This is a genomic window from Muricoccus nepalensis (genome assembly GCF_006438825.1).
Taxonomy (GTDB): Bacteria; Pseudomonadota; Alphaproteobacteria; order Acetobacterales; family Acetobacteraceae; genus Roseomonas; species Roseomonas nepalensis.
Map to the genome: position 1 here is coordinate 54,499 of NZ_RCZP01000017.1, position 42,595 is coordinate 97,093.

Sequence of the window (42,595 nt, forward strand, 5' to 3'; positions counted from 1 at the left end):
GGGTGGCGACGAGGGTCTTGCCCTCGCCGGTCTTCATCTCGGCGATGCGGCCCTCGTGCAGGACCATGCCGCCGATGAGCTGGACGTCGAAGTGGCGCATGCCGAGGACCCGCTTCGACGCCTCCCGGCAGACCGCGAAGGCCTCGGGCAGGAGGCTGTCCAGCGTCTCGCCCTTGGCGATGCGCTCGCGGAACTCGGGGGTCTTCGCCTTGAGCTGGTCGTCGGACAGCGCGGCGATGGCGGGTTCCAGCGCGTTGATGGCCGGCACCCGCGCCCGGTACGCCTTCAGCGCGCGGTCGTTCGAGGTGCCGAGGATGGCGCGGGCGAGGCGGGCGAACATCGGGTTAAGCAGTCTCCAGGGCAGGGCTGGGGCATCGCCTGGGGGCCGCGACCGTAGGGCCGCGGCGCGGCCGGAAGGAGGGGGGCCTCACAGGGCCCTGCGTGCAGGGGCAGAGATAGGCAAGGGGGGGCGGCGGGTCAACGAATGCCGCACCGAAGGGGCCCGAACGCCGCCTTGTGAGGCGGGGGCGCCCGCCCCGCCTTGTGACCCGGGGTCCCCTCCGCCATGGTGCGGCCCCTTCCGCCGAGGCTCTCCCCGATGCGCCGCCTGCTCCTCTCGACCGCCCTCCTCCCGGCCTGGCTGCTCTCGGCCGGCCTCGCCCTGGCCCAGGCGCCGGCCCCCGCGCCGTCCGCTGGCGCGCCGTCCGGCGCCCCCGCCGGCGCCGCGGCGCGCCCGGCCGATCCCGTGGTGGCGCGGGTGGACGGCCAGGAAATCCGGCTCTCCGACGTGCGCGACGCCGCCGGCGAGCTGCCCGACGAGCTCAAGAACGCCCCCCCGGCGATGATCTACCCCCTGATCGTGGACCAGCTCGTGGCCCAGAAGGCGCTCGTCGCCCGCGCCCGGGCCGAGGGGCTGGAGCGCGACGCCGACGTCCAGCGCCGCATCGCCCGCGCCGCCGACCAGGAGCTCCAGCAGGCCCTCCTCCGCCGCGAGGTGGCCCCCGCCATCACCGAGGCGGCGCTGCGGGCCCGTTACGAGCGCGAATCGGCGAATCGGCAGGGCGAGGAGGAGATCCACGCCCGCCACATCCTCGTGCCGACCGAGGCCGCGGCGCGCGAGGCCCTGGCGGAGGTCCGCCGCCCCGGCGCCGACTTCGCGGAGGTGGCCAAGCGCCGCTCGACCGGCCCCGGCGCCGAGCAGGGCGGCGACCTCGGCTTCTTCAAGAAGGCCGACATGATCCCCGAGTTCGCCAACGCGGCCTTCGCGCTCCAGCCCGGGCAGGTCAGCGAGGCCCCCATCCAGACCGCCTTCGGCTGGCACGTCATCAAGGTGGAGGAGCGCCGCACCGCCCCGGCCGCGAGCTTCGAGGACAGCCAGGAGGCGCTGCGCCAGGCCGCCTTCGAGGAGACGGTGAACGCCGCCGTGGAGCGCATCCGCAACGCCGCCAAGGTGGAGCGCTTCAACCTCGACGGCTCGCCCATCCGCGCGCCCGGCCTGATGGAGGGCGCGACGCCCCCCGCCGCGGCCCCGGCCCCCGCCCAGCGGCGCTGAGGAGGCCCCGGCGATGGACATCCCCGTCTCCCCGCTGCGGGTCGACCTGCCGCCGCTGCCGCCGCTGAAGGGCGTGCGCCTGGGCGCCGCCGCCGCCGGGCTGCGCTACCAGGGGCGGCCGGACGTGATGATGATGGAGTTCGCCCCCGGCACGACGGTCGCGGGCGTCTTCACGAGCAACAAGTGCCCGGGCGCCCCGGTGGACTGGTGCCGCGCCTCGCTGAAGGGCGAGGCCGCGCGCGCGCTGGTGGTGAACGCGGGCAACGCCAACGTCTTCACCGGCCGCGCGGGGGTGGTCGCCTGCGAGGCCACCGCCGCGGCCGCCGCGTCGCTCGCGGGCTGCAAGCCCTCCGAGGTGTTCCTCGCCAGCACGGGCGTGATCGGCCAGGTGCTGCCCCACGAGAAGCTGGCGGCGGCCCTGCCGGCCCTGCACGCATCGCTGAAGGAGACCGGCTGGGCGGACGCCGCGCGCGGTATCATGACCACCGACACCTTCCCCAAGGCTGCCGCCCGCACCGCCACCATCCACGGCACCAAGGTCACCCTCCTCGGCATCGCCAAGGGCAGCGGCATGGTGGCGCCGGACATGGCGACGATGCTCTCCTTCGTGGCCACCGACGCCGCCATCCCCGCCGCCGCCCTGCAGGCGGCGCTGCGGCGCGGGGTGGAGGGAAGCTTCAACCGCACGACGGTGGACAGCGACACCTCCACCTCCGACACGGTGCTGCTCTTCGCCACCGGTCAGGCCGGCAACGACCGGGTCGGGGCCTTCCCGGGCGGGGCGCTGGACGACTTCCAGGCGCAGCTCGACGCCCTGCTGCTCGACCTCGCGATCCAGGTGGTGCGGGACGGGGAGGGGGCGCAGAAGCTGGTGAAGGTGACCGTGCGCGGCGCCGTCTCCGACAGCTCGGCCAAGCGGGTCGCCATGGCCATCGCCAACTCGCCGCTCGTGAAGACGGCCATCGCCGGCGAGGACGCGAACTGGGGACGCATCGTCATGGCCGTCGGCAAGGCCGGCGAGCCCGCGGACCGGGACCGGCTCTCGGTGGCCGTCGGCGGCACCTGGATGGCGAAGGACGGCGGCGTGGTCGAGGGCTACGACGAGGCGCCGGTGGTCGAGCACATGCGCGGGCGCGAGATCGACGTCGAGGTCGACCTCAACCTCGGCCGCGGCGAGTCCACGGTTTGGACCTGCGACCTCACCCACGGCTACATCGACATCAACGGCGCCTACCGCTCCTGAGCCCGCGGCGGCGCCCCGCCGCCTGTCCCGGTGAGGGGAGGCGCGCGGGCGGGTTCCGCCTCGCGGACCGGACGGCGCCGCCGCGCGGGATCGGCGCTTCCTTCGTTGCGCGGGTGGGGTAAGGGGGACCTCACGCCGGCGCGATCGCGCCGGGCGCTGCAAGGGAGACGAAACGATGATCACGAAGCGGGGCCTCGGCCTGGCTGCCCTCGGCCTGACCGCGGCCGGCCGGGCCCAGGCCCAGGGTGCGGCACCGGGCACCTCCCCGGGTATCTCCCCGGGCGGCGAATGGCCGCAGCGGCAGGTCACGCTCGTGGTGCCCTGGGCGCCCGGCGGCTCCACCGACACCCTCGCCCGGGTGCTGGCCCAGCGCGTCTCCACCGATCTCGGGCGCCCCGTGGTCGTCGACAACCGGCCGGGCGGCTCGGGCACGGTCGGGCACGGCACCGTCTCCCGCGCGCAGCCGGACGGCCACACGCTGCTGCTGGGCACGAACTCCACCTACGCGATGGCGCCCTTCCTGCTGAACGCCATCCCCTACGACAACGACCGCGGCTTCACGCCGATCGGGCTGCTGGCGACGAACGCGCAGTTCTTCTGCGTGCATCCCTCCGTCCGCGCGACGAGCATCGCGGAGCTGATCGCCCTGGCGAAGGCTCAGCCCGGCCGGATCAGCTACTCCTCCTCCGGCGCCGGCTCCTCGGCGCATCTCGCGGTGGAGCTGCTGAACGCCGAGGCCGGGATCGAGATGCTGCACGTGCCCTACCGCGGCGGCGCGCCGGCGCTCCAGGCGCTGATCGCGAACGAGGTGCAGCTCTCGGCGGTGGACGCCGTCTCGGCGTTGCAGCCGATGCGGGCGCAGGCGGTGCGCGCCATCGCCGTCTCCTCCGCCCGGCCGGACCCGGCCGCGCCGGAGATCCAGCCGGTCGCGGCCGCCGTGCCGGGCTACGAGTGCTCGACCGACTTCTCCCTCTTCGCCCCGCCGGGCATGGCGCCCGCCCTCCAGGCGCGCATCCAGGCCGCCTTCGCGCGGGCGCTGGAGAGCGCCGAGGTGAGGGAGAAGCTGGCGACGCTCGCCATCCGCCCCGTCGGCGCCCGGCCCGAGGAGTTCCCGGCCTACCAGAAGCGCGAGATGGAGAAGTGGGGCGGGATCATCCGGGCGCGGAACATCAAGCCGGACTGAGGGGCGGACGGCCCGCGGGCCGGGGGGCGGCGCCCTCCCGCCCGCGGCGCCCCCGCCCGGGGCCGCTCAGGCCCGCCGGCGCCGCACCAGGCCGAGGCCGAGCAGCCCCGCGCCGAACAGGGCGGCGGAGGCCGGCTCCGGCACGCTGATCGGCCGCGTGGAGCCGATCACCCCCGCCGCCTCGAAGGAGACGACGCCGCTCTTCAGCGACACGCTGGTGAACGGCGTGTCGGAGAGGACGCTGACATAGGCGCTGCCGCCGGGGCCCTGGAAGCCGTTGCCGACGAAGCCGGCGGCGAGGCCCTGGACGGCCGCGCCCGTCAGCGTGTCGCCCGCGGCGTTGCCGAAGACGAGGGCGTTCGAGCTGTCGATCGAGCCCCAGAGCAGCGCGAGGGCGAGCTGCGGCGCGGCGAAGGTGATGGTGATGGTCCCGAGCCCGGTCGAGAGATACTTCCCGGCCTGGGACGCCGAGAGGGTCTGGGCGGAGCCGTAGTCGCCGGTCAGGTAGGTCGGAAGGCCGTTGCTGATGCCGGCGACCGGGATGGCGTGGACGCCCGAGGCCGCGCCCTGCACCACGCCCTGGTCCGCGCCGACGGCGAAGCTGATCGTGTAGCCCGCGCCGCTGACGCCCGCCTGGGAGGGGGCCGGGATGCCCTGGAGGTCGACCGCCGTCGTGGTGCCGGGGATCGCGAGGGGCGAGAAGAGGCTCGCCGTGGTGATCAGCGCGGCCTCGGCTTGGCCGGCCAGGGCGGCCAGGGCGGCGCCGGCGAGAAGGAGGTGTTTCATTGTTGCGTCCCGAACGCCCGGCGGACCATCCCGTCAGTCGTTCCGGAAGTTCATCGGCCGCGCTCGTCCCAAAAGAAAGACACGATGGTTTCAGAAAGGTTAACGCTGCCCGGTGTCGCCGATCGGCCGGTGTCGTCCGGCAGCCCATCAGCGGGCCTTCGTTTCGCCCACGCCCTCGTGATTGGCCAATTCGTCCTAACTCTTAGATGAAGGACGAATGAACGGGCAGTAATGAAGCAGTCGCTTCCGAATGATGTCGCCCGATTCGCACGGAGCCGCCCGTCTGATGAATCCGCCCTAGATCCGGACCGCCAGCACGACGCCCACCCCCCGCGCCCGTCGCGCGGTGGCGTCCGCTTACGCAATGGATTCAGGAGAGATAGAGAATGCTCAGGCGCGCTGCTGTGCAGGTTATTGATCGTCTTGGCCTTGGTGGTCCCGCCCGGCGGGCGCACGCCCGCCTCCAGGCCGCGGGTTTCGTTGGCGGATGGACGCCGCTGGTTCCCGAGACCGACTTCGCCAATTGCGTCGCGAGCGCCATCCAGCGGCTGCAACTCGAGGAGCCCGGCGAGGCCTTCGGCAACTACCTGGAATTCGGCGTCAGCCGCGGCACCTCCATGGCCTGCGTCTTCCATGTCCTCCAGCAGGCGGGCCTGTCCCGGGCCCGGCTGATCGGCTTCGACTCCTTCCGCGGCCTGCCGCCCGAGGCCGCGGGGCAGGGATGGCCGCCTGGCGCCTACCACTCCACCCTTTCGGCCACCCGCCGCTACCTCGCCTCCGAGGGGGTGGACCTCAAGCGCGTCGAGCTCGTGCCCGGCTGGTTCCGCGACACGCTGACCCCGGCGCGCCGGACCGCGCTCTCGATCGGGAAGGCGAGCCTCATCATGATCGACTGCGACATCTACAGCGCCTCGAAGGAGGCGCTCGCCTTCTGCGCACCCTTGATCGGCGAGCGCGCGATCCTCGTCTTCGACGACTGGGGCTGGCGCTCCGACCACGGCGACATCGGCCAGAAGGAGGCCTTCGAGGAGTTCATGGCCAGGAACCCGGACCTCCGGGCGGAACCCCTCGACGCCTATATCCCGCAGGCCCGCGTCTTCCTCATGCGGCGCGTCCCGCAGGACGCCCTGACGCCCTGGCAGCCCGCCATGTCCCTTAGCCCCGCGGCCGGGGCCTGACGCCGGGGCGGCGCGCGGTCGCTACTCCGTGGCGCGGATGTTCAGGCGCCGCACCAGCTCCGTCCAGCGCTCCCGCTCCGTCCGCGCCGCCGTCGCCAGGGCGGCGCCGTCGCCGGTGCGGGGATCGACGCCGAGGGAGAGCAACCGCGCCCGCAGCTCGGCGTCGGCCATGACGGCCTGGGACGCCTCGGTGATCCGGGCGGCCAAGGCCTCCGGCAGGCGGGCCGGGCCGAAGATGCCGAACCAGGTTTCCGAGACGAGGCCGGGCAGGCCGGCGGCCTCGCCCGTCGGCACGCCCGGTGCCAGCGGGGTCTCGGCCGCCGAGGTCACGGCCAGGGCCTTCACCGTGCCGGCCTGGATATGGGTGGCCGCGGTGGCGGGCACGTCGAGCAGCACCTGCACGTCGCCCCGCCGCAGCTCCGCGTAGACCGCCCCAGTGCCGCGGTAGGGCACGTGGACCATCCCGAGATCCGCCAGGCTGTCGAGCAGCGCGCCGTTGAGGTGCGGCGTGGTGGCGACCCCCGAGGAGCCGTAGTTCACCGCCCCCCGCCGCGCCTTCGCCCAGGCGATGAAGGAGCGGAGGTCGTTCGCCGGCACGGTGGTCGAAACGAGCACGAGGGAGGGCGAGGCGCCGATGAGGGCCAGCGGCGTGAAGTCGCGCTCCACGTCGTAGGGAAGGCTGGCGCCCGTCGCCGGCGCGGTCGAGTGGATGGAGGAGGTGGCCAGCAGCAGCGTGAGCCCGTCCGGCGCCGCGCGCACCACCACCTCGGCGGCCGGAACGCCCCCGGCGCCGGGGCGGTTCTCGATCACCACCGTCGCCCCCAGCCGCTGGCCGAGGAGCGGCGCGAAGAGGCGCGACACCGCGTCCGTCGCGCCGCCGGCGGGGAAGGGCACGATCAGCCGCACGGGCCGCGACGGGGATGGCTGGGCGAGGGCGGGCCGGCCAAGGGCAGTCTGGGCGAGCGCGAGCAGCGCGGGCGCGGCGAGGAGGGGGCGGCGGTTGATCAAAGGAGGTTCCTCGAGGTCCCGAGCCAGCGGCCCAGGCGAGCGGGCGCCTCGGCCATCTCGGCCTCGGGCCCGCAATAGCTGAAGCGGACGAAGCGCGCGCCGCGCCCGCTGTCGAAGTCCACGCCCGGCGTGGCGGCGATGCCGGCCTCGGCCAGTAGGCGGGCGCAGAAGGCGGGGCTGTCGTTCGTCAGGCCGCCGACATCGGCCCAGATGTAGAAGGCGCCGTCGGCCTCGGCGATCCGGTCGAACCCCGCGGCTGGCAGCCCGGCCAGCAGGAGGTCGCGGGAGCGGCGGTAGGCGGCGCGGTTCGCCTCCAGCTCGTCGGTGCAGTCGAAGGCCGCCTCCGCCGCCACCTGGGAGATGTGGGGGGCGGAGATGAACAGGTTCTGCGCGAGCCGCTCGACCGGGCGCAGCAGGTCCTCGGGCAGCACCAGCCAGCCGATCCGCCAGCCCGTCATGCTGAAGTACTTGCTGAAACTGTTCACCACGATCGCGCTGGGGGAATGCGCGGCCGCCGTCGCCTCCGGCACGCCGTAGGAGAGGCCGTGGTAGATCTCGTCCGAGATGAGCCGCACGCCGTTGCCGTGGCACCAGCGCGCGATGGCCGCGAGCTCCTCGGGCCGCAGCATCGTGCCCGCGGGGTTGCAGGGGCTGGCCACGATCAGCCCCGCCGGGCGGGGGTCTAGCGCCTCCAGCATGGCGAGCGTCGGCTGGAAGCGGGTGGAGGCGTCGCAGGGAAGGATCTGCGGGACCATGCCGAGCGCGGTCAGGATGTTCGCGTAAGGGGGGTAGTAGGGCGCGGCCATGGCCACGCGGTCGCCCGCGTCGAAGGCCGCGAGGAAGGCGAGGGGGAAGGCGCCGGAGGCCCCGACGGTCACCGCGATCCGCGCCGCCTCCACCGCCGCGCCGTAATGCGCGGCGTAGCGCGCGGCGATCCGCTCCCGCAGCGGGCGCCGCCCGAAGGCCTCGGTGTAGCCCAGGGGATGGCCGTCCCGCAGCGCCCGGGCGGCGGCCTCGGCGGCGCCGCGCGGGGCGCCGGTCCCGGGCTGCCCGACCTCCATGCGGAGGATGCCGGGCTCCCCGGGCGCGAGGGCGGCCGCGCGGGCGTTGGCGGCCGCGATCACGTCCATGACGAGGAAGGGGGGCGTGGCCGCGCCCCGGCCGACCTTGAGTCCGGCCAACTCAGTCGTTCCCGGTGGCGAGCCCGAAGCCCCGCGGGTCGGCGACGCCCGAGCAGCCGGCGGCCGTCACGCTGCCCCGGCAGGTGATGGCGACGGCGCGGCCCGGCTCCGGCACCGCGGCCACGGCCTGGGGGAGCGGCGCGCGCCGCCCGAGATGCAGCCCGGCCGGCACGCCCGCCGCGGCCGGCGCCGCCTCCTGGCCCGATCCCGCGCCGGCGTAGCGCATGGCCTTCACGCTGAGGTTCGCGACCAGCACGGCGCCGAGCGGCGGCGCCTGCACGCTGCCGAGCCCGGGCGCGGCGGCGAGGAGGAAGCCCATGCCCGGCACCATCCGCCCGGTGCCGAAGAGGTTGTTCAGGGTGAAGGCGCAGGCCACCGCGCCGCCGTCCCGGTCCTGCACGACCAGCGCGGTGCTGGCGCCGACCGTCCCGCCCGCGGCCGCGGCCGCCTGGCCCGCCACCGCCGCGCGGAAGGCGGCTAGCGTCGCCCCGCCGTCCGCCGAGGCCGGCAGCACCGAGAGCACGTCGTCGCCGAGCCGCTCCTGCACGGGCGGCACGGCCTGGGGCACGGCGGCGCGCATCTCGGCGACCGTCAGGAAGCCGCCGGCGGCCGCGCTGCCCTCCTCCACCCGGCGCGCGAGGCCGCCCTGGTGGAAGTCGCCCACCCCCGCCGTGCGGATCGCGCCGAGCGTGGTGGCGAGGTCCGCCTGCACGAGGGGATCGCCCTCGCCGACCGCCGCGCCGCCCTGGCCGGTGAGGGCGGCCCGCGACACGGGATCGGCCAGCAGCGGGCCGGAGACGGCCGCGAGGTCGGCCGCGAGCGCGCGGGAGACGGTGATGCCGAGCCGCGCCAGGCGCTCGGCCGGGGCGATGGTCGTCTCGAAGGGCAGCCGCCCCTGGCGGGCGTGCAGGGCGAAGAGGCCGCGCGCCATCATCGGCACCGCCGCCGGCCGGTCCGCCCCGCGCGGCAGGCCGGCGCGGGCGCCGGGCTGGAAGAGGAAGGCCTCCACCTCGTTCCGGCGCGGGTCGTAGCCGAGGCAGGCGCCGCCGCCGCCGATCCCGGCGCGGGAGGGGAGGGTGACGGCCAGCGCGAAGCCCGCCGCCGCCGCGGCATCGGCCGCCGAGCCGCCGGCCGAGAGGACGTCGCGCGCCACCAGCGCCGCCCGCGGCTCCTCCGCCACGACGTTGCCGACGAAGCCGCGCACGTAGCCCTGCTGCCCCGGCTGGAGGGAGGGCCCGCCGGTGAGCGCGTTGCTCACCCGGTCCACCGTCGAGCAGCCCGCGAGGGCGAAGAGCGCCAGCACGCCCGCGGCGGTTCGGCCACGGCCTGGATGGCGGGCGGGCGCGCCCGTGCGGAAGCCGCTCTTGCCTGCCATGTGGTCCCGCGCCGTCCCTGCCGCCGTGATCGTCATCGGGGCGTTCCTGGCACCGGCCGCGCCCAAGGCGCAAGAGGGGGCCGGGGACCGGGCGCCCTTGGCGCGGGAAACGGCAACATTGCGGCAGCGAAAGGAGAGGGCCGCCACGGGGGGCCGGCTGTGACGGCCGCCGGTCCGTGTTAGCGTCCCCCGCGACGGCCGCCGGGCACCCCCGCCGGCAGGAGGACGGGAACCCATGACGCGCATCCTGATGATTAGGGCATTTCTGCTCCTCGGCCTGCTCCCCTGCCTCGGCGCCCGCGCCCAGGAGCCCGCCCCCGGCTTCACGCCCCGCCAGCGGGAGGAGATCGTCTCCATCCTGCGGGAGGCGCTCCGCAGCGATCCCTCGATCCTCCGGGAGGCCATCGCGGCCGTGCAGGAGGCGGGTAGGGCCGAGCAGGAGACGGCCCGGCGCGCGGCGCTGGCCGCCAGCCGCGATGCCCTGTTCAACGACGCGCGCGACCCCATCAAGGGCAACCCGCGCGGCGACGTCACCATCGTCGAGTTCTTCGACGCCCGCTGCACCTACTGCAAGGCGCTGCACCCGACGATGCAGGCGCTTCTGCAGCAGGACGGCAACCTGCGGGTGGTGATGAAGGACCTGCCCATCCTCGGCCCGAACAGCGTCGTCGCCAGCCGCGCGCTGCTCGCCGCCCAGCGCCAGGGCAAGTACGAGCCGCTCTACGACGCGCTGCTCAAGCTCCGCGCCGAGCCGACGGAGGCGGTGATCCAGGCCGAGGCCCAGCGCGCCGGCCTCGACTGGGCCCGCCTGAAGCGCGACATGGACGACCCCGCGATCCAGGCCCGGCTGGAGGCGAACATCGCCCTCGCCCAGCGCCTGCAGCTCGAGGGGACGCCCGCGCTTGTCATCGGCGACACCATCGTGCCCGGCGCGGTAGAGCTGGCCGACCTGCAGCGCCTGGTGGCCGAGGCGCGCCGCCGTGGCTGAGGGGCCCGAGCACGCGCGGGAGGAGGGCGCGGGGCTCGCGACCGACTTCTCCCGGCGCATGTCCTACGGCGCCTACCTCGACATCGACACGCTGCTCTCCGCCCAGAAGCCGCTGTCGGACCACCACGACGAGCTTCTCTTCATCGTCATCCACCACGTCCAGGAACTCTGGATGAAGCTCATCATCCGCGAGCTGGAGGTGGCGACCGCCTGCGTGCGGGAGGGGGACCTCCGCCCGGCCTTCAAGAGCCTCGCCCGCGTGTCGCGCATCCAGCGCCAGCTCGTGGAGGCCTGGGACGTGCTCTCCACCATGACGCCGGCCGACTACCTCGCCTTCCGCGACGTGCTCGGCCAGTCCTCGGGCTTCCAGTCCTGGCAGTACCGGCTGATGGAGATCCTGCTCGGCGCGCGGGACGAGTTCATGCTCCGGCCGCACGCGCACGACGCCGCGGTGAGCGCGCGCCTCCAGGCCGCCTTCGACGCGCCCTCCCTCTACCAGGAGGCGCTGCGCCTCGTGGCCCGGCGCGGCATCCCCGTGCCGGAATCGGCCCTCGGCGCCAACCCCGCCGAGCGCCACGCCGAGGACGAGGGCGTGGTGGAGGCCTGGGCCACCGTCTACCGGCACAGCACCGAGTACTTCGACCTCTACGAGCTGGCGGAGGAGCTGGTGGACCTCGAGGACGCCTTCCAGCAGTGGCGCTTCCGCCACGTGACCACGGTGGAGCGGGTGATCGGCATGCGGACGGGCACCGGCGGCTCGGCCGGCGTCGCCTACCTTCGCAAGGCCCTCGAGCGGCGCTTCTTCCCGGAGCTCTGGGCCGTGCGTGGCCGGTTGTAGCCGGGCGGCCCTGGGCAACCTGCGGGCGGCCGGGCGATGATGCCGGCATGAAGGTCCTCGTCCTCGGCGCCGGCGTCACGGGGCTCGCCGCCGCCTACCTGCTGGCGCGCGACGGCCACGCGGTGACGGTGCTCGAGCGCCGCGGCGGCGTCGCGCTGGAGAGCAGCCACGCCAATGGCGGCCAGCTCTCCTACTCCTACGTCGCGCCGCTGGCCGGGCCGGGCGTGGTCGGCAAGCTGCCGGGCTGGCTGCTGGACCCGGACAGCCCCGTCCGCTTCCGCCCGCGCCTCGACCCCGCGCAATGGGCCTGGGGCGCGCGCTTCCTCGCCGCCTGCAACGCGCGGGCGGCGGACCGCACGACGCGGCGCCTGCTGCTCCTCTCCTTCCTCTCCCGCGACCTGACGCGCGCCGCGATCGGGGACGAGGGGATCGAGTGCTCCTTCCGGCACGCGGGCAAGCTCGTGGTCTATTCCGACACGGCGGGCTTCGAGGCCGCCCGGCGCCTGGTGGACTACCAGCGCTCGCTCGGCAGCGAGCAGGAGGCGCTCTCGCGCGAGGCCTGCCTGATGGCCGAGCCCGCGCTCGCCGGCATCGCGCACCGGGTCTGCGGCGGCATCCTCACGCGCGGGGAGGACGCGGCCGAGTGCCGCCTCTTCTGCGCGGGGCTCGAAGCCGCGATGCGGGGCGGCAACCTCGGCGTCACCTTCGCCTTCGGCACGGAGGTGCGGCAGATCCTCGCCGTCGGCGGGCGCGTCATTGGCGTGCTGACGGACCAGGGGGTGGAGGAGGCGGAGGCCGTCGTCCTCGCGATGGGCGCGGGCAGCACGCGGCTGCTGGCGCCGCTCGGGATCCGCCCGCCGCTCTACCCGCTGAAGGGCTACAGCCTCACCCTGCCGATTGCGGCCGAGGACGCGGCGCCCCGCATCAGCGTGACGGACTTTGCGCGGAAGGTCGTCTACGCCCGCCTCGGCCGCGACCTCCGCGTGGCGGGGATGGCGGACCTCGTGGGCTACGACACGCGCTTCGACCTCGCCCGCCTCGACCTGCTGGTGCGCCAGGCGCGCGAGGCCTTCCCGGACGCCGCGGACTGGCGGACTCTCCGGCCCTGGGCGGGGCTGCGCCCGGCGACGCCGACCGCGCTCCCCATCCTCGGCCCCGTGTCGAGCCTGCCCAACCTGCACCTCGATATCGGCCACGGGGCGCTCGGCTTCACGCTCGCCATGGGGTCCGCCCGCGTGGTGGCGGACCTGGTCGCCGGGCGGGCGCCGCCGATCCCGATGGAGGGCTTCGCGGCCTGACCGGCCTTCCCGCCCGGGAACTCCCCCGTCAGGATGATACGGACCGGAAAGGGAAGAGGGACAGGATGCGATTCGCTTCGTTGCTCGGCGCCGCGGGCGCCGCGCTGCTCGCCTTCGGGGCCGCGGCCCAGGCGCCCGCGCCCACACCGGCGCCCGCCGCCGTCTCCCGCGGCGCCACGCCGGTCTTCGACGGCGTGAAGTCGCGCGACTACATTCGCTGCGGCGTCTCCCAGGGCACGCCCGGCTTCTCCGCGCCCAACAGCCAGGGCGGCTGGGCGGGCTTCGACGTGGACTTCTGCCGGGCGCTGGCCGCCGCCGTGCTCGGCGACGCCAACAAGGTGCGCTACCAGGCCTATTCCGCGCAGCAGCGCTTCACCGCGCTCCAGTCCGGCGAGATCGACGTTCTCTCGCGCAACACGACCTGGACCTTCCAGCGCGACATCCAGCTCGGCCTCGAATTCGTCGGCATCGCCTTCTACGACGGCGCCGGCTTCCTCGCGCGGAAGTCGCCCGGCCTGGAGCGAGCCGTGCAGCTCGACGGCGCCTCGGTCTGCGTGCAGACGGGATCGACAAACGAGCTGATCGTCGCGGACTTCGCGCGCACGAACAACATCCGCCTCAACCCGCTCGTCTTCCAGAACCTTGAGCAGATCTTCGACGCGCTGTTCAACGGCCGCTGCGACGCCTTCAACTGGGACCGCGCGGCGCTGGCCGGCACGCGGCTGCGCGCGCCCAACCCCGACGACTTCGTGCTGCTGCCGGAGGTGCTGAGCAAGGAGCCCTACTCCCCCGTTGTGGCCCAGGGCGACCAGCGCTGGCTGGAGATCGTCCGCTGGACCCTCTTCTCCCTCGTCGAGGCGGAGGAGCAGGGGGTGACGAGCGCCAACCTCGCGGAGAAGCTGCGCAGCAACGACCCGAACACGCAGCGCCTGCTGGGCGTGACCGGCAACTTCGGCACGATGCTGGGGCTCAGCGACCGCTGGGCCTACGAGGCGGTCCGCCAGGTCGGCAACTACGGCGAGATCTTCGCGCGCAACCTGACGCCGATCGGGATCGACCGCGGGGTGAACCGCCTCTGGAGCCAGGGCGGGCTGATCTACGCGCCGGCGATGCGCTGACGCGGCGCGGGGCGCTGGAGCGCCCGGATGCGCTCCAGCGCCCCGTCCACCTCCTCGGCGGTCTGGTAGGGGCCGAAGCCGAAGCGGAGCCGGCGGCCGCGGCGGTCGGTGATGACGCGCGCGGCCTCGAGCCGGGCCTGCCAGCCGCCGGCGTCCTCGATGTCGAAGGCGAGGAAGTTGCCGCGCCGCGGTTCCGAGAGCGGCACGGCGAGCGAGGTGGGGTCGAGCCCGCTGCCCGCCAGCCCCGCGCAGAACCGTTCCTGCAGGGCATGGGCGTGGGCGTGGATCGCGCCGACGGTCAGCCCCACCTCCTCCACCCAGCGCAGCGCGGCGTCCAGCCGGTAGAGGCCCGAGGGGTCGAAGGTGGCGCCGAGGAAGCGGCGCCCGTCCTCCGCGTAGCCGACCCGCCCGTCGCTCGCGGCCAGGGCGCCGAAGGCCGCGTACCAGCCGGTGTCGCGCGGGCGGGGCAGCCAGCCCGGCGGGCAGTGGAGGAAGCAGGCGCCTTCCCCGGCCATGGCGTACTTATACCCGCCCGAGGTGTAGAAGGCCCGGCCCGCGAGGCGCGAGAGGTCCACCGGGCGCGCCATGAAGGCGTGGTAGCCGTCGATCACCAGCACCGCCTCGCCCGCGGCCTCGGCCAGCGCCTCCAGCCCGGTGAGGGCGTAGCCGGAGTGGAAGAAGACCTCGCTGACCCAGACGAGGTCGAAGCCGGCCCGCGCGGCCTCGGCCAGCCGCGCCACGCAATCGCCGCCGGGCTCGGAGGGCACGCGCGTCACCCGCACCAGCCCGTCCTCCTCCAGCCGCGCGATCTGCCGGGCGAAGGAGTGGAACTCGCCGTCCGTCGTCAGCACGCGGGGCGGGCGGCCCGTGGGCAGGGCGCTGAGGATGCGCCGGACGAACTCATGCGTGTTCGGGGCGAAGGCAATGGTGGAGGGGTCGGGCAGGCCGAGATGCCGCGCCACCCCCGCCGCGCAGCGCGCCGTGAGCGGGCCGAGCACCTCCTCCCACTTGCCGTCCTGCAGCCGGGCCGCGTCGTCCCAGGCGCGCGCCTGCGCCTCCCGCGTCGCGTCGGGCCAGGGGTGGTGGCTGTGGGCGGCGAAGTGGAGCCGGCCGGGCTCCGCGGTCAGGAAGCGCGAGAAATGCGCGCGCAGGTCCAGCATCGCCCCTCCGGATTGTCGCCGTGCCGCCAGCGTATAGAGTGACCCCCGGAGACCGGGAATGACACGACGCCGTCAGACAGCGTCCGCGCCCCGCGCCGGCCCGGCACCGCCCGAGGGGGAGATGCGCGGGATGCCGGCGGGCCGGGCCGCCCCGTGACCGAGGACGCCCTGGGCTTCCCGGTGCGCGTCCCCGTGCCCGACCTCCGCGCGCTGGCCGGCGGCAACACCGGCATCCCCGGGGTCTGGCGCCTCGACTCGGGCCGGCCGGGCCCGCACGCGGTGATCACCTCCCTCGTCCACGGCAACGAGTTCACCGGCGCCGCCGTCCTCGCCCGCTGGCTGCGCGCGGGGCTGCTGCCGGCCCGGGGCGTCCTCACCCTCGTCTTCGCCAACCTCGACGCCTTCGCCCGCTTCGACCCCGCCGACCCCACCCTGTCCCGCTACGTGGACGAGGACCTGAACCGGGTCTGGAGCCCGGCGCTCCTCGACGGCGGACGGGACAGCCTCGAGCTCCGCCGCGCCCGCGCGCTCCGCCCGGTCGTCGAGGCCGCGGACGCGCTGCTCGACCTGCACTCGATGCTCTGGCCCTCGGACCCGCTCGTGCTGGCGCCCGCGAGCCCGGCGGCGCTGGCCATGGCGCGGGCGATGGGCGCCCCCGGCCCGATCGTCGCCGACGCCGTCCACCCCGAGGGGCCGCGCATGATCGACCACGCGGCCTTCACCGCCCCCGGCACCCACCGCGTGGCGCTCCTGGCCGAGGCCGGGCAGCACTGGGAGCCGGGCACGGAGGCCGTGGCCCAGGCCTACGCGGGCGGCTTCCTGCGCGCCCTCGGCATGGCGCCGCCCCCGGCCCGGCTGCGGCCCGAGCCCCCGGTCTGGCGCGTGACGGGCGCGGTGACGGCGGCGTCGCGCCGCTTCGCCTTCACGGACAGCTTCCGCGGCGGGGCGGTCATCCCCCGCGCGGGCACGCTCATCGCCCGCGACGGCGAGGCGGAGATCCGCACGCCGCACGACGAGTGCCTGCTGGTGATGCCCTGCCCACGCGTGATGCGGGGGCACGTCGCGGTGCGGCTGGCCCGCCGGGAGGAGGCCGGAGGCGCCCGGGCCTAGGCCGGGGTGGCGCCGCCGCTCAGGCCGCCGCCGGCTCGCCCGGCACCGGCTCCTTGCCGTCCGCCCGGATCAGCGCCGCGATCTCCGCCGCCGCCGCCTCGAGCGCCGCCTCGTCCGTACCCTTGGCGACGAGCGCGACGCCGTTCCCGCCCTCGCGGTAATAGGGGTAGGAGCCGATGTCGAGCTGCGGGAAGCGGTTCTGCACGGCGGTCAGCGCCTCGGCGATCGTTCCCTCCAGCAGGCCGTGCGCGTGCACGGCGCGGGACTTCACGGGGGTGCCGCCCTGGAGCGTCGGCGCGACCACCTCGAACATGCTGCGCATGATCCGCGGCACGCCGGCCATGACGTGGACGTTGCCTATGGCGAAGCCCGGCGCCGAGGTTTCGGCGCAGAGGATGGGGGTGGCGCCGCGGGGCAGGGTCGCCATGCGCAGCCGGGCCGGGTTCATCGTGACGGGCGGCGAGCGGCGGGCGTAGTCGGCCTCCATGATCGCGCGGGAGGGCTCGTGCACCTCCCAGGGCACGCCGAAGGCGCGGGCCACGCACTCGCTGGTGATGTCGTCATGCGTCGGGCCGATGCCGCCGGTGGTGAAGACGTAGGTGAAGCGGACGCGGATCTCGTTGACGGTGCCGATGATCGTCTCGGGCACGTCGGGGATCACCCGCACCTCGCGCAGGGGGATGCCGAGCTCCCCCAGGCGCGTCGCGAGGAACTTCAGGTTCGCGTCCTGGGTGCGGCCGGAGAGCACCTCGTTGCCGATGATGATGAGGGCGGCGGTCGGCTGGGTCATGGGCGGTTCCCCGGGAGTGGTCGAGAGAGGGTCGTCGCGCGGGCGGCCGCGTCAAGGCCGCGGGAATCACCTTTCCCCCGCGCCGGCCGCCGGGGAGGCGTCGTCAGAGGAAGTCCCGCAGCAGCGCGACCAGCGGCTTGTCCGCCGGCGGCATGGCGTAGTCGCCGAGCCTGTTCGGCCGCACCCAGGCCAGGGCCTGCCCCTCGCGCCCCTCGGGCGTGCCGCCCCAGCGGCGGCAGAGATAGAGCGGCATCAGCAGGTGCCGTCCCTCCAGCGGGTGGGAAGCGAAGGCGAAGGGCGCGAGGCAGGCGGCCGAGACGTCGATGCCCAGCTCCTCCTGCAGCTCGCGGATGAGCGCCGCCTCGGGCGTTTCCCCCGGCCCGACCTTGCCGCCCGGGAACTCCCAGAGCCCCGCCATCGGCTTGCCCTCGGGACGGCGGGCCAGCAGCACGCGCCCGTCCGCGTCCACCAGGCCGCAGGCGACCACAAGGAGGAGGCTGGCCCCGGCCGGGGCTGCCGCGGGCGCCGGCGCGGGGGCCGCGGGTTCGGGCCCGGCCGAGAGCTCGGCCCGTCCGGCGCGGAAGCGGCGCACGGGCAGGCGGGCGTTGCGGGCGGTGAAGTCCTGCTCGGCCCAGCCGTCCTCCTGGAAGCCGATCCGCGCGAGCACGGCGGCGGAGCGCGCGTTCTCCTCGAGGACGGAGGCGTGGATCTCGTCGAGGTCGAGGTTGGCCAGCGCCCAGCGCGCCAGCCGCCCGGCCGCGCGCGGCCCGATGCCCTGGCCCCAGTGACGCCGCGCGACCCAGTAGCCGAGCTCGGCATGGCGCGGGCGCTCGCGCGCCGTGGTCAGGCCGACGCAGCCCACCAGCGCCTCGTCCCGGACGATCGCGAGGTGCCAGGCGGTGCCGGCCTCGATCTGCGCGCGGGTGGAGGCGATCCACTCGTCCGCCAGGGCGCGGGAATAGGGGAAGGGGACGCGCGCCAGCATGCGCGCCACCTCCCAGTCGTTCACCAGGCGGTGGAGCTCGGCCGCGTCCTCCGCTCGGAGGGCGCGCAGCGTCAGGTCCCCCGCCTGCAGGGGCGCGAAGATCGCGTCGCTCACCTCGGCTCTCCCGGACCCGGCCGGGCGCGGGGGCGCCGCCTCAGCGGCGCCACCAGCCCTTCTTCGCCGGCGCGGCCGGGGCCTCGGTGCCGAGCAGCACGGGCTGCACGACGGTGCCGGCCACCGGCTCCGCCCGCCCGGCCTCGACCGCCGGCACCGGCGGCGCCTCGGAGATCGAGGGCGCCGCGGGGGCGGGCTCGGGCGCGGCCGGAACCGGCGCCTCGGCGACAGGAGCCTCGGCAGGGGCCGTGGCGACGGGCTCCGCCACCGGCTCGGGCGCGGCGAGCGCCGGCGGCTCGGCCGCCACGGGAGCCGGGGACTCCGCCGCGATGGGGATCTCGCGCACGCTGCGGGGGGCCTCGGCCTCCTCCACGGCGTCCAGCGTGTCCATCAGGGCGTCGTAGGTGCCGCCGAAGGGATCGGCGGGGGTCGGTCCGGTGTAGCGGGGGGCGGGAGAGGCGTCGCCCGCGCCGGGCGCTGCCTGATCCGCGGCGCGCGGGGCTTCGCCGTCGGCGCGCGACGCGTCGCCGTCGGCGCGCGACGCGTCACCCTCCTCGCGGCGGCGGCGGCCGCCGCGGCGGCCCCGGCGGCGGCGGGCGTCGCCCTCGGCCTCCGGGCGGTCACCCGCCGCGCGCTCCTCGCCATTCGGGATGGCCCCGGCCACGGCCGCGTCCTCGGGCGCCTCGGCGACGGCTTCCGGGGCATCCTCGGACGCGTCCTCGGCCTCGCCCTCGGCGCCCGTGCCCGGCGCGGCACCGTCCTCGCGGCGCCCGCCACGGCGGCGGCGACGGCGGCGGCGGCCGCGCTCCCCGGCGTCCTCGGCGGTGGCGGCCTCGCCGTTGGCGACCGGCGCGGCGGCGGCACCCGCCTCCTCCGGGGAGAGGATCTCCTCCTCCTCCTCGTCATCCCCGCCGCCGGCCAGGATCACCGGCTCGGGCGCGTAGTCCATGCGGAGCGCGGGCACGGCCGCGGGCGGCGCGGCCAGGGTCTGGGGTCGGGTGCGCTCGATCCGGTTCTGGGCCGCCGTCATGGCCGCGTCGGGCTCGAAGAGCACGCACATGGCGTGGCGGCTCTCCACCGCCGCCAGGCGCTCGCGCTTGCGGTTGAGGATGTGCATGGCGACCGCCGGCGAGCAGTGCACCACGATCTCGGCGGCGCGGCGGCGGGCGCCCTCCTCCTCGATGGCGCGGAGCACGTGCAGCGCGGCGCTCTCGTCGGAGCGGACGATGCCCAGTCCCTGGCAATGCGGGCAGGTGACGAAGGAGTGCTCGGTGAGGCTGGGGCGCAGCCGCTGGCGCGACATCTCCAGCAGGCCGAAATGGGAGATGCGGCCGACCTGGATGCGGGCGCGGTCGTGCTGCAGCGCCTCCTTCATGCGCCGCTCGACCATCGCGTCGTTGCGGCTGCTCTCCATGTCGATGAAGTCGATGACGATGAGGCCAGCCAGGTCGCGCAGGCGGAGCTGGCGCGCGATCTCGTCCGCGGCCTCGAGGTTGGTGCGGAGCGCCGTGTCCTCGATGTGCCGGTCCCGCGTCGCGCGGCCGGAGTTCACGTCGATGGAGACGAGGGCCTCGGTCTGGTTGATGACGATGTAGCCGCCCGAGCGGAGCTGGACCGTCGGCGACATCATGGCGTCGAGCTGCTGCTCCACGCCCATGCGCGCAAACAGGGGCATGCCGGGGTCGCGGTAGAGCTTAACCTTGCGCTCGTTCTGCGGCATCAGCATGCGCGTGAAGTCGCGCGCCTGGCGGAAGGCCTCCTCGCCCTCGATCTGGATCTCCTCGATCTCGCGCGCGAAGTTGTCGCGGATCGAGCGCTTGAGGAGGTCGGCTTCCTCGTACACCAGGGCGGGGGCGGTCGAGGACAGGGTGCGCGTGCGGATGTCGTCCCACAGGCGCAGCAGGTACTCGCAGTCGCGCCGGATCTCGGGCTTGGGCCGCTGGGCGCCGGCGGTGCGGACGATGATGCCCATGCCGCGGGGCAGGCCGACCTCGTCGATCACCTCGCGCAGGCGCTTGCGGTCGGTGGCCGACGAGATCTTGCGGGACACCCCGCCGCCCTTGGGCGAGTTCGGCATGAGGACCGAGAAGCGGCCGGGGAGGGAGATGTAGGAGGTGAGCGCCGCGCCCTTGTTGCCGCGCTCCTCCTTGACGACCTGGACGAGGATGACCTGCCGGCGGCGGATCACCTCCTGGATCTTGTAGTGCCGGAGGAACTTCGAGGGGATACGGCGCTCGCGGCGCTCCTCGTCGCTGTCCGTGCTTTCGCGGTCCTCGCGGTCGTCGCCGCCCACCGTCTCCGGCAGCGGCCCGGCGTCCTCGGCGCGCTCGTCGTCCTGCCCGTTCCCGTCGTCGCGGTCGTCGCGCCGGTCCTCGTCGGCGGCGGCCTCGGCGACCGGGTCGCCCTCGCTCACGCGGTCGACGTGCATGGTCATCGGCTGGGCGCGGGGCGCGGGCGCGCCGTCCTCGCCGCCGCCCGTCTCGCCGCCGATCGAGGCCGGGGTGGCGTCGATCGTCGCCTCGGCCGGGCTCTCCGCGCCGCTCTCCGGCGCGGAGGCCGCGGGGGTCTCCTCCGCGGCGGGCGTGGCGGGGGCGCCGTCCTCGCCGAAGCTCTCGCCCGCGGGGAGGCCCGTCGTCTCGGGGTGGTTCGCGGCCGTCTCCTGGCCCGGGTCGCCCGCGGGCTCCCCGGCGGGCGCCGGCTCCTCGCCCTCGGCGCCGAGGGCGGCGTCGGCGGATTCCTGAACGGCGGCGGCGGCCGAGGCGGCGGCCTGCTGGCGGCGGCCGTTGCGATCGCGGTCACGCCCGCGGCCGCGGTCGCGGTCCCGCTCCCTGTCCCGGCCCGGGCGGGCGAGGTCGGCGTCGTCGCGGGGCGCTACGCGCTCGGCCGCGGTCTCGATCTCGTCCTCGGGATCCTCCTCGGCCGCCTCCTGGGCCTGGGCCTCGAGGAGGCGCTGCCGGTCGGCGACGGGGATCTGGTAGTAGTCGGGGTGGATCTCGCCGAAGGCGAGGAAGCCGTGGCGGTTGCCGCCGTACTCGACGAAGGCGGCCTGCAGGCTGGGCTCCACCCGGACGATCTTCGCCAGGTAGATGTTGCCCTTCAGCGGGCGGCGGTTCTGGGTCTCGAGGTCGAAGTCCTCAAGACGGTTGCCGTCCAGCACCACCACCCGCGTCTCTTCGGGGTGGGATGCATCGATCAGCATGCGCTTGGTCATGGAAGGGAAGGCTCCGCGCCGCGCGGGGCTCTGTGCGGCCGGCGGCGGTGAGGGTTGGGGGGCCGGGAGGGGACCGGCGCGGGGCGAGGGTGACCGTCATCCGCCGCCGTTCCTTTCTCCCGCGGGCACGAGGCCCGGATGCGCTTGGGCATGGGAATGCCCGGGTGGGTTCGGGCGCGGGGCCCGGTTGCTCACGGGCGCCAGGGCGCCCGATGGGTTCGTTCTCGGGCGCCGGGGCGCCCGATGGGTACAGTCGCGGGCGCCGAGGCGTCCGGTGTCGCGGCCCTGCGCGGACCCCTCGGCGCGGCGATCCGCCTCCTTCGCAGGACGAGGGGCGCGCGCGGGCGGTCCGGCGGCTGGCGCGCGGTCCGCTGGTCCCGCCCAGGGGAAGATCCCATGGGGGGCAAGACAGGGCCCTGCCGCGCCGCGTGGCGCGCGCCGGAGAGGGGTGCCGGCCCGCGGCCCCGGCGCGGCAGGGCCGGCTCGCCCGGCCGGAGATCGGCAATGGCGGCGGCCCCTGGCCGGGGTGCGCGGGGTCGGGCGTCCATGGCGCATCCGCGCCTAGACCGGCGGCCGTTCTGGTCGGCCGCGCCCGGAACCCTCCACCGGCGGCGTGCCGCCGGGGCAATGCACCATACGCAGGGGGGGGCCGCGGAGCAAGGCGCTGTGTGCCACGGGCCACACCGCCCGCCGAAGCGCCCTGGCGGCCCCCTCCGGGGCCCCGGTTCGGCCCTCCCGCGGGCTCCCGGGCGCGTTGCGGCAAGGATTTGCCATCCTCCGGGTGCTAGGGTCTACCGACGGGGATGGGGCTTGGCCTGGGGGGGCCGGAGAGGATGGAACCGCTTCCGACGCGACGAGGCGTGATCGCCTCGACGCTGGCCGCCACGGCCTCGGGCCTGGCCCTCGGGGCGCCGGCCGATGCCGCGCCGCGGCGCGAGGGCGCGCCCCCCGCCGGTCCGGCGGTGCGCCGCGCCGCGCCGCGCCCGCTGGTGGTGCTCGACCCTGGCCATGGCGGGAAGGACCCCGGCACGATCGGCGCCGCCGGCACCTACGAGAAGCGCGTCGTCCTCGCCGCTGCGCAGGAGATGCGGCGCCGGTTGGAGGCGGGCGGGCGCTGCCGGGTGCTGATGACCCGCACGCGGGACGTCTTCGTGCCCCTTGCCAGCCGGGTGGAGTTCGCCCGGCGGAACGGCGCGGCGCTCTTCGTCTCCGTCCACGCCGATTCGGCCCCGGGCGCGCGCGGGGCGAGCGTCTACACCCTCTCCGAGACCGCCTCCGACGCGCTCTCGGCCGGCCTCGCCCGGCGCGAGAACGCGGCGGACGCCGCGGGCGGGCTGAACCTGCCGACGGTGCCGGCGGAGGTGCAGCGCATCCTGATGAGCCTCGTGCGGCAGGAGACGCGGCAGGGCTCCGTCCGGCTCGCGGCGATGACGGTGGGCGCGCTCCGCCCACGGGTGGCGCTCCTGCCCAACACGCACCGCCAGGCGGCCTTCGCGGTGCTGAAGGCGCCCGACATTCCCTCGGTTCTCGTGGAGATCGGCTTTCTCTCCAGCCGGCTGGACGAGGCACAGCTCAACCGGTCGGCGCACCGGGCGGTGGTCGCCGGCGCCCTCGCCTCGGCGGTGGAGAGCTACCTCGAGCGCCCGGGCCTGGGCATGGCCGCGACCGGCTAGCCCCGCGCCCGCAGCCCTCGCGCGCGGCCCTTGGATTTTGGTTATGAAACAGCAATTTCGGGAGAGGCGCCGGCGGGGACGGCCGGAGGCCGGCGCCAAAATCGCGCGGAGGTGTTAGGCGATGGCCGCGGCGGTTGATGCTATGGAGCCGCTCGCCACGGGCGGAACGGCATCCTTGCCGTGGCATCCCGGCACCCGGCGCTTCTGATGCAGGACGGATGGGCGGCCCCGATGGGACTGCCGTGAGGAACAGGATGGCTTCGAGAGATCTTCGCGCCGAACGGCCCCTGGTGGGCGAGCGGCGCCCGCGTGACGGCTCGGGGTCCTCCCTCGGCAACGGGGGCGGCAACGGCGGCGGCGACCTGCCGCCTGCGCCCCCGGCCGGGCCGCGCCGGCCGCGGCGCCCCCGCGCGCTGTGGCTGCGGCGGACCGTCGGCTTCGTCTTCTCGGTGGGCCTCGTCGGCGTCGTGGTGGGCGGCATCGCAGGCTACGGCCTCTGGCGCAGCGCGACGGCGGACCTGCCGGACCACGCCTGGCTGGCCGACTACCAGCCGCCGCAGATGTCGCGCATCTACGCCGCCGACAGCCGCCTGATGGCCGAGATGGCGATCGAGCGCCGCGTCTTCGTGCCCATCGCCGCCATTCCCAAGCGGGTGCAGCAGGCCTTCGTCTCGGCCGAGGACCAGAACTTCTGGAGCCACGGCGGCGTCGACCCCCTGGCCGTGGCCCGCGCCGCCGTCACCAACCTCGAGCAGCTCGGCAGCGGCCGGCGCAGCATCGGCGCCTCCACCATCACCCAGCAGGTCGCCAAGAACATGCTGGTGGGGGCGGACCGCACCATGATGCGGAAGGTCCGGGAGGCTATCCTCGCCCAGCGCCTCGAGACGGCGATGAGCAAGGACCGCATCCTCGAGATTTACCTTAACGAGATCTTCCTCGGCGCCCAGGCCTACGGCGTGGCCGCCGCCGCGCAGAACTACTTCAACAAGGGCCTGGACGAGCTGACCGTCGGCGAGATGGCCTTCCTCGGCGCCCTGCCGAAGGCGCCGAACAACTACAACCCGAACCGCCACCCCGAGGCCGCGAAGGCGCGCCGGGACTGGGTGATCGAGCGCATGGCCGAGGACCGAGCCATCACCCGCGCCGAGGCCGACGCGGCCAAGGCGGAGCCGCTGATCGCCCGCGGCCGCGCCCGGCCGGACCTGGTGCCCGTCGGCCAGTACTTCACCGAGGAGGTCCGGCGCGACCTGAACAACCGCTTCGGGGCGGAGCAGACGAGCATGGGCGGGCTGGTGGTCCGCACCTCCATGGAGCCGCGCCTGCAGGCCGCGGTCGAGAAGTCGCTGCGCGACCACCTCATGAACTACGACCGCCGCCGCGGCGGCTGGCGCGGCCCGGTGGCGAAGGTCTCCGCCGCCCCGGCCGAGTGGATGCCCGCGCTCGAGGGCGTCGCCCGCACCCCCGGGATGCTCGCCGACTGGCGGCTGGCCGTGGTGTTGGAGGTGAACAACCGCGAGGCCCGCCTCGGCTGGGCCGAGCGCCCCGCCCCCCGCGCCGCCGCCCAGCCGCGCGAGGGCCGGATGCCCTTCGAGGACATGGCCTGGGCCCGCCCGGTGCGCGATGGCCGGATGGGCCCCGCGCCCCGCCGCATGCAGGACGTGGTCTCCCCGGGCGACGTGGTGATGGTCGAGACCCTTCCCGCGACGACGGGCCGCAACGCCCGGGCCGAGCGGCTGGTGCTGCGCCAGATCCCGGAGGTGGAGGGCGCCGTCGTCGCGCTGGACCCCGCCACGGGCCGCGTGCTCGCGATGTCCGGCGGCTTCGACTTCGGCAAGTCCTGGTTCAACCGCGCGACCCAGGCGATGCGCCAGCCCGGCTCCTCCTTCAAGCCCTTCGTCTATGTCACGGCGCTGGAGCAGGGCATCCCGCCGAACCAGCAGCTCCTCGACGCGCCCTTCGAGATGAACACGCCCCAGGGCGTGTGGCGGCCGGGCAACTACGGGGACCGCACCTCCAACGGCTGGGTGACGATGCGGACTGCCATCGAGAAGTCGCTCAACCTCGTGACCATCCGCCTCGCGCAGGAGGTCGGCATCGACAAGGTGGCCGACACCGCCCGCCGCTTCGGCGTCATCCCGAACATGCCCCGCGTCCTCTCCATGTCGCTCGGCGCCGGGGAGACGACGGTGATGCGCATGGCCGCGGGCTACGCCGCCTTCGTCAACGGCGGGCGGGGCGTCGAGCCCTCGCTGATCGACAGCGTGCAGGACCGCTTCGGCCACGTGGTGTGGCGCAACGACGCCCGCCGCTGCCAGGGCTGCGACGCCGACGTCTCGGCCGGGCCGCCGACCCTGACCGACACGCGCCGGCAGGTCGTGGACCCCATCGCCGCCTACCAGATGGTCTCCCTGCTGCAGGGCGTGACGCAGCGCGGCACCGGCATCGCCGCCGCCAAGGGGCTGAACCGCCCCGTGGCCGGCAAGACCGGCACCACCAACGACTACTACGACAACTGGTTCGTGGGCTTCACGCCGGACATCGTGGTCGCCGTCTGGGTCGGCTTCGACGACCCGCACAGCCTGGGCGAGGGCGAGACGGGCGGCGGCAACGCGGCGCCGATCTTCAACGAGGTGGTGGCCGCGGCCCTGCAGGACAGCCCGCCCGTGCCCTTCCGCGCGCCGCCGGGGGTTGCGCTGGTGCGGGTCTCGACCTCGAACGGCCAGTCGATCCTCGAGCCCTTCCGGCCCGGGACCGAGAACTCGGCCCGCCCGCCGATGGGCGCGAACCTCGCCTCCGGGGCCGAGGGACGCTCGGCCGGCAGCACGGCCTCGGCCGTGGACAGCAGCCTGGGCGGGCTCTACTAGGGCCGGTCCGGGCTCCCCGTCGGGGGCGCCCCCATCACGAGGAGATCGGATCGGCGCCTCCCGATTCGACCGGACCTGCTGAACGGACCCGTTGAACCATGCGCGCCGATGCCGAGGGCCTGAAGGCCCAGATCGCCGACAGCGTGGCGCTGCTGCGCCGCCACCTGAACTGGGACGCCGCCCTGGTGCGGCTGCAGGAGCTGAACGCCCGCGCCGAGGACCCCTCCCTCTGGAACGACGCCGCGGCCGCCCAGAAGATGATGCGCGAGCGCACCCGGCTCGCCGACCAGATCGAGGGCGTCCGCCGCATGGAAGGCGACGTCAACGACGCGCTGGAGCTGATCGAGCTGGCGGAGGCGGAGGGCGACGACGCGACCGCCGACGCTGCCGTCGCGGACCTGCAGAACCTCGCGGCCGAGGCCAAGCGCCGCGAGATCGAGAGCCTCCTCTCCGGCGAGGCCGACGGGAACGACGCCTATGTCGAGGTGAACGCCGGCGCCGGCGGCACCGACGCGCAGGACTGGGCGGAGATGATGCTCCGCATGTACACGCGCTGGGCCGAGGCGCACGGCTACAAGGTGAGCATCACCGAGCAGAGCGAGGGCGACGAGGCCGGGATCAAGTCCGCGACGATCCAGGTCTCCGGCCCGAGCGCCTACGGCTGGCTGAAGACCGAGATGGGCGTGCACCGCCTCGTGCGGATCTCGCCCTTCGGCGGCAACGACAAGCGGCAGACGAGCTTCGCCTCCGTCTACGTCTATCCCGTGATCGACGACCGGATCGAGGTGGAGATCAACCCGGCCGACCTCCGCACCGACACCTTCCGCGCAAGCGGCGCCGGCGGGCAGCACGTGAACAAGACGGAATCGGGCGTGCGCTTCACGCATATCCCGACGGGCATCGTCGCGGCCTCCACCCAGGACCGCAGCCAGCACAAGAACCGCGTGATCGCGATGAACATGCTTCGCGCGCGGCTCTACGAGCTTGAGTTGCAGAAGCGGGAGGCGGTCTCGGCCGCGACCGAGGCGGGCAAGACCGACATCGGCTGGGGCCACCAGATCCGGTCCTACGTGCTCCAGCCCTACCAGATGGTGAAGGACCTCCGCACCGGCGTGGAGAAGGGCAACCCGGCGGCGGTGCTGGACGGGGACCTCGACGAGTTCATGGCGGCGGCGCTGGCCAGCCGCGTCGGCGCCACGCGCTCCGAGGCCAGCGCCAGCGCCCGCTGAGGCCGGGGTGACGGATGACCTACCCCCGCGCCCCAGCGCCCGCAGGACCGGCACGACCCCGGCGGCAAGGTCCGCCTCCGGATCGGCGCGGAGGTGGTCAGCCGCGCCGAGTTCTCGCCGGACGGCCGCTACCGCACCGTGCTGGAGCGCCGCTGGGACGGGCTCCCCTTCGGCAGCCCCGGCGTCTGCGCCTGGATCATGATGAACCCGAGCATCTCGTGATCTCTCCCCAAAATTATACTCGTGCAAACAAAACAATGATCTGCACGACCGGCGGTAACTACGCCACCTACTCAAAGCTCGACTGAATTACTCGCAACAACCGCTTACCAGACAGCCATCCTTGTTCCGAACACCCACCGGCCCACCGTATCCGGGGCGCTGCCCCCCACCGCTTCGCGGCGGGTCCCCCCGGGATACAAGGCCCAAAAGCGGGGTAGGGCGTCGCACATACGCACCGCCGACCAGACTAGGCCGATGGCTGCCACGGCTATTGACGCCCTTAAGACGCGTTCCTTAGGCTTCCCCCCCCGCGGACCCCAGGGATGGATAGGCCGCGCCCGAAAGCAGGAAGCCCCGTCGGAGAACCCGGCGGGGCCTTTCTCATGTCGTAAAAGAGGAAGGCCACTGGCATAGGAACGCCCAGCAGATGACCTGCTTCAGACTTCAGAAGGGGCGCTGTCGACCTGATCGCAAACGGGCCGTCCACTGGGACGGTAGCGAAAACCGTGTCGCAGGCAAGGATGGGTCTCGGATGCGCGGCATGGCTCATTCGCTGCCGGGTTAGCCTTGTCCTTCGCATGGTCGTCTACCCTGCCAAGGCGATACTGGTGCCAACCTCACAAAGCGACGGCGATGCTTGACAGAAACTTCCGAAGTATACTCGGCCTGGCGTGATCTTCGCCTGAATGCCGTCTTGACCACAGGCCGACAGGAAGCGAGGAGATGTCGTCCTGCCTCTAGGCCATGAATGGCGCAGGTCAGGGTCTGACACATCTCTGAGCTGATGTTGCATTCCCCAGGGACCGCCCTTGGGTCATCTCTCTCGAGCTTCTCCGCGGCGGCTACACAACTCCACGTCCTAGTCGCTCCAATGCCAGCCTGAGGGCCGTGACGAAGCCGTTTGGCGTCAGACGGTCGTCTGTCTCGTCTCGGATAGCGCCATGTGCGTCCACCACCCAGCCCTTCCGATCAATTCAGCGCTCGCCAATGAATTCGGTCAAGGGCGTCAAATCGAACTGAGCAGGTGGCAGGAGTTTGCCCGAGGGCTCGTCCGAAGTCATGCCGAGGCTCTGGTCCGCCGTGGCGACGTTCGAGGGAATAGTCACTCGCTTGAATGCAGCCGCGAGGGCATTTCGCTCGTTCCGGAGGGCCTTCGCCTCAGCCAAGACCGCGCGAAGACGAGTGCGGACGTCCTTGTCCGCGATGGTTGCGATCGCCTCCTCGAGTGGCGTCTGCCTGACAGGAGGTGTGTGAGAGGAGCTGCGCCAACTTCCTGAGCGAAGGCCTCGATGAGCGTACGGAAGGGCGCCCCAGAGGCGTTGCGGATGCTCTGAGTGTTCAGGACACCCGCCTCTTGGCAGGCTCTGCCGACGATCGCGACAGTGTATGTCCGATTGTTCTTTGCTTTGAGAGTTTTCAGTACCGCCACGAGGCCATCGATGGTGTGTCGGCGCCGCTCGCCCGATTCAGCGAAAACTTTCCGCAAGACGACATCGAACCTTTCAGCTGCCACGGGAGGGTCTCCTGGGCGACGGCGCCGGAAAGTCATTGCCGGAGTTGGACTGCAGAGGACCACTCAGGTGTGACCGAATTTCCCTTACCACGGCCTCGAACATCTCCGTAGTCAGGCGTCCCGTCTGCGTGTTGTAGCGGCTGACATGGTAGCTGTCGGCAAGGAGGACTCCACCCGGAAGGGGGTTTATCGCCCCGTGTGCAAATTTCACCCTTGAGACCGGGATGCCATAGGCCTTCAGCACGGCAGTATGGGCGATGAGGCCAAGGGCTAGGATGACCTTCAACCCAGCCATGCCTTTAAATTCGGTTTTCAGGAACCTGTTGCAGGTCGAAATCTCCGATGGGGTCGGCTTGTTCTCCGGAGGCACGCATCGGACACCGTTGACAATACGGACACCGATCAGCTCCATGCCATCATGGGGATCTTCTCGATAATCGCCTAGCGCCATGCCGAACTTGAGAAGCGTCGCGTAGAGCAGCTTGCCTGCGTGGTCTCCCGTGAAGGGACGGCCCGTCCGGTTAGCGCCCCTCACTCCTGGAGCTAGGCCGAGCACCATGAGAGGGGCGTCGACTGACCCCCATGGTGGCACCGGAGCATTGTGCCATTCTGACCACTTGCGGCGGTTCTCTTCCCGGTAGGCGACTAGGCGCGGGCATAAAGGACAGTCTCGCCCTGGAATGACGATTTGATCGTTCACTTGCACCACCCTGTCGTAACCACTCAAAGATCGGGCGAAGCTTACAGTAAGTGAAAGCATGAGACGACATTGATGGGGGCAACTCCACTATCCATTATCGTGCCCAAGGGGTGAGGAGGGGGCAGTTGCCATGGTGCAATGCCCCTGCTCTCCATCCAGGCAAGCCGAATGGCCGCAGGACGTCGCTGCTAAGACGAGCTGAAGCGGGGCAGGGGAGAAGGATCTTGTGTTAGGGCCAGCACGAACAAGCAACAAAGCTGTTATGTCCTAATGACTCTCGGTGTCTCCGGGCGTTGATCTCGTGGGCTCGCGCAGCTAGCCGCACCTTGCCAAACCTCCACGGGAACACTTTTCGTGCCGCAGCCCCGCGAACCGACCTCTGCCCCCGGCTCTCTAACGGCTTGCCTTGTCCGTCCGCCTTCGGCGCTGGGCTGCTGGGCTAGCCCTGGTGGCGTGTGGTGAAGGGCGATGCAGAAGGGATTGCGGACGGAAACAGCCTTGCCCACGCCGCACGCGAGGCAGAGGACGCACGGCTGCGGGCGGCGCTTGCTGCGGTCGGTCTGGACGTAGAGGAGGCAGCAGCCGCCGTCGAGGTGGTTCGGGCGGAACTGGCGCAGGTTCCTGGGGCCACCGCCACGTGCCCCGCGGGAACTATGGCAGATGGTGACCGTCTGCCCGCCCTCGCCGATATCATCCCGCAGCTTGTGTGGCGTTCTGCCGATTACGGACAGTGGGTCTGGGCCTCGCCCAGTTGGCTTGCCTATACGGGGCAGAGCCAGACGGAGAGCCTTGGCCAGGGATGGCTGGAGCCGATCCATCCCGAGGACCGCGAAGCAACCCGGCGCGCTTGGGACGAGGCGCCAAAGCTGGGGCGGTTAGAGGTCGATCATCGTATTCGCCGTGCCCTCGACGGCACGTGGCGCCTCCACCACACGCGATCCGCACCGCTGTCTTGGAGCGGTGTGCCGCACGAAGGGGATCGTCACGCCCGTGAGTGGGTTGGTTCGAGCGCGGACATAGAAGACCTTAGGCGGATGGAGGGGGAGCAGCGCGCCCTCCTCCTTGAAGTCCAGCACCGCACCCGCAACATCCTGGCGGTCGTGGCCGCGATCGCGCGACGCAGTCTGCCCCCAAACCTCGAACGAGACGACTTCGGCGCGCGCCTTGCCTGTTTAGGCCGGGTGCAGGGCTTCCTCGCCCGCAGCAGCGCCTGGTCGGTGCCGCTCCGCGATCTTATCGAGGCCGAGCTACAGGCCTTTGGAGACGGAGACGCCGAACGAGCCGAGGTCAATGGCCCTAGGGTTGAGCTACCTGGCCCCGTGGTGCAGCCCATTGCGCTCGTGCTGCACGAGCTGGCCACGAACGCTGCGAAGCACGGTGCCATCGCGCAGCTCTCGGGCCACCTCGCCGTGACCTGGCGGCTGGAGGAAGCTGCCGAAGGGGCGATTAGGCTTATCATTGAGTGGCGGGAGAGCGGGGTGACGTTGCCGGCTGGACCACTCGCCAAGCATTTCGGGCGCGAGGTGATCGAGCGCACCGTGCCCCACCAACTCCGTGGCGAAGCACGGCTGGAGCGAGGTGCCGACGGCGTTTGCTGCAAACTCGCTCTGCCTCTCAGCCGGCAGGAAACACAGGTGGCAGCGTAGGCCGGTCATGGCTGACCGGCACCCAGACCTCTGCCGCGTTCGCAACGGGCCGCCCCCCGCACACGAACCGAGTGCAGGAACTCCCTCGCCAACTCAGGCTGAATGAGATTGCGCTCGGTGCGATCGTGGGCTCGCTAACGAAGGAGGCCGCCGAGCCTGCGATGAGTGCCGGTCGCAAGGTCTGGGATTGGGCGAAAGCGAAGCTGACCGGTCCGGAGGCCGCGATCGCGATGGCGCTAGAGGAGGCACCCTAATAGGTGGGGTCCTCGTGTCACCGGCGAGTCGCTCGCGGGTTACGCGCTGAAGCACGCGCGACAGGTCCTTGACGCAGTAAGGTTTGTGCAGCAACTCGAACCTGTGCCAGCCGTCCGCGGCGAAGACATGGCTGTAGCCGGAGGTCAGGACCACAGACAACGTGGGGTAGCATCGTCGTATCTAGTGGCCGAACTCAGTCCCGCTCATGCCGGGCATTACCACGTCGGGGAACACCGCGTCAAAGCCGTCCACCTCGGCGAAGAGCTTCAGCGCCTCGTTCGCGTTCGCCGCCCAAGCGGTCTCGTAGCCGAGGTCCTGCAGGAGTTGCATTCTACGGGGGCAGGTCAGCAACATGTTCGAGACCCGTCAGCAAGCCGAACAGGCCATCGGCCGGTACATCGATGGCTTCTACTACCCCGTCCGGCGCCACTCCGCGCTCGACTTCACAAGTCCTATCCAGTTCGAGAGAATGACCGCCAGCTGATCCAACGCTTTTCCACTAAAATGCAGCATGTTCACTCACTCGATACATCACTGCAATAGCATTACGATGACCATACCCCAGACAGTCAGCAGCGTGTTGCCGACGGCGTAGGTGACCGTATAGCCGAGCGCGGGAACTTGACTTTTACCAGCCTCGCAGACCATCCCCAGCGCCGCTGTCGTCGTGCGCGCGCCGGCGCACGCGCCAAGCACGATAGCCGGGTGAAAGCGAAACACGTACTTGCCGATGAAGATGCCCGCAACCAATGGAACTGTCGTGGCGGCAATACCCCAGAGGAATAGACTGATGCCAAGCTGCTGAAGCCCAGCCACGAACCCCGGTCCCGCGGATATGCCGACAACGGCGATGAACACATTCAGTCCGACCGAATTCATAAACCAAACAGCGGGCGCCGGTATGCGCCCAAAGGTTGGGTGCACCGATCGCAACCAACCACAGACCAGGCCAGCGATCAGCGCGCCGCCGGCGCTGGACAAAGTCAACGGTACGTTGCCAACGGTGAAGCTGAGCGAACCCAACAACGCACCGATGGCTATGCCGGTGCCAATGAATGCCACATCCGAAGCTTCGCTTGCCCGGTCGGCGTAGCCGATGGCTTTGGCCGCCGCCGTGATATCCTGCGTGCGCCCGGTGACCGTGAGAATGTCGCCACGATGGATCCGTGTGCCGCCAAGCATCGGGATATCGGTGCCGGTCGCACCGCGGGTGATGCGGCGCAGGAACACCCCATGGGCGGCCGGATGGTGCGCCAACTCGCTCAAGGTCTTGCCATCGAAATGTCCGTTCGTGACGTACACGTCCACGCCTTCGACCGGCACCGACAGCAGTTCCGGGTCATCCACCTCGGCCTCGGTAAGCTCCAGTACGTTCACGAGCACGTTCCGTCGCGACGCGACCACAATGGTGTCCCCAGGAAGGAGCACCGTCGCAGATCGCACTTCTTCAATCTTGCCGGCGCGGCGCAGCCGCTCGACAAACACCTGCGCGTCGCCGAAGCTGGCTTCCACCGCGGTAACGGACTTGCCGGCGAGTGTATCGCCGTCCCGCAGCAGGAACGCTCGGAATTCAAAGTCGTGCCATGCGCTGCCCACCCCATCGGGGCCAGGCTTGCCGCCCATGGCCGCTTCGTAAGCTTTACACTCCGCCGGCAGGTCGATTCCAAGCAGGCGTGGCCCGAGCACAGCCAGTATCAGCGCTGAGCCGACGGTGCCAAAGATGTAGGTGACCGCGTAGGCAATAGGCATGGCATTGAGCATCGCCTTCGATGCGTTGGCCGGAAGCCCCGATCGATTGATGGCATCCGTCGCCAAGCCCATCGAGGCCGATAGGGTCTGCGATCCCGCGAACAATCCTGCGGCCGAGCCAGCGTCGTAGCCCGCAATGCGCGCCGCCGCCCAGGCGGAACCCAGCGACAGCAATGCCATAACCACCGCGAAACCGGCTTGTGGCAGTCCATCCTTCGCGATGCCGCGCACAAACTGCGGCCCGACGCCGTAGCCGACCGCAAAAAGGAAGATCAAAAAGAACACCGCTCTCACGTTTGATGAGATCGTGATGTCGAACTGGCCCAGAATGACCGCGGCAATAAGCGTCGACGTAACCGCGCCGAGGCTGAATCCGCGCCAGGACTTCCCACCTACCCAGTATCCCGCAGCGAGTGCGATAAAGACCGCTATCTCCGGTTGGTGCTGCAGAATGGTTGTGATCCATTGCACGGTGGACTGACCTTCTCGGAGGATGGAGGCGCCGGCCAGGATCAGAAGCCGGCGCGGGGTGTGTTACTCGGCGGGTACGAGCAATACTTCTTCGGTCAACGGTGGAAGGCTTCTCTGCCGATCATCGCTGGGGACCAGCGGTAAAGCATGGTGGGTGAACGTGGTCGCCTCCGCCGGCCCTTCGGGATGGCTGACGGGATGTCGCTGCAGATGCCGGATGGACCGGCGCACGTCTTCAAGCAGCAGATCCGCCATGTCCCGACTGAAGCCGTGCCGGATCAGCACTCGCATAACGACCACGTCGGCGATGTTCGGTGGCATGGTGTAGGCGGCAACCTGCCAGCCGCGGACGCGCAGGCGATCCGAAAGGTCAAACAGGTTGTAGCCGGGATCGGCGCCGTCTCGGATCACCCAGGAAACCGCGGGAATGCCGTTCATGGGATTGCCATCGAAGAATAACTCGAACGGCCCAAGCTTGCGGATCTCACGTCCGATGTGCTGCCCGGTGTCGTAGCCGTTCTGGAGAATGCGGCGGTAGCCGTCATGACCCAGGCGCAGGAAGAGGTAGTACTGCGCGATGATCTGACCCGCAGAACGAGAGAAGTTGAGTGCAAAGGTCGGCATGTCGCCGCCGAGATAGTTCACGTTAAAAACGAGCTCGTCCGGCAGGTCCGACCGGTCACGCCACACCACCCACCCCACACCGAGCGGCGCCAGGCCATATTTATGTCCCGATGCATTGATTGACCGTACTCGCGGCAGCCGGAAATCCCACAGCAACTCAGGTGTCACAAAAGGCGACGTGAAGCCCCCAGATGCGGCGTCAACATGAATTGGGATGTCCAGCCCTGTCGTGTTCGCCAGATGATCCAGCGCCACAGCGATCGCCGCTACTGGCTCGTACTGGCAGGTGAAGGTGACGCCAAAGGTCGGCACCACGCCGATGGTGTTCTCGTCGCAGCGCTTCAGCACCTCCTCGGCCGTCATACCCAACTGGCCGCGCTTCAGTGGTATCTCGCGCAGCTCCACGTCGAAGTAACGGGCAAACTTGTGCCAGCAAACCTGAACCGGCCCCGTGATGATGTTGGGCTTGTCCGTGGGCTTGCCTGCCGCCTGCATCCGCTTGCGCCACTGCCATTTCAGCGCCAGACCGCCGAGCATGGAGGCTTCACTGCTGCCGGTGGTCGAGCAGCCGATGGTATCGGCGGCCTTGGGCGAGTTCCACAGGTCTGCGAGAATATGGACGCAGCGGCTCTCCAGCTCGGCGGTCGCGGGATACTCGTCCTTGTCGATCATGTTCTTGTCTAGCGACATATCCATGAGCTGGTGGACCTGCGGATCCATCCAGGTCTGGCAGAACGTCGCCAGGTTCTGCCGGGCGTTGCCATCGAGAAACAGCTCGTCCCGGACCAGCGCGAAGGCCACGTCTGGAGGCAACTCACCTTGCGGCATCCGGAACTTAGGAACGGATGAGCCGGCAGCCTCCGTCCCATAGATGTCGGCGTCCAGCGACGGGCGCGCGTTGCTGTTGGTGTGAAGGGGCATGGTGGCCTCGATGTTTGGCGGCTGGACCGCGATTGGAACGGATGCCGAAGTTCTTGATCGGACCGGAGGTGGTTCGTCGTCGGCGGCGTCGCCGAACCGGAGTTCATCGAACGCGGGGCCAACCGCACATCAAGCCGGGCGCGGCCGTTCATCGGCCCGGCTTCGGGTTCTGGAACCGCGGCCTGCCGATCAGTAAGCCTCGAATTCGCGCACTCGATGCCAATTTTCATCGGCACGCCCGGCAGGGCAGCCCTCCTGCTGCCAGAGCACGTAGGCGCGCTCACGGAGATGCTGATCGAGCGCGCGGCGCCAGTGATCGTCGGCCATCCCCTCTGGGCGGCCGTCTTGCTCCCAAAGACGATAGGCGTGTTCGCGCACTTGCTGCTCCAATCCAAGTTTTGTTTCCGAACTGGTGCCAAGGACGTCACCGTATGGCTCCATCGTTCCACCCCGGCTGACATGCGGACTAGCGACTAGGCGCCCGAGTTCAGCATCCGGGACGAGTTGTCCATGAGCGGCCGCTTCCAGAGCCTTGGCTCCATACGCCGCGTCGGTCGCAACGCCGCCCGTTACGGGCAGGGTGACTGGGTAGGTGTGAAGCACCGAATGGTCGGGATCGGTCACGTCGATGAGGCGCTCAGCCATCTGTCTATCCTTGCTGGAGTTGCGCCAGTGTCCCAGTCGATCGCCAGACGCGGCCACGACGGAGAGGGTCGCTTGTTGCGAGTACAAGCTTCTGCGGTCATGAGGATCGCGAAAGGGTGCCTTGAGGAAGGGGGAGGCGCTCCCCTGCGGGCCATCCCAACCTGAGGACAACTGCACCGCGTCCTGGCTAGGAAGCGCCGCGTCAGCTACGGGGAAGGGGGCCCTCAATCAGGGTTCGAGCAGGGATCTAGCCGACGGCTGCGTGAAAAGCCCGCAGCGACTTCCGTCATTGGCTATGCAGATACGCAAGCTTCGCAAGCGGAAGCGACGCGGGCACCGGCACGTCGCTGGGCAGGGATGGAGAACACCGAGATAGGCCAGTCTGAGGCAATGATGTCAGACCGGCCTACCCACATTGGACACCGCTCTGCGGCATCGCTCATCCACGACGTGGTCTCGCTGTACGACGTGTTGAGGCCGAGCTTCCGCGACGCGGAACCGCTTCTGCTGTAGCCGGGTCTCATGGACCGTCGAGGCGCGATGCTGGACACACTGCTTCGAGACCGACGATACGGTGACGTGGTCAGACGCTGGCCCAGGCGCCTACTCACCGGCCCTAAGCGAAGGAGCCGATGCTCGGGTCGCACAGCGGTGATGTCGACCAGGGCGCCTGCCTGGAACGGGGCACGGCATTGAAGCAACCGCTCCCCGAACAACTGGCAGGGGAAACCCGTACCTGCATCTTGGCGGAGGCACGATCTCATGGCTTGCTCAGCTACGGGACCGTAGCGGTCTTCCCGTTAAACAACGACCGGATGGTTTCACAGCTTGTCGAATGACGCCGACAATGGCAGTGCGAGGTCACAGACGATCCCTGTTGCTTCCCACGTCATGAGGAGAGTGCCTCTTAACTGTGACCTCAAGGTGCTGCTCAGCAGTCGCGAGCCGAAGCCCTGACGGTCTGGCGGACCCTTCACCCTCGGTCCCCCACTTTCCGTCCAGCGCATCCGGAGGAAGTCACCCGGCGGTCCCTCCCGGTGCCAGGTGATGTCCAGGTGCCCCGAAGGCGTCGAGAGACCGCCGTACTTGACCGCGTTGGTAGCCAGCTCGTGCACGGCCATGGAGAAGGGTTGCGCCGCTCCGGCGGGAAGGGCCACAGGAGGGCCGCGCAACGTCACCCGTGGTCCGGGACCTTCCCCGTCAACGTAGGAGTCGAACTCGCCCCGAAGCACGGCGTGCAGGTCGGCGCCGGACCAGCGATCCGCGGCCAACAGCGTCTGCGCGCGCGCCAGGGCCGCCACCCTGCCGTCAATGATCCGGATAAAGCTGGGGATGTCGTCCGCGCGCGTGAGGTGAAGGACGGCATGGACCACCGCAAGCATGTTCTTCGCGCGGTGGTCCAGCTCGCGCGCCAGGAACGCCTGCCGCTCCGCAGCGGCCTTCGCCTCCGCCACGCGCCGCTCCAACTCCGCGCTTCGTTCCCGCGTCTCGCCAAGGACGCGGAGGCGGTCCACGGCGGCCGCCAGCAGGTTAGCGTAGCCGCGAAGGAAGATCACGTCGTTGCTGGTGAACTCGCGCGGCGTGCGGCTGTCCACCTGGAGCAGTCCGAACTCGGGATGGTCCTTGCTCCCGATGATCGCGACGTTCGCGACCGCCTGAACGCCGTTCTTCCGAAGGAAGTCCGGGTACTGGAAGCGGGTCTCCTGGTGGATATCGGGGGAGATCACAGGCTCCCCCGTGGTGATCGCAAGGCTCTCAGGGGATGCTTCGTCAAGCGGAAGCGTGACCACCCCAACCACGTCCGATGCCCAGCCGATGCCGGCACGTACGAGCAGGGTCCGTCCGCCTGACTGGAGCTCAACAACCTTCGCGAGATCGAGGCAGAGCGCCTCGGCCACCAGGCGGCAGGCTTCAGTCAGGATCTCGTCCAGGTCCTCCGACCGGAGGGCGAGCTCGCCAAACCGGGCTAGTGCTATCTGGTGCCGCAGCCTCTCGTCGCGCTCATCGTGCCCGGCTGCGTGCCCGTCGCCCGGTGCCAGTACTACTTCACAGGGGAGGGCGGTAGCATCTTGACGAGCGGTCACGGGCATCGTGCGCTAGGGCTGCAGGGACACGTCAAGGTGGACGGGGTTGTGCAGGGTGTTGGCGACGGGCGACCACAGCGTCGCGTGCTCGACAAGGGCCAGCAGCGCGTCGGATGGCGCGTCCGCGGCCATCCGCACTACAACGCGGACCGTCTCGAAGCCAAGCGCCCGGGGGTGCAGGTCGCCCGCTCCCCAGGCGGCGGTGGTGTTGATGTCGGCCTCAATTTCGAGTTCGAGCGACCGGATGGGCACTCGGCGCGCGACGGCATTGGCGTGGATGCCGACAGCAAGGCAGGACCCAAGCGCCGCCAGCAAAGCTTCGGAGGCGTTCGGGGCGGTGGTCTCGGCCAGCAGGCTGCCAGGCACATCCTCCATCACCGGTTGGGGGGCGAGGTCGCGGATGTAGTTGAGCTGGTGAAAGTGGCCCTGTGCGACTGTGCGGCAGCGCAGGGTGCGCGTGGCCGCTGGATCATCCCGGCCCTGGGCGATCATGGCGGCCAGCGAGGCGGCCTCGGCGGGGGCCGGGGACGGCGGAGCGGGCGGAGAGCCGGGATCGGTCATGGGCATTTCCTCAGCGCCCCAAGCTGGGGCTATCGTCTCCCCGTCTCAGAGGATGGTTGCGGCGTCCGGCGGCACCGAAGCGCGTGAAGGGAACCACGACGCGGCTCCGGTTCGGATTGCCGACGGTACGGGAGTATAGGATGCCCAGAGCAGGTTAGGGCCAACCGACAAAGAGGAGCCGGAATGCAGAAACGCGCAGTGGTCCATCATGCTCGACTGGGATGATCTGCGGTTCTTCCTCGCCGTCGCGCGGCACGGCAGCCTCACGGCCGCCGCAAAGGAACTGCTTGTTGCGCAGTCCACCGTTGGCCGACGCCTCGCGTCCTTGGAGGCCAGTCTCGGCGTGCGCCTGCTGAACCGCACGCCGGACGGGTACGTACCCACTCTGGCCGGGCAGGACGTCCAGGAGAAGGCCGAGCGCCTGGAAGCCGAGGCGCTGACGCTGGAACGGAACGTGGGCGGACGAGACCTGCGCCTAGCAGGTCTCGTCCGCGTCACCTGTGCCGAGACCCTGGCCACCCAGATCCTGACACCGTGCCTCGCCACCCTTCACAAGCAGCACCCCGACATCATGATCGAGTTGATCCCGAATGCGCGGGAACTCAGCCTCTCGATGCGGGAGGCAGACGTGTCGGTACGCTTGAAGCGATCCGACCAGCACGATCTGGTCGTTCGCAGCATCGGCAGTGTCGCCTTCGGGCTCTACGCGAGCCCGGAGTACCTCAAGCGGTCCGGCGAGCCGGACTTCGAGGGAGGGTGCCCAGGGCAACGGCTCATTACTCACCAGGACGAATTGCGGGATGCTTCGCAGATGAGCTGGCTGACCAACCTGGCACCTCGGGCCAGGGTGTCCATGCATACCAGCAGTCACGAGGCAGCGGTCACGGCAGCCCTGCACGGTGCTGGCCTCGCGTGCCTGGCCCGCTTCCGGGCTGATCGGGAGGAAGGCCTGACACGCCTAGCGGTCCCCACGCCAGCGCCGAGCGCCGGCATCTGGCTGGTGGTGCACCGAGACAATCGTGAGACGCCCCGCATCAGGGTTGTTCTAACCCTGATCTACGACGGCGTCCGAAGGCTTGGGCACCAGCTGAACCCTTCGGACGCGGTGACGGACTAATGGATGTGCGCTCCCGTCGCGCCGATCCCTGTCTCAGACCGAATATATTGGGCTTCGAAAGCAGCCGTCTCCGCTCGGGCCCGTGTGCTCGTGTCCGACCGCGAAACCAGCCAGATACCGATGAACGCGATCGGCATCGAGAAGAGAGCAGGATTATCGTAGGGGAAAATGGCAGTGGCGTTGTGGAAGGTGTCCACCCAGACCGCCTTGCTCAACACCACCATCGTGACCGCGCTGACAAGACCAAGAAAGCCGCCCACCACTGCCCCCCGTGTTGTCGTCCCCCGCCACAGGATTGACATGGCAAGCACAGGGAAGTTGCAGGATGCCGCGATGGCAAATGCCAGCCCCACCATGAAGGCCACATTCTGGTTCTCGAAGGTGTAACCCAGAGCAATGGCGACGACTCCGATCACGACGGCCGAAATCTTCGATATGTTCACCTCACGTGTCTCGCTGACTCGCCCGCGGGCTATAACGGAAGCGTAAAGATCGTGGCTTACCGCGGATGCGCCTGAGAGAGTTAGTCCCGCTACCACAGCAAGGATCGTCGCGAAGGCGACAGCCGAGATAAAGCCGAGGAAGTAGGACCCGCCCACCGCGTTGGCGAGGTGAATAGCCGCCATGTTTGTACCGCCGATCATGCCTGTCAATCTGTTCACTACCCCGTCTGGGCCTGGCGTGAAGAAAGATGCGTCTGGCATGAGGAAGGTGATTGCCCCAAAGCCGATGATGAAGGTGAGAATATAGAAGTAAGCGATGAAGCCAGTTGCATAGAACACCGACTTCCGCGCTGCTTTTGCATCGGACACCGTGAAAAAGCGCATGAGGATATGCGGCAACCCCGCCGTTCCAAACATCAGCGCGAGGCCCAGCGAAATAGCGGAAATTGGATCGGCGACCATCGCGCCCGGTGCCATGAGCGCCTGCTCGCGAGGGTGCAGCTCCACCGCGCGGGCGAACAAGGCTTCCGGTGAAAAGCGAAAGGCGGCGAGTACCATAAGCGCCATGAAGGTGGCGCCTCCCAGGAGGAGGCAAGCCTTGATGATCTGCACCCAAGTGGTTGCCTTCATGCCCCCGAAGGCGACGTAGACGATCATCAGGCCGCCAACAATGATGATTGCGTATAGGTAAGGTAATCCGAACAGGAGCTGAATGAGCTTACCCGCTCCGACCATCTGCGCGATGAGGTAGAAGGCTACCACGACGAGCGTGCCGGTTGCTGAAAGGATGCGAACCTGTGTCTGGTCCAGCCGAAACGAAGCGACGTCGGCGAACGTGAATTTACCGAGGTTGCGGAGCCGCTCCGCGATAAGGAACAGCACAAGAGGCCAGCCAACGAGAAAGCCTATCGAGTAGATCAGCCCGTCGAAACCGCTGGTGTAAACCAGGGCCGAGATACCCAGGAACGATGCTGCTGACATGTAGTCGCCTGCGATGGCAAGTCCATTCTGGAGGCCGGTGATACCGCCGCCAGCAGCATAGAAGTCTGCCGCCGATTTCGACGCCCTCGCCGCCCGGTAGGTAATGACGAGGGTCCCGGCGACAAAGGTGAGGAACATCGCAATGGCGATGTAGTTCGTGGCCTGCCGGTCCACCTGCCCGAGATCAGGGCCGGCTGCGAGCGCAAGATTGGCCGAGAGCACCGTAATGATCGAGGCGGTCGCAAGGCGGGGGGAGCGCATCACCTGTTGCTCCCCTCATCGAAGTCACGCTTCAGACCTTCCGTAAGTTTGTCAAACTGAGTATTTGCGCGCGCAACGTAGAGGCCGGTCAGCAGGAAGGCGGTGACAATTACAGCGAGTCCAATGACGATCCCAACGGAGGTAACGCCGGTGCCAATCCGCGTCGCCATTGTGTTCTTGGCGAAGGCGACTAGCAGGATGAAGCCGCAGTAGACCAAAAGCATCACCGCCGAGAGTGTCCAGGCGAAGCCCGACCGCTCGCGAACAAGCTGCTGAAACTTTAGATTCCCGAGGACGCGCTCGTGCCATGGATTCAGTCGCTGAACGTCCAACATTCTTTTGCTTCCTACCCCACTCTGTTTTCGAGGAGGTCCTGGACGACGGTGGGGTCGGCGAGGGTGGAGGTGTCGCCGAGGCTGTCGGTCTCGTTGGCGGCGATCTTGCGGAGGATGCGTCGCATGATCTTGCCCGAGCGGGTCTTGGGCAGGCCGGGCGCCCACTGGATGGCGTCCGGGGAGGCGATGGGGCCGATCTCGCGGCGGACCCAGGCGACGAGTTCCTTGCGGAGTGCCTCGGTGGGCTCCTCGTCGGCGTTCAGCGTGACGTAGGCGTAGATGCCCTGGCCCTTGATCTCGTGGGGCATGCCGACGACGGCGGCCTCGGCCACCTTGGGGTGGGAGACGAGGGCGCTCTCGATCTCGGCCGTGCCCATGCGGTGGCCGGAGACGTTGAGGACGTCGTCGACGCGCCCGGTGATCCAGTAGTAGCCGTCCTCGTCGCGCCGGGCGCCATCGCCGGTGAAGTACTTGCCCGGGAAGGTCGAGAAGTAGGTCTGGATGAAGCGCTCGTGGTCGCGGAAGACGGTGCGCATCTGGCCGGGCCAGCTGTCGGTGATCACGAGGTTGCCCTCCACCGCGCCCTCGAGCAGGTGGCCCTCGTTGTCGACCAGCGCCGGGAAGACGCCCGGCAGGGGGAGCGTCGCCGAGCCCGGCTTCTGGGCGACGGCGCCCGGCAGCGGCGAGATGAGGATGCCGCCGGTCTCGGTCTGCCACCAGGTGTCGACGATCGGGCAGCGCTCGTCGCCGACCACGCGGTAGTACCAGAGCCAGGCCTCGGGGTTGATCGGCTCGCCGACCGAGCCGAGCACGCGCAAGGACTGGCGCGAGGTCGCCTTCACCGGCCCCTCGCCCTCCCGCATGAGGGCCCGGATGGCGGTCGGCGCCGTGTAGAAGATGTTCACCTGGTGCTTGTCGATGACCCGCCAGAAGCGGCTGACGTCGGGCCAGTTCGGCACGCCCTCGAACATGAGGGTGGTCGCGCCGTTGGCGAGCGGGCCGTAGACGATGTAGGTGTGGCCGGTCACCCAGCCCACGTCGGCGGTGCACCAGTAGACCTCGCCCGGGCGGTAGTCGAAGACGAGCTCGTGGGTGAAGGCGGCCCAGACGGCGTAGCCGCCGGTGGTGTGCAGCACGCCCTTGGGCTTACCGGTCGAGCCCGAGGTGTAGAGGATGAAGAGCG

General features: G+C 70.9%; 35 protein-coding genes and 1 pseudogene (1 of these 36 cut by a window edge). 16 read left to right on the forward strand and 20 right to left on the reverse strand.

Annotated elements, in window-relative coordinates; genetic code table 11:
- Positions 1 to 340: the beginning of a preprotein translocase subunit SecA gene (gene secA, locus EAH89_RS16840; RefSeq protein ID WP_140884880.1), read on the reverse strand. 2,393 nt of this gene lie to the left of the window's left edge; the window shows 340 of its 2,733 coding nt (coding positions 1–340); it begins with the start codon at positions 338 to 340; its stop codon lies beyond the left edge, outside the window.
- 258 nt (positions 341 to 598) lie between these two features.
- Between secA and EAH89_RS16845 the strand changes: the two genes are divergently transcribed.
- The 3 genes from EAH89_RS16845 to EAH89_RS16855 all read left to right on the forward strand — a co-directional run bounded on the left by EAH89_RS16845 (position 599) and on the right by EAH89_RS16855 (position 3,978).
- Positions 599 to 1,552: a peptidylprolyl isomerase gene (locus tag EAH89_RS16845; RefSeq protein WP_140884881.1), complete on the forward strand. Its 954-nt coding sequence runs from the start codon at positions 599 to 601 to the stop codon at positions 1,550 to 1,552.
- Between the two features lie 13 nt (positions 1,553 to 1,565).
- Positions 1,566 to 2,795, forward strand: coding sequence for a bifunctional glutamate N-acetyltransferase/amino-acid acetyltransferase ArgJ (gene argJ / locus EAH89_RS16850; protein ID WP_140884882.1), 1,230 nt, complete (start codon positions 1,566 to 1,568; stop codon positions 2,793 to 2,795).
- Positions 2,796 to 2,970: 175 nt separating this feature from the next.
- Entirely contained in the window at positions 2,971 to 3,978 is a 1,008-nt protein-coding gene (locus EAH89_RS16855) for a Bug family tripartite tricarboxylate transporter substrate binding protein (RefSeq protein WP_140884883.1), read from the forward strand.
- Between the two features lie 66 nt (positions 3,979 to 4,044).
- Here EAH89_RS16855 and EAH89_RS31975 read toward each other — a convergent pair whose 3' ends face one another.
- Positions 4,045 to 4,764: a PEP-CTERM sorting domain-containing protein gene (locus EAH89_RS31975; protein ID WP_194152344.1), complete on the reverse strand. Its 720-nt coding sequence runs from the start codon at positions 4,762 to 4,764 to the stop codon at positions 4,045 to 4,047.
- 386 nt (positions 4,765 to 5,150) lie between these two features.
- Between EAH89_RS31975 and EAH89_RS16865 the strand changes: the two genes are divergently transcribed.
- Positions 5,151 to 5,942 (forward strand): TylF/MycF/NovP-related O-methyltransferase, encoded by a 792-nt coding sequence (locus EAH89_RS16865; RefSeq protein WP_140884884.1) that lies wholly within the window; start codon positions 5,151 to 5,153, stop codon positions 5,940 to 5,942.
- A 21-nt stretch (positions 5,943 to 5,963) separates the two neighbouring features.
- Here the strand turns inward: EAH89_RS16865 and EAH89_RS16870 are convergent, their stop codons facing one another.
- Genes EAH89_RS16870 through EAH89_RS16880 form a run of 3 tightly spaced genes read right to left on the reverse strand, consistent with a single transcriptional unit; the run spans position 5,964 to position 9,542 of the window.
- Complete coding sequence (locus EAH89_RS16870; RefSeq protein WP_161993637.1) at positions 5,964 to 6,950, reverse strand: Bug family tripartite tricarboxylate transporter substrate binding protein; 987 nt, start codon at positions 6,948 to 6,950, stop codon at positions 5,964 to 5,966.
- Positions 6,947 to 8,080 carry a pyridoxal phosphate-dependent aminotransferase gene (locus EAH89_RS16875; protein ID WP_140884914.1) on the reverse strand — a complete coding sequence of 378 codons (1,134 nt, stop codon included), beginning with the start codon at positions 8,078 to 8,080 and terminating at the stop codon, positions 6,947 to 6,949. Before EAH89_RS16875 ends, EAH89_RS16870 begins: the two co-directional genes overlap by 4 nt.
- 52 nt (positions 8,081 to 8,132) lie before the next feature.
- On the reverse strand, positions 8,133 to 9,542 hold the full coding sequence (locus EAH89_RS16880; RefSeq protein WP_241667063.1) for a gamma-glutamyltransferase: 1,410 nt from the start codon (positions 9,540 to 9,542) through the stop codon (positions 8,133 to 8,135).
- Positions 9,543 to 9,741: 199 nt separating this feature from the next.
- On the opposite strand from EAH89_RS16880, the gene EAH89_RS16885 reads away from it, so the two are divergent.
- From EAH89_RS16885 to EAH89_RS16900, 4 genes are all read left to right on the forward strand, one after another.
- Positions 9,742 to 10,494, forward strand: a complete 753-nt coding sequence (locus EAH89_RS16885; protein ID WP_140884886.1) for a DsbA family protein — start codon at positions 9,742 to 9,744, stop codon at positions 10,492 to 10,494.
- On the forward strand, positions 10,487 to 11,332 hold the full coding sequence (gene kynA, locus EAH89_RS16890) for a tryptophan 2,3-dioxygenase (RefSeq protein WP_241667064.1): 846 nt from the start codon (positions 10,487 to 10,489) through the stop codon (positions 11,330 to 11,332). Before EAH89_RS16885 ends, kynA begins: the two co-directional genes overlap by 8 nt.
- Before the next feature lie 47 nt (positions 11,333 to 11,379).
- Complete coding sequence (locus tag EAH89_RS16895) at positions 11,380 to 12,630, forward strand: D-amino acid dehydrogenase (RefSeq protein WP_140884887.1); 1,251 nt, start codon at positions 11,380 to 11,382, stop codon at positions 12,628 to 12,630.
- Positions 12,631 to 12,695: 65 nt separating this feature from the next.
- Positions 12,696 to 13,748, forward strand: a complete 1,053-nt coding sequence (locus EAH89_RS16900; protein ID WP_140884888.1) for an amino acid ABC transporter substrate-binding protein — start codon at positions 12,696 to 12,698, stop codon at positions 13,746 to 13,748.
- Here EAH89_RS16900 and EAH89_RS16905 read toward each other — a convergent pair.
- On the reverse strand, positions 13,727 to 14,908 hold the full coding sequence (locus tag EAH89_RS16905; RefSeq protein WP_140884889.1) for an aminotransferase class V-fold PLP-dependent enzyme: 1,182 nt from the start codon (positions 14,906 to 14,908) through the stop codon (positions 13,727 to 13,729). The genes EAH89_RS16900 and EAH89_RS16905 overlap by 22 nt on opposite strands.
- 153 nt (positions 14,909 to 15,061) lie before the next feature.
- Here EAH89_RS16905 and EAH89_RS16910 point away from each other — a divergent pair, with 153 nt between their 5' ends.
- On the forward strand, positions 15,062 to 16,018 hold the full coding sequence (locus EAH89_RS16910) for a M14 family metallopeptidase (RefSeq protein WP_140884890.1): 957 nt from the start codon (positions 15,062 to 15,064) through the stop codon (positions 16,016 to 16,018).
- A gap of 19 nt (positions 16,019 to 16,037) precedes the next feature.
- On the opposite strand, the gene EAH89_RS16915 is transcribed toward EAH89_RS16910, so the two are convergent.
- From EAH89_RS16915 to EAH89_RS16925, 3 genes are all read right to left on the reverse strand, one after another.
- Positions 16,038 to 16,808, reverse strand: coding sequence for a competence/damage-inducible protein A (locus EAH89_RS16915; RefSeq protein WP_140884891.1), 771 nt, complete (start codon positions 16,806 to 16,808; stop codon positions 16,038 to 16,040).
- 103 nt (positions 16,809 to 16,911) lie between these two features.
- Positions 16,912 to 17,907: a bifunctional GNAT family N-acetyltransferase/(deoxy)nucleoside triphosphate pyrophosphohydrolase gene (locus tag EAH89_RS16920; RefSeq protein WP_140884892.1), complete on the reverse strand. Its 996-nt coding sequence runs from the start codon at positions 17,905 to 17,907 to the stop codon at positions 16,912 to 16,914.
- 40 nt (positions 17,908 to 17,947) lie between these two features.
- The gene (locus EAH89_RS16925; RefSeq protein ID WP_140884893.1) at positions 17,948 to 21,118 is read right to left on the reverse strand and encodes a ribonuclease E/G; all 3,171 of its coding nucleotides are present in this window, start codon (positions 21,116 to 21,118) and stop codon (positions 17,948 to 17,950) included.
- Positions 21,119 to 21,951: 833 nt separating this feature from the next.
- On the opposite strand from EAH89_RS16925, the gene EAH89_RS16930 reads away from it, so the two are divergent.
- The 4 genes from EAH89_RS16930 (at position 21,952) to EAH89_RS33115 (ending at position 27,106) form a co-directional block, all read left to right on the forward strand.
- Positions 21,952 to 22,791, forward strand: a complete 840-nt coding sequence (locus EAH89_RS16930; RefSeq protein ID WP_241667065.1) for an N-acetylmuramoyl-L-alanine amidase — start codon at positions 21,952 to 21,954, stop codon at positions 22,789 to 22,791.
- A gap of 254 nt (positions 22,792 to 23,045) precedes the next feature.
- The gene (locus tag EAH89_RS16935) at positions 23,046 to 25,655 is read left to right on the forward strand and encodes a penicillin-binding protein 1A (RefSeq protein WP_140884895.1); all 2,610 of its coding nucleotides are present in this window, start codon (positions 23,046 to 23,048) and stop codon (positions 25,653 to 25,655) included.
- A 98-nt stretch (positions 25,656 to 25,753) separates the two neighbouring features.
- A complete protein-coding gene (prfB, locus tag EAH89_RS16940) occupies positions 25,754 to 26,884 on the forward strand; it encodes a peptide chain release factor 2 (RefSeq protein WP_140884896.1) in 1,131 nt (376 codons plus the stop codon).
- Between the two features lie 93 nt (positions 26,885 to 26,977).
- Positions 26,978 to 27,106 carry a hypothetical protein gene (locus tag EAH89_RS33115; RefSeq protein ID WP_277753850.1) on the forward strand — a complete coding sequence of 43 codons (129 nt, stop codon included), beginning with the start codon at positions 26,978 to 26,980 and terminating at the stop codon, positions 27,104 to 27,106.
- A 1,102-nt stretch (positions 27,107 to 28,208) separates the two neighbouring features.
- On the opposite strand, the gene gmtX is transcribed toward EAH89_RS33115, so the two are convergent.
- Both gmtX and EAH89_RS16945 read right to left on the reverse strand, forming a co-directional pair.
- Positions 28,209 to 28,655 (reverse strand): gamma-mobile-trio protein GmtX, encoded by a 447-nt coding sequence (gmtX, locus tag EAH89_RS33475; RefSeq protein WP_408906303.1) that lies wholly within the window; start codon positions 28,653 to 28,655, stop codon positions 28,209 to 28,211.
- On the reverse strand, positions 28,609 to 29,319 hold the full coding sequence (locus tag EAH89_RS16945; RefSeq protein WP_241667066.1) for a uracil-DNA glycosylase: 711 nt from the start codon (positions 29,317 to 29,319) through the stop codon (positions 28,609 to 28,611). Before EAH89_RS16945 ends, gmtX begins: the two co-directional genes overlap by 47 nt.
- Before the next feature lie 458 nt (positions 29,320 to 29,777).
- Between EAH89_RS16945 and EAH89_RS16950 the strand changes: the two genes are divergently transcribed.
- Positions 29,778 to 30,965, forward strand: a complete 1,188-nt coding sequence (locus EAH89_RS16950; RefSeq protein WP_140884898.1) for a sensor histidine kinase — start codon at positions 29,778 to 29,780, stop codon at positions 30,963 to 30,965.
- 435 nt (positions 30,966 to 31,400) lie between these two features.
- Here EAH89_RS16950 and EAH89_RS16955 read toward each other — a convergent pair whose 3' ends face one another.
- Positions 31,401 to 31,550, reverse strand: a complete 150-nt coding sequence (locus EAH89_RS16955; RefSeq protein ID WP_161993638.1) for a response regulator — start codon at positions 31,548 to 31,550, stop codon at positions 31,401 to 31,403.
- A gap of 25 nt (positions 31,551 to 31,575) precedes the next feature.
- On the opposite strand from EAH89_RS16955, the pseudogene EAH89_RS16960 reads away from it, so the two are divergent.
- Positions 31,576 to 31,704: pseudogene (locus EAH89_RS16960) on the forward strand (IS3 family transposase); the annotation flags it as partial.
- 47 nt (positions 31,705 to 31,751) lie between these two features.
- On the opposite strand, the gene aspT reads toward EAH89_RS16960, so the two are convergent.
- The 5 genes from aspT to EAH89_RS16985 form a co-directional block, all read right to left on the reverse strand.
- Positions 31,752 to 33,440 carry an aspartate-alanine antiporter gene (gene aspT / locus EAH89_RS16965; RefSeq protein WP_140884900.1) on the reverse strand — a complete coding sequence of 563 codons (1,689 nt, stop codon included), beginning with the start codon at positions 33,438 to 33,440 and terminating at the stop codon, positions 31,752 to 31,754.
- Between the two features lie 63 nt (positions 33,441 to 33,503).
- The gene (locus tag EAH89_RS16970) at positions 33,504 to 34,985 is read right to left on the reverse strand and encodes a glutamate decarboxylase (protein WP_140884901.1); all 1,482 of its coding nucleotides are present in this window, start codon (positions 34,983 to 34,985) and stop codon (positions 33,504 to 33,506) included.
- A gap of 189 nt (positions 34,986 to 35,174) precedes the next feature.
- Positions 35,175 to 35,630, reverse strand: coding sequence for a DUF2934 domain-containing protein (locus EAH89_RS16975; protein ID WP_140884902.1), 456 nt, complete (start codon positions 35,628 to 35,630; stop codon positions 35,175 to 35,177).
- 821 nt (positions 35,631 to 36,451) lie between these two features.
- On the reverse strand, positions 36,452 to 37,720 hold the full coding sequence (locus tag EAH89_RS16980; RefSeq protein WP_140884903.1) for an HWE histidine kinase domain-containing protein: 1,269 nt from the start codon (positions 37,718 to 37,720) through the stop codon (positions 36,452 to 36,454).
- 6 nt (positions 37,721 to 37,726) lie between these two features.
- Positions 37,727 to 38,275: an OsmC family protein gene (locus tag EAH89_RS16985; protein WP_140884904.1), complete on the reverse strand. Its 549-nt coding sequence runs from the start codon at positions 38,273 to 38,275 to the stop codon at positions 37,727 to 37,729.
- 208 nt (positions 38,276 to 38,483) lie between these two features.
- On the opposite strand from EAH89_RS16985, the gene EAH89_RS16990 reads away from it, so the two are divergent.
- Positions 38,484 to 39,392: a LysR family transcriptional regulator gene (locus EAH89_RS16990; protein ID WP_140884905.1), complete on the forward strand. Its 909-nt coding sequence runs from the start codon at positions 38,484 to 38,486 to the stop codon at positions 39,390 to 39,392.
- Here the strand turns inward: EAH89_RS16990 and EAH89_RS16995 are convergent.
- From EAH89_RS16995 to EAH89_RS17005, 3 genes are all read right to left on the reverse strand, one after another.
- Positions 39,389 to 41,077, reverse strand: a complete 1,689-nt coding sequence (locus EAH89_RS16995; protein WP_140884917.1) for a cation acetate symporter — start codon at positions 41,075 to 41,077, stop codon at positions 39,389 to 39,391. The genes EAH89_RS16990 and EAH89_RS16995 overlap by 4 nt on opposite strands.
- Entirely contained in the window at positions 41,077 to 41,412 is a 336-nt protein-coding gene (locus EAH89_RS17000) for a DUF485 domain-containing protein (protein WP_140884906.1), read from the reverse strand. Before EAH89_RS17000 ends, EAH89_RS16995 begins: the two co-directional genes overlap by 1 nt.
- 11 nt (positions 41,413 to 41,423) lie before the next feature.
- Positions 41,424 to 42,595 (reverse strand): acetate--CoA ligase (locus tag EAH89_RS17005; protein ID WP_140884907.1); only part of this gene is annotated, 1,172 nt, incomplete at its 5' end.

Bases quoted from the DNA above. Each gene is read 5' to 3' on its own strand.
- EAH89_RS16845 (WP_140884881.1), top strand. From the start codon at position 599: ATGCGCCGCCTGCTCCTCTCGACCGCCCTCCTCCCGGCCTGGCTGCTC.
- argJ (WP_140884882.1), top strand. From the start codon at position 1,566: ATGGACATCCCCGTCTCCCCGCTGCGGGTCGACCTGCCGCCGCTGCCG.
- EAH89_RS16855 (WP_140884883.1), top strand. From the start codon at position 2,971: ATGATCACGAAGCGGGGCCTCGGCCTGGCTGCCCTCGGCCTGACCGCG.
- EAH89_RS31975 (WP_194152344.1), bottom strand. From the start codon at position 4,764: ATGAAACACCTCCTTCTCGCCGGCGCCGCCCTGGCCGCCCTGGCCGGC.
- EAH89_RS16865 (WP_140884884.1), top strand. From the start codon at position 5,151: ATGCTCAGGCGCGCTGCTGTGCAGGTTATTGATCGTCTTGGCCTTGGT.
- EAH89_RS16875 (WP_140884914.1), bottom strand. From the start codon at position 8,080: ATGGACGTGATCGCGGCCGCCAACGCCCGCGCGGCCGCCCTCGCGCCC.
- EAH89_RS16880 (WP_241667063.1), bottom strand. From the start codon at position 9,542: ATGACGATCACGGCGGCAGGGACGGCGCGGGACCACATGGCAGGCAAG.
- EAH89_RS16885 (WP_140884886.1), top strand. From the start codon at position 9,742: ATGACGCGCATCCTGATGATTAGGGCATTTCTGCTCCTCGGCCTGCTC.
- EAH89_RS16895 (WP_140884887.1), top strand. From the start codon at position 11,380: ATGAAGGTCCTCGTCCTCGGCGCCGGCGTCACGGGGCTCGCCGCCGCC.
- EAH89_RS16900 (WP_140884888.1), top strand. From the start codon at position 12,696: ATGCGATTCGCTTCGTTGCTCGGCGCCGCGGGCGCCGCGCTGCTCGCC.
- EAH89_RS16905 (WP_140884889.1), bottom strand. From the start codon at position 14,908: ATGCTGGACCTGCGCGCGCATTTCTCGCGCTTCCTGACCGCGGAGCCC.
- EAH89_RS16915 (WP_140884891.1), bottom strand. From the start codon at position 16,808: ATGACCCAGCCGACCGCCGCCCTCATCATCATCGGCAACGAGGTGCTC.
- EAH89_RS16925 (WP_140884893.1), bottom strand. From the start codon at position 21,118: ATGACCAAGCGCATGCTGATCGATGCATCCCACCCCGAAGAGACGCGG.
- EAH89_RS16930 (WP_241667065.1), top strand. From the start codon at position 21,952: ATGGAACCGCTTCCGACGCGACGAGGCGTGATCGCCTCGACGCTGGCC.
- EAH89_RS16935 (WP_140884895.1), top strand. From the start codon at position 23,046: ATGGCTTCGAGAGATCTTCGCGCCGAACGGCCCCTGGTGGGCGAGCGG.
- prfB (WP_140884896.1), top strand. From the start codon at position 25,754: ATGCGCGCCGATGCCGAGGGCCTGAAGGCCCAGATCGCCGACAGCGTG.
- gmtX (WP_408906303.1), bottom strand. From the start codon at position 28,655: ATGACTTTCCGGCGCCGTCGCCCAGGAGACCCTCCCGTGGCAGCTGAA.
- EAH89_RS16955 (WP_161993638.1), bottom strand. From the start codon at position 31,550: ATGCAACTCCTGCAGGACCTCGGCTACGAGACCGCTTGGGCGGCGAAC.
- EAH89_RS16970 (WP_140884901.1), bottom strand. From the start codon at position 34,985: ATGCCCCTTCACACCAACAGCAACGCGCGCCCGTCGCTGGACGCCGAC.
- EAH89_RS16975 (WP_140884902.1), bottom strand. From the start codon at position 35,630: ATGGCTGAGCGCCTCATCGACGTGACCGATCCCGACCATTCGGTGCTT.
- EAH89_RS16980 (WP_140884903.1), bottom strand. From the start codon at position 37,720: ATGCCCGTGACCGCTCGTCAAGATGCTACCGCCCTCCCCTGTGAAGTA.
- EAH89_RS16985 (WP_140884904.1), bottom strand. From the start codon at position 38,275: ATGACCGATCCCGGCTCTCCGCCCGCTCCGCCGTCCCCGGCCCCCGCC.
- EAH89_RS16990 (WP_140884905.1), top strand. From the start codon at position 38,484: ATGCTCGACTGGGATGATCTGCGGTTCTTCCTCGCCGTCGCGCGGCAC.
- EAH89_RS16995 (WP_140884917.1), bottom strand. From the start codon at position 41,077: ATGCGCTCCCCCCGCCTTGCGACCGCCTCGATCATTACGGTGCTCTCG.
- EAH89_RS17000 (WP_140884906.1), bottom strand. From the start codon at position 41,412: ATGTTGGACGTTCAGCGACTGAATCCATGGCACGAGCGCGTCCTCGGG.